The sequence below is a fragment of the Vibrio sp. 1180_3 genome (assembly GCF_029478545.1).
Lineage (GTDB): Bacteria > Pseudomonadota > Gammaproteobacteria > Enterobacterales > Vibrionaceae > Vibrio > Vibrio aestuarianus.
On sequence record NZ_SJFM01000002.1, the window covers coordinates 170,978 to 228,241 of the forward strand.

A 57,264-nucleotide genomic window follows, 5' to 3' on the forward strand; every position below is an offset into this window, starting at 1 on the left:
AGTGTTCGATATCATCTTGCGCAAAACCGTGGCGGAATAACTGCTGGTAAAAATCGACATCCATTTCATGATGAGCCTTCTTGTTGATAGAGCTTCTATCTTACCTTGATTTTAGTGAGTAATAAAAAACGCAGCCAATGGCTGCGTTTGAAGATAAATAATCTGGATATTGAATCAGTTATTTCGTTAGGTCAATTTTATAAACCGCGAAGCCAACATCGTCAGTGGCAACTTTGGTCATTGGATACTGACCTTTGTCCTTGATAAATTGTGCCGCTTTGTCACTTGGTGATGTTTCAAAACGAATATCCAACGCTGTATCGGTTTTTATCGGTGCAAATGACCAGTTATTGTCAGCGCTTGGGTTTACCAGCCCTTTTTCTTGGCTCACGCGAGAAATATAGTCTGCAACAACAGTGCGGTTTTCATCAGGTGAATCAAAAGCGATGAACTCTGTACCAGTTCCTGCAAACTTATTGCTGTATGCGCGGTAGTTATTGGTGGCCACAATGAAGGTTTGCTTCATATCGATAGGCTTACCTTGGTAAGTCAAACCGACAATACGTTCTGCGCCTTCATGTTGAACTTTACAATCACCATCGTATTTTGCTGGTTGAGTCACGTCGATCTGATAGTTCACACCATCCATCACATCGAAGTTGTAAGTGCGGAAGCCATCCCAGTCAATTAACTGCTGAGGTGCTGTGCTGTTGATATCAATTTGTCTAAATTGGCCTGCGCTGCACTCTAACCACTCTTTCACTTCGTGACCTGTCATTTTGAGTGCAACTAGCGTGTTTGGATAGAGATATAAGTCAGCAGCATTACGGAACGTCAGTTGACCTGCTTCGACTTCGGTAAAGTTAGAAGGGTCATTTTTGCGACCACCTGCTTTAAATGGAGCCGCAGCAGAAAGAACTGGTAAGCCATCAAGGCTAGGATCACCTTGAATAAAGCGTTCTACATAATCTTTCTGAGCGAGGTTAACGATTTGCACCGTTGGGTCGTCTTGTACTAATGCTAAGAAGCTGTACATCACGTCATTCGCTTTACCAATCGGTTGGTTAACAAATTCGCGAGTACCTTTGTGATCATCTTGCAATGCTTTTACGATGCCAGCATCGGCTTCAGCCAGTGATGTTTTGTTAGCTTTGTCGAAAATAGGACGAGCTTGTGATTGGCCGTCTACCACACTCCACTTACCATCTTTATTTTCTAAAGTGAGGTCCATGACGCCAACATGGCTGCCCCAGCGTCCTGGCATTACCGCAGTTACGCCATTAATAGTGCCTTTTTCAACGTCAGCTCCCGGTAATTTCGCAAAATCTTTGCTTGGGAAAACCGCATGTGAGTGACCAAAAGCGATGGCATCAATACCTTTTACTTGTGTGAGGTAATAAACCGAGTTTTCCGCCCCTGTTTTGTGCGGGTCAGATGACACCCCTGAGTGTGGAATAGCCACAATCACATCTGCGCCTTCTTGTTTCATTTGTGGGATCAACTGCTCAGCGGTTTCTTTGATATCTTTGGCTACCACTTGCCCTTCAAGGTTTTTCTTATCCCACACCATAATTTGTGGTGGTACAAAACCGATATAACCAACTTTAATTTGATGAGCGTTACCGTCGGTATCTTTAAAAGTGTGTGTCTTAATTAGGTAGGGTTTGAAGTAGTGCTTACCGGTTTTTTGATCGTAAACGTTCGCGTTTACATAAGGGAAATCAGCGTCATTGATGGTTTCTGCTAAGAAAGATAAACCGTAGTTAAATTCATGGTTACCAATGTTACCTACATCATAACCGAGCTGATTCATGGCTTTATAGACAGGATGGACTTCGCCAGCTTTGATTCCTTTGGCTGCCATGTAATCACCCATTGGGCTACCTTGGATTAAGTCACCATTGTCCACTAATACGCTGTTTTGAACTTCATTACGAGCTTGTTTGACCAGGGTGGCAGCGCGAGATAATCCGATTTGGTTGGATGGCTTATCTTTGTAATAGTCGTAATCCATCACATTGGTATGGATGTCGGTTGTTTCGACAATACGAAGCTTAATTGTGTCAGCCATTGCGGGGCCAGCCATGGCCAACATACCGCCAAGAACGGCTATTGATAGAGGTTTCACTGCCACTTTCATTGTGTACTCCATTATATAGGGGAAATAAATAACTGGTGTAATGTATCAAAAGCTCATGAAACAATGATTTCAATGAGGATTAATTTGTGATGTTAAGCGTTAACTTGGTGGCATTCTGTAGCCAAGATCCCAACAATCATGACTTTTTCATCAAAAATAAGTGATTTTATTGTGATAGCTAATTAATCCCTTATCAGCTTTTGATATAAAAAATGAAATTTTAGAATTTCAGGTAATATAAAGACCTCGCCATAATGCATCTATAAATTCAGTTATGGATGACGATAATGACAGGTAAGGACACAATTTCTCAGCTTCCGGTAAAAGGGCCACGTCTTGTTGCTGTGAATGCTCAAACCCTAGTTCCTAGCACTACATCGTACGTAAAAAGCCAACTTGCTTCAGGCGAAGTAGCACTAATTGGCGCAGGTCCTGGTGATCCTGAATTATTAACTTTAAAAGCGTTGAGTTTTCTGCAGCAGGCCGATGTGGTGCTTTATGATTACTTGGTTTCAGATGAAATCATGTCTTTGGTATCTAGTGAAACCATTTTAGTTTGTGTTGGTAAAAGAGCCGGTCATCACAGTGTTCCGCAACACAAAACCAATCAGCTATTGGTCGATTTTGCCAAGCAAGGTCATAAAGTAGTGCGCATTAAAGGTGGTGATCCTTTTATTTTTGGGCGCGGTGGTGAAGAGCTTGAAGTCTTGTTCGATGCCGGAGTTAAGTTTCAGGTGATCCCTGGTATTACCGCAGCTGCAGGCGCGACGGCTTATGCTGGCATCCCACTAACTCATCGAGATTATGCTCAATCAGCCTTATTCGTTACTGGTCATTTAAAAGCTGAAAACGATGATATGGATTGGTCAACGCTAGCCCGTGGTAATCAAACCTTGGTGATTTATATGGGGTTGATGAAGTCGAGTTATATCCAAGATCAGTTGATTGAGCATGGCCGCCAAGCCACCACACCGATCGCCATCATTGAACGCGGTACTCAGCGAACACAGCAAGTTTTCAAAGGTCAGCTTAGCGATTTATCTCAATTGTCAGCAAAAGCACAAGCGCCTTCCTTAATTGTGGTCGGTGAAGTCGTTGCGTTGTCTGACAAGCTGCATTGGTTTGGTGAGCCGGCATTTCAGCACGGCCAAGCGATTGAGACCACTCACGTCAATTACGCCTAATTCTAATCATAAGGGCGCAGTAACGCTCTGAAAATACGATTGTATCAATGACTCTCATTGCAACACGCTCGCACTGCGAGCCAAAAGGAAGCATGAAGATGGACCAACAACGCTTAACCCATTTACAGCAGCTCGAAGCGGAAAGTATTCACATTATTCGTGAAGTGGCGGCTGAGTTTGATAACCCAGTAATGATGTACTCGATCGGTAAAGATTCATCCGTCATGTTGCATCTAGCACGTAAAGCCTTTTACCCAGGAAAAATTCCGTTTCCTTTGCTGCATGTCGATACTGACTGGAAGTTTCGCGAGATGATCGAATTTCGTGATCGTGCAGCACAAAAATATGGTTTTGAGCTACTGGTTCACAAAAACCCAGAAGGTCTAGCAATGGGGTGCAGTCCCTTTGTTCATGGATCTTCAAAGCACACTGATATCATGAAAACTCAAGGGCTTAAGCAGGCGCTGAATAAGTACGGCTTTGATGCTGCTTTTGGTGGTGCTCGTCGTGATGAAGAGAAATCTCGCGCCAAAGAACGGGTCTATTCATTTAGAGATAAAAACCACACTTGGGATCCTAAAAACCAACGCCCAGAATTATGGAAGACCTATAACGGTCAAGTAAACAAGGGCGAAAGCATTCGCGTATTTCCTTTGTCGAACTGGACTGAGCTTGATATTTGGCAGTACATCTATCTAGAAAATATTGAGATCGTACCGCTATATCTGTCTGAAATTCGTCCTGTGGTCGAGCGTGATGGCATGTTGATCATGGTTGATGATAACCGTATGAAACTTGAGCCGGGTGAAAAGGTTGAATACAAAAGTGTTCGCTTCCGCACTCTCGGTTGTTACCCGCTGACTGGCGCTGTTGAATCCAAAGCGAATACCTTGACCGGTATTATTGAAGAGATGCTCGTTGCCACATCGAGTGAACGACAAGGCCGTGCGATCGACCACGATCAGTCGGGATCGATGGAATTGAAAAAACGCCAAGGTTACTTCTAAGGATCTAAGGAAAGATTATGAATAGTGCAGTTCAAGCTCAACTTTCTGAGCTAGGTATTGAATGTTACCTCACTCAACACCAACACAAATCGCTACTTAGATTTCTCACATGTGGTTCGGTAGATGATGGAAAAAGTACCTTAATTGGTCGTCTGCTTCATGATTCAAAGCAGATTTATGAAGATCAATTAGCTGCAGTGCATTCCGATAGTCAGCGTGTTGGTACGACTGGCGAACGTCCTGATTTGGCGCTGCTGGTGGATGGTTTGCAAGCCGAACGTGAACAAGGCATCACGATTGATGTCGCGTACCGTTATTTCTCAACTCAAAAACGAAAATTCATCATTGCCGATACTCCTGGGCATGAGCAATACACGCGCAATATGGCCACTGGAGCTTCAACGTGTGATCTTGCGGTGATTCTGATTGATGCCCGTAAAGGGATTTTAGATCAAACACGTCGCCATTCATTTATCTCCAACTTATTGGGCTTGAAGCATTTTGTAGTCGCGGTCAATAAAATGGACTTGGTTGATTATGCACAAGAGCGTTTTGAGCAAATTCGCCAAGATTATTTGGAGTTTTCCAAACACCTACAAGGTGAGATTGATATTCAGATCATCCCGATTTCAGCATTAGAAGGCGATAACGTGGTCGAGGCGAGTCAGTTTATGGACTGGTATCAAGGACCATCTCTACTTGAGTTACTTGAAGATGTCGATGTTGATCAAGAGAAAGGCGCGGGCGAATTTCGTTTTCCAGTGCAGTACGTCAACCGCCCGAATCTCGACTTTCGAGGCTTTGCGGGCACGATAGCATCAGGTCGCATCAACGTCGGTGATTCAATCAAAGCATTGCCATCGGGCAAACAATCGACCATTGCCCGCATTGTCACTTTCGATGGTGATCTAGAACAAGCGCAGGCAGGTCAGGCGGTTACCTTGACACTGACAGATGAAATCGACATTAGTCGTGGTGACTTAATTGTCCTTGAAGGGGCGAGTGTTGAGTCAACCAACCACCTATTGGCGGATGTGGTGTGGATGACTGAGCAACCACTTCAGGCGGGTCGCGAGTACAACATCAAAATTGCAGGTAAGAAAACGGTAGGTCAAGTAAAGGCTATTCGTCATCAATATGACATCAATAACCTTTCGACCTATCAAAGTGATGAGCTGCCGCTCAATGGTATTGGATTGTGCGAATGGTCATTGAATGAGTCGATTGCTCTCGACAAGTACTTAGACAGCGCCAATACCGGTGGTTTTATCATTATTGATCGTCTTACTAACGTAACAGTTGGAGCTGGTTTGGTGCGTGATAGCCTGCAAAACTTAGCGCGCGATGAAAACCATCATTCTGCTTTCGAAATTGAATTAAATGCTCTGATCCGCAAGCATTTCCCACATTGGGACGCAAAAGATCTCAGTCAATTATTAAAGTAGTCATTGTTGTGAGAGTGAGTGATCACTCTCTTATTGAGGGATGAGTTATGTGGGAACAAGGATTGGTGTTAGCAATTTTGCTCGGCATTATTACTTGCTTGCTTGCAACTCGTATTAAGCCTAGTTTCATTTTTGCGGGTGCCGCTTTTGTGGCGTTTATGGCAGGAATGATCGAGCTAAAAAGTGTTGCGGCAAACTTCACTAACTCATCACTATTAACGTTAATTCTTCTGGTGCTGGCTTCGGCTGCTTTAGAGAAAACACGTTTGATCAGTTGGGTGAGCCGTAGTATTTCCGAAGGTACGCTTGGGTCTGTGGTAGCTAAATTAGGCTTATCAACAGCGCTGCTTTCATCATTTACCAACAATACTGCCGTCGTGGTGTCATTGATTGGCGCAGTTAAGCGTAATCAACAACATGCGCCTTCTAAGTTATTGATCCCACTTTCTTATGCGGCCATTTTTGGTGGCACATTAACTCTGATAGGAACGTCAACCAACCTCATTATTAATAGCTTTGTGGAAGATGCCGGCTTGCCGAGTTTGGGATTTTTCGCACCGACGATGATTGGACTTGCGGTCTTATTCGGTGGTGTTTTGATCTTAATTCCGCTCAGTTATTTTTTGCCGAATTACGATGATCAAAGCCAAGAGGATTTACCTTATTTCTTAGAAGCTAGAGTCGAAGCTGGATCACCGCTGGTGGGGCGGAGTATCAGTGAAAATAATTTACGAGCACTGCGTAAACTGTTTTTAGCTGAAGTGATCCGCAATGGTGAAACTGTCGCATCGGTTGATCCTGACTTTATACTGCAAGCCAAAGATCGCCTGTTGTTTTGTGGTGATATTGAAAGTGTTTCAACTCTGCAAGAGATCCAAGGTTTAACGTTGTTTGGACAACATCATTTAAACGGCCAAAGCTTTGTTGAAGTGGTGGTGAGCTCATCAGCCAGTTTTTGTAATAAAACACTTAAATCAAGCCAATTTCGTGAGCGATTTGATGCGGTTGTGGTCGCGATTCGTCGTGGTCATGAACGTTTAGAAGGTGGGCTCGGTAATATAATTTTAACCGCTGGTGATACCTTAGTATTGGTTCCTGGTAAGCGTTTTGATGCTGAACGTCGAGCACATCGCCGCGAGTTTGTACTGATCAATGATTTGGATTCTAGCGCCAAGCTTGATAGCCATAAATCCAGTTTAGTGTTGATAGGGTTTGTTGCTGTGATTGCCGCTTCGCTATTGGGGATCATTCCTATCATCAAAGGCTTATTGGGCTATCTATTGGTGATGTTGATTTGTGGCATTGTACAAATCAACGAACTACGTCGCCGTTTCCCGATTGATATTGTGGTGATCGTTGGTTCAGCTTTATCCATTGCACAACTGATGATCTCATCCGGTCTTTCTACTCGGATGGGGCAAATGTTCATCGAAGCGTTTAATGGATGGGGGGTATTTGGTGCTTTAGTGGCGACCTATTTTGTCACCTTAGTGCTCACTGAACTAGTGACCAACAACGCAGCCGCCGCACTGGCCTTTCCTATTGGTTACAGCATGGCGATTGGCTATGGCGTTGACCCGATGCCATTTATTATGGCAGTGCTATTTGGTGCCAGTGCCAGCTTTATTTCCCCTTATGGTTATCAAACCAATTTACTGGTTTACAGCGTAGGAAATTATAAATTGAGCGATTACGTACGAATCGGAGTGCCAATTTCGTTGGTGTATTCAGCTTTGGTGTTGACACTTATTCCTCAATTTTTTCCATTTTGATGTATAAAAAGGACTTCGTTATGAGTACCGCTTCTGCCAATAAAGATGAAAATATCGTCTGGCATCAACACAGTATTGATAAACAATTTCGTGCCAAATTAAAACAGCAACAACCAGCTGTGCTGTGGTTTACCGGACTTTCTGGTGCTGGTAAATCGACGATTGCAGGAGCACTAGAGCAGCGTTTAGCACAATTGGGTTTTCATACCTATTTATTGGATGGTGACAACGTTCGTCATGGTTTGTGTAGTGATCTGGGTTTTTCCGAGCAAGATCGCCGTGAGAATATCCGTCGCATTGGTGAGTTGGCAAAATTAATGGCTGATGCAGGGTTGATTGTGCTGTCTGCTTTTATTTCACCGCACCGAGCAGAGCGTCAGTTAGTGCGTGATTTATTGCCACAGGGCGAGTTTATTGAAGTGTTCGTCAATACTGATTTAGATATCTGCGAGCAGCGTGATCCTAAAGGGCTATATAAAAAAGCTCGTGCTGGAGAAATTGCCAATTTCACGGGAATCGATTCTGAATATGAACAACCGTTAAACCCGGAAATAGACCTTCCGGCTGGTGAAAAGCCTATTGATGAACTGGTCGATCTTTGTCTGCAAGCACTGAAACAGCGTGCGATCATCGCGTAAAATTACGATACTAAATCGTCCAAAGGGCTCAGATGAGCCCTTTTGCTATTGTATTAACTATATTAACGACGTCGAGTGCTTACACTGCGTGATGAAATGAATTACCGGCCGCTTCGGTTTGCACGGTGAATTTTTGGCTTAATACGGCAACCATTTGATCGTAATACTGCATATTGGGTTTATTACCGAGTAGCTTGCACAGCTCGTTACCCGTCGGACTAAAGCGGTAATAGAGTAAGCGAACCCCTTTGCCCATCGCTTGTAAAGACAAGTTCTTGCCTTGATAGATCAATAATAGCGCAGGTTCTAGTTCAATTTCGCCTGACTCTAACTCCGTTGCATGTAACAGACCTAACTCAATTAACACTAATAGGCTTGAGTAGGGAAGCTGAAAGCTCCCCATATTGATGGTAAAGGTGATATTGCGCTTACCTAAACTAAAAATCCCATTTGATGCTCGAACTCCAACCAACAGTTTACGGCTATTATCACTCCCAAAACTGCATGCTAATGATGACGCTCTTTGGAGAATTTGCGCTTCTTTTGGGGTCATGTCTTGTAGGACTTGTAATGCCTTTAATGATGTCGAACCTGGGTTGGTCACTTCACGCTTAAGTACTTGCGCCCAAAGTCGCTGCATGGAGGAATTATGGATGTCTTGCGCCATATCAAAAAAACGATGTAACCAGTCTTGGTCTGGATCGCCAGCCGTTTCATCTTTGCATGAAACATGAGCGAGTTTGAGGATCTGTTCGAGGTTTTTTTGTCTCTGCTCTTTGCGCTGACGCTCTCTAAATAGGGCGCGATCGAGTGGTGTTTTCTGTGGTGGTTCGTTTTGCAGCAACGCATCAAGACCGTGGCACTGCGCAATATTCAAAATGCGGCTGGCGCTGTCTTTTATATAACTCGATTTTTTTTCGTGGCTTTGGTTTGAGTTTGTTTGATGCTCAATCACGACAGGTTTACTGGTATCTACCATTCACATTTCCGATTCAATCGCTCGTTTTATCTATAAATCAAAATGTAACGTGTAACTCATTTCGCATCTAGAAAAAACAGTCATTCTAGATCATAAATTTGAGCTACCGCCAATGATAATAAGTTGTTAAAATTGTTATCAGTATTTACGAGGTGCTTATGAAGTGTTGGAAAGAGAATAAACTAAAAAAGCCCCTATCGTTCGCCTTACTCTTTTTGGTATATGTCGCTTTGTTAGCGTATCTCTCCAAATATATAGTTTAGCTTAGACGAATCGATAGGTTGCTGCTTTGTTAATTACATATCATCGTATTCTTCGATGGCCGTCCCTTCGATCACATAAGCGGTCTCAGCCAATTCGTGGCTGATATTTTCTGTTTTCAATGTGCCGACGACATAAATCACATCCCATAACTGTTGAATGGGCGCACCTTTTGGAAATTTAACATAAATGATTTGGTTTGGTGGTGGTGGTGGCACGTGTATGCAAGCGCCAAAATACGGAACCAGTAGAAATTCGGTCACCATGTTGGCATCGCCTTCTAATGGAATCACAAACCCCGGAATTTTGACTTTACTACCGTTTAGCTCACTTCTCACACCTCCAACCTTAGACTGTTCCGCTGTCATATCACCATTATGGCTTAAGGCTGGCATGCCTTCGGGTGTGAATTGGTTTCGCTCGTTTTGTGGAATGAGATCAATCCAATCGAGCTTTAACACATCTTCGTTACTTTGGACGTAAAAGGGCAGCAAGCCGGACAGCAATAAGGTGCTGATAAGTAGTAGTTTCTTCATTAATAAATCCTAAATTCGGATGGTCATACCATCACTGAGTGATTGTCGATATGCGCGCAATGCAGGAATGAAACCAATGATCACACCGGCGAGTTGTACATAAGCTAATAGTTGCCACTCATAGCGACTAATAGCACTTAAGGTAATTTGGATGCCATATTGTTGAGCAATAAATGGTTGAGCAATAGCGAGTAAAGCATATAGCCCAATAAGCCCAACGACGATTCCCATAAAAGTGAGCGTCGTGGCCTCACTGATGAGCAGGGCAAAAATATGTTTAGGTTGAGCACCCATTGCTCGTAGTATGGCCATTTCACGACGCCTTTCTTGCAAGCTGGTTAATAAGCTACTGAGCATGCCCAGTAAACCTGCGGCCACTACAAAAATGGAAACCGCCATTAATGCTTGTTCAGCGACGGACATCATGCTCCACAATTCTTGCAAGGCAACGCCCGGCATAATCGCGCTGAGGGGTTCTTGGCGATAATTATTAATTTCACGCTGTAGGGCAAACGTCTGAATTCTTGATTTCAGCCCGACCAACATGGCGGTGATCTGCTTTGGTTGAAAGTCGTACTGGGCTAATTGCTCTTGCGATGGTGTATTGCCTAAATGTGCACCAGATTCCCAGCCAACGTGAATCGCTTCAATCGCTTCAAGTGATACGTGTACGGTTTTATCAACCGGTGTGCCAGTAGGAGCTAAAATGCCTACAACTTTGAATGGTAAGTTGTCATGGCGACTAAACCCAACATCGCTGATGCCATGAGCGATAATGATATCGCTACCGATGTGATATCCAAGCGTTTTGGCGACATCTGAACCTAATACTGTTTCAAATAATCCATTAAACTCAGTTCCTTGAGAAAAAGTAAGTGGTTGCTTACTTCCATATTTAAAATTCTCAAAATAGCTGTGGTTTGTGCCCATCACTCGAAAACCTTTGTGCGAGTCTCCTAGTGAAATAGGGATTGCCCATTTCACCGCGCGGTGCTGGCTAAAATCTTGGTAGCTTTTCCAGTCGATATTATTGGTGGCATTACCAATGCGAAATACAGAATAAAGCAGTAAGTTAACTTGTCCTGAACGGCCGCCGACGATTAAATCGGTTCCTGAAATGGTGTTGGCAAAGCTATTTTTGGCTTGAGTGCGGATCCGCTCTACACCCATCAGCAAAATGACGGAAATGGCTACCGTCAGTATCGATAGTATGGCTGTTGTTTTACGGTTTAGGACACTTTTCCAAGCAAGGTTGGCAATCACATTCATGCGACTTCTCCCGCTTGGTTTAATTGTGGTAAGTGAATACTTCGGTCAAATAGATTTTCTAGTGTTGGGTCATGGCTGACAAAAACCAAGGTGGCCCCTGCGTGGTCTGCTTCTTCGAGTAGCAGTTCAATAAAGGCTAAGCGATTATCGTGATCGAGCGCTGAGGTTGGCTCGTCGGCAATGATCAATTGTGGCTCGCCGATGAGTGCTCGAGCGGCAGCAACGCGCTGTTGTTGGCCAATACTTAATTCAATAACTGATTTAGTAAACAGCGATTCAGCTAAGTGCAGCCTAGTGAGCAGTTGTTTGGCTTTTTCGGCCATATCCCCCTCGACCTGCTGTTTACGTATGGCTGAAAACTGACAAGGTAATATCACGTTTTCAATAACCGATAAGTAAGGCAGTAAATTAAATTGTTGGAAGATATAACCGATATGGTCGGCTCTAAATTTATCTCGTTGACGGGATGTTAGTGCTGAAAGATCGGTACCTAAAATCGAAACTCGGCCATGTTGGGCTTGGTTGATGCCCGTTAACAGGCTGAGTAAGGTTGATTTTCCACAGCCACTGGGTCCTTTTATAAATAGATGCTCACCACGTTTAACCGACAGCTGTTTGATGTTTAACGCTGATTGAGGGCTGTTGGGCCAACAAAATTCAACGTCATTCAATTCAATGACAGAGGCCAGCGATAGAATATGCAGATCACTCATGGTTGATTCCTGTAACAACAAATGTGTTGGGTAAGTAAGTGCTTACCCAACTTTGTGATGGCTTAAAATAAAATACGCGTATTGTTCTCTTTTAATTCCAATGCAGATTGTGCTTTGTCTGTAAGCAGATTAGCACTGATTGATTTGGTATTTGGGAACAACTTAAACCATTGAGTATCAATTTGTTGTAATTGAGCAATGTCATCACAGTGATATTGGTATTGTACGCTGAATGAACCATGAGACGAGTGTTCATCATCGTGGTGATGCTCATCATGATCATGATGGATATCTTTATCTTGATGTTTTTCATCATGTTTATCATGATGGTCGTGGTCGTGGTCGTGGTCGTGGTCGTGGTCGTGGTCGTGGTGCTCATCAACACCTAAAGTGTGCGTAATATCACTTTGTTCTAGGTGGCAGTTCGCTGCGCTAGATAACTGGAAAATTGCCTTGGGTTGGTTGAACTGTTCAAGTACTTTATTCAGTGTTTGCTGTTGTTTATCATTTTCTGGGGCATGCTCAAAACCCACCACATCAGCGCCTGGCGCTGTAATCTCGATTAATAAATCTTGTCCATCTTGAGCAATATTAAATTCAACATGGCCGTGTACGTGTGCTTCATGTTGACGAAACTCTTCATTGGCGAGTGCTGCCGTGCTGATCATTAGGCTAGATGCGCTCATCGCAACGCCGATACATAAAGCTAGTTTGTGTTGCATTATCATTGGTTGGTTCCTTTTAAACATTAAAATATCCCTTAGCGCATGCGCCTTGGGTAATAATCATGGCTATGAAAATGTTTAAAAGATCGGCGGAGAGCGCGCAAGATAAGCGTAATGGACAGAAGGACGACGCTGTATTCTTTCGACAGTAAAAGGAATCTCACTTCCAACCATCACCGGCAGCGTCGGCATCGCACAGCTTAGGCCATTTTGTAGACCTGCAAAATGCTGACAATGGTGCTGTGTATGATGGGATGGCGTGATGTCGAGGTAATGCTCAACATAAGCCGCATTCAGCCATAAGGTGAGTAACACGGCACATAGTGCAGTGAACTTTATGCTGGAATAGGAAAAACACGGACGATTGAGCATTAAATGAAGACAGTCGTGAAAATAACAATTGTTATAATATAACAATATAAAGAGAGCAAAGAATACTCTTTTTTATATTGGGTGAGAATATCTATCGATAGGCATCACCCAATCATGGTGAGTTTGCGAGCGCTATAAGCTCTGCTTGATTATGCCTAATACTGTTTGAATTTCATCTTCTGTAAGGACACCTTCTTTAACAAACAGCACCTTGCCTTGTTTATCTTGAACGATAATGGCTGAAGATTCGGCTTGTAAATCCCAAGCATTAGCAACATTTCCTGCTTCATCCAGAACCATTGAAGACCATGGGAACTCTTTTTTGCTGTCTTGAGCTGACGATTTCACAAAAGAGCTCGTCCCCCAGATAGCATCATCTTGGTTGATGATCGAGGTCGTTTGGTAATTTTCCTGTGGGTATCCGGCTGCAGTAATCGCAGCCATGAGCGGCGCGTTCATTTTTTTTGCACTGCTGCGCCCTGCAATAGCTTGAATTACGCGAACTTTACCTAAGAGCTGATCACTGCTCCAAGCTTGGTATTCGGCTTTATCGCCTTGCAGGATGATTTCGCCATGTTTCGCAACCTCAACTTTAGGTACAGATTGACCCAAAGTGATATTGTGCGCTAAAGCGAGTGTTGGAGAGCACGCCAATAGAATGGCGATAAGTGTTTTATTTTTCATTGTATTATTCCCTTTGATTGAGCAACAAAGGTATAGCACAGAATGATAGAAACAACGAAAATAGGCACTCACGGCATTAGGTAAAATGCCAAGAGAGCCTCATTTTAGTACAAGTTATTGATTGGATTGTGGTGGGAAGCAGATGCCTGTTCCGCCTAATCCACAGTAGCCGTTCGGGTTTTTAGCTAAATATTGTTGATGATATGTTTCAGCAAAATAGTAGTGACCCGCTGGTAGAATTTCGGTCGTGATGGCAGCTTTATCATGTTCAGATAAAGCTTGCTGATAGTTTAATTTTGACTGTTCAGCGATTCGTTGTTGCTCGTCGTTAAAGGTGTAAATAGCAGAGCGATATTGAGTGCCCCTGTCATTACCTTGTCGCATCCCCTGAGTTGGATCGTGTTTTTCCCAAAAATGACTGAGTAGTGTTGCTAATGGCAAGCGTTTTGGATCAAAGATAACGCGTACCACTTCTGTGTGCCCTGTTTTACCGGTACAGACCTCTTCGTAGGTTGGGTTGGGCGTAAATCCCCCTGCATAACCAACAGAAGTCGATACAACGCCATCGAGTTGCCAATATAGGCGTTCTGCACCCCAGAAGCAGCCCATGCCAATGAGGATTTGTTGTTCATCATCAGTGGGCTGTGCATTTAAGTTGCTGTTATTCACATAATGAGCAGCATCAATTTCCATTGTGGTATTACGTCCAGGTAGAGCAGTGTCAGCGTTGACCATGGCTTGCTTGTCAAACATAACCTTTCCTTTTATAAACTGATTGATACTTTATTTTTTATTATTGAGTTATTTACTAAGATTAAGACTGAATAATTGACTGATTTCATACAGACGAAAGTTGTTATTGACGGTATGATTTCAATCTATTCAAGATCTGTTAACTCAACTGCGCCCTAATTAAGCATGAGACGAAAATCATTACCAGTGCTATTGACGATGTTACTGCTCTCTACTTCGGTTGATGCGAAAGTGGATTTGGCCATTAATGGCTTGCAAGGAGAGCAAAAAACAAACGTTGATGGTTATCTATCGTCAATTCCACAAAGCGACTATTCGACAGGCCTACGCTTTCAATCCCGTTTAGAAAAAAGCATCTCTGAGGCGTTGAGTGCTATAGGCTACTACCACCCTAAATTTGACTTTCTCGTTGAGGCTAATGGCCAGAAGTTAGTGGTTAATGTTACCCCTGGTGAAGTAATGACAGTGCAAGAGTTTGATGTTGTCATCAGTGGTGAGGCCGAATCTGATCGTGATTTTCGTGAGTTAATTTCCCTAAATGCTTTGCAAGTTGGCGCACCACTCAACCATGGTCAATACGATACTCTGAAATCAGGCATTCGCAATTTGGCGTTGCAGAAAGGCTATTTTAACGGTGATTTTACGCTTAGCCGATTGGAAGTGGTGCCAGAGCTGAACCAAGCATTTATTCGCCTGCATTTCGATAGTGGGATACGTTATCATTTCGGTGCATCAACTATCACGGGCAGTCAGATTAAAGAAGAGCGAGTCTGCTCACTGCAACCTTACGAGACCGGTAAACCCTATTTGGTGTCTAAGGTTGGCGCATACAACCAAAACCTCTCCAATACCGACTGGTTCTCCTCTGTATTCGTTGAGCCTGACTTAAGCCAATTAGATAATGGGCGAGAGGTGCCAATGAAGGTGTCGCTTGCTCCACAAGCTCGCAATAAAATTGAAACTGGTCTGGGTTATTCAACCGACGTTGGTGTGCGAGGTTCATTGAAATGGAATAAACCTTGGGTGAATAGTAGAGGTCATAGTTTTGATAGCAGTGTCTCGATTTCTGCGCCTGAGCAAACTATTACTGCCGGTTATAAAATTCCGTTAGAAGATGTGTTGCGTCAGTATTATCGCATTCAGTATGGAATGAAGAATGTCGATAGTCGTGATACTCAAAGTTTAGAATCCAATTTATCTGTTGAACGTCATTGGGAGCTAGATAATGGTTGGCACCGCACACTATTTGTCCGTTATTTGATTGAAAATTATGAACAAGGTTTGCAAAGCGATGTTGGTCATTTTGTATTGCCAGGTGTCACTTATACCCGTACCCGAGTGAGGGGAGGTTCGATGCCCATGTGGGGAGATAAGCAGAGTATCACCTTAGAATACGCAGACCCTAGTCTTGCATCGGAAACTCGAGTGGCTCGTGTTTTAGCTAGTACAGCTTGGCTGCGGGGTATTGGTCGGAACCATCGTGGTCTATTTCGTATCGATGGAGGAGCTAATATTACCGATGAGTTCGATAAGCTCTCTCCTTCACTGCGTTTCTTTGCTGGTGGTGACAATAATTTGCGTGGTTATGGCTATGAATCTATTTCACCTAAAGATGAAAGTGGTGCTTTAACTGGGGCCAAATATATCGCGACGACGTCATTGGAATATCAATATCGTGTAGTAGGAGATTGGTGGGGAGCTGCGTTTGTCGATTACGGCGATGCTTTTAATGATTCCCCTGAGTGGAAAACTGGTGTTGGTGTAGGCATTCGTTGGGCATCACCTGTTGGTCCTGTTCGTCTAGATTTCGCTTGGGGGCTGGATTCAGAGCCTGGTGATGAATTTAAATTGCACTTTACATTGGGGCCTGAATTATGACCAAGGCTATGTTGAAGATAACCAAGTGGATAGCCACTATTTTATCTGTCCTGCTGATGGTATTTCTCATTGCTATTATTGGCTTGTTGTTCACCAATACAGGATTGAATGTACTGTTGTGGGGTGCGCAACAAGCCGTACCTCAACTGCAAGTCGCTACTACGCAAGGTGCCTTATTTCCACGCTTTACTCTTAATCAAGTGACATTTATCGATGATGACTTACATCTTGATTTGAAAGCCAAAAGAGTAACGTTAGCCGTCAATGCTAATTGCTTATTCGAGCCTGCATTGTGCGTGCAAGAACTTGCGGTCATAGGACTAGACTTTGCTATGCCAGAGTTACCGCCAGAAAGCGATGAGACGCAAGTGGCCGAATCTGAGCCGGTAACCGCCATCTCTATTCCTGTGCCTATTACCATTGGGAGGGTAGTGTTAAACGATATTAAACTGGATATTTTGGGCAATAAAATAGCGTGGCAGAGCTTCTCGACCAACGCTTCTATGTTCGGTAATCGTTTAAAAATAGGTAAAACCAGTTGGAATGATATCCAACTATCATTAGCCCCAAATGAAGCTGACTCAGCAACGCCTACCGCGGCTGAGTCAGAGAGACAACCGATCGTGCTACCGGATGTGACGATCCCACTGCAAGTTGAGCTTATGCGTTTTGACATCAATAATTTCACTCTGCAACAAGCAGAACCTATTGTGGTCAATCATTTAGGTTTAGTGGCGAATGCCTATCAACATAACGTCTCATTAAAAGCGCTAGAGTTGGATCTTCCACTGTTGGTGGCAAATCTAAAAGCAGATGTGAGATTACAAGGCGAGTACCCATTAAATTTATCGTTAAAAAGCACCATTAAACAGGCTGAAGCTAATGGGCAGACTGTTGCGCTCGACGCTTTTGGTAGCGTTAATGATTTAACCCTTGATGCTAAGTTTGGTGGATTGGCGCAAGCGACGCTGCATGCACAATTATCGCCTCTAGATCCTGAACTCCCATTTGATATCGTGTTGGATGATGTACAGGCCCAATGGCCACTCATCGGGCAAGGTGACTATTTTATTTCTGTTCCAACACTGAAAACACAAGGCTCATTGCAGGGGTATAACCTAACCTTGCAGACACAGCTTAAAGGTAAAGATCTGCCCGATGTGTCGTTGGATGTGGCAGGAAAAGGGACGTTGGAACAGATTGCTCTTGAATCTTTGTTGGTTGAAACGTTAGGTGGCAGCGTACGTGGTCAAGCGATGGCCAATTGGCAAGCTCCAATCAATTGGCAAGCCGCATTAACCATGCAAGATATTCAGCCCGGTTTACAGTGGTCAGAAGCAGAAGGGGTGATCAGCGGTAAACTGGAAACAAGCGGCGAGTTAACTTCGCAAGGTGGGTGGAAGGTCGCGTTACCGCTTTTAGATATTGATGGGACATTGCGTGATTATCCGCTCAATATTGAAGGTCAACTCGATGCCTCAGATCCTACTGGTAACGGTGAATTTCAAGTATCGACAAGTGGTTTAACGCTCGCTCACGGTCCAAACCAAATAACGGCGAAAGGTGTACTGGATAAGAATTGGCGCATGGGATTGTCTGTCGATTTCCCTGATTTAGCCAAAAGTGTTCCCGATCTTGCTGGTAAATTAATCGGTGATATTCAGTTAGGTGGCGATCTCAAACAACCAAAAATCAAATTGAGATTAGATGCTGATTCTTTAGCGTGGCAAAAAGAAGCCACCTTGCAGCATGTGACTTTACAGGGGGATGTAATACCGCTACCAACGCCACAAGCCAAAATACGCTTACAAGCTCGTCAACTGGAATACCAACAACACAGTGTTGAAAGTCTGGATCTAAATTTTGCTGGGACTCAGCAGCAACATACCCTGAGCTTAGATATGGTGTCAGATTTACTCTCAACTAGCTTAGCTATCAGTGGTGCTTTTGAAGATAAACCTGCCATGATATGGAAAGGTGCGCTAGATAGCGTGCAGTTTTCTACTCAGCAAGGGCCTTGGGAACTGAATCAAGTTACTCCAATCGTAGTTAATGTAGATAAACAGCAAGCGACGATTGCGGCGCACTGTTGGTTACAAAATGATTCCTCTCTCTGCTTAGATAAAGAGGCGACAGTTGGTCAAAATGGTGCAGCGCAGCTTTCGATTAACCAGTTCGATTTCAAGCAAATTTCCATGTTTGTACCTGCTGAAACTGAAATCCAAGGGCAAGCGGATGCCAATATCACGGCTAAGTGGGCGGAAAATAGCACTCCTCAAGCACAGGCCACACTGAATTTATCTAAAGGGCATGTCACACAGCACCTCGAACATCCGGTGACGCTTGGCTGGGAAAGTGTGTCGCTGGAAACGAATTTAGATCAAAACAAACTGTTGGCTCAATGGCTACTAGATGTTACGGACAATGGAGATATTTCTGGGCAGTTGACCGTTCCTAATGTCATAGCGAAAGACAAAACAATTGATGGAACGTTAAAACTCTCCACATTCAATCTTGATTTTCTTAAGCCAATTATCGGTGAGTACAGCCAAGTTAAATCAAACATTACCACCGATCTGACATTTAATGGGCCAATGTTACATCCTAAAGTGATCGGTAGCTTAGTTGTCGATGAGATGCTTATCAAGGGAGATATTTCTCCTGTAGATGTCAATTCGGGGCGTTTAGCGGTTGATTTCAATGGTTATCAAGCTGCACTAAACGCAGCAATTCAAACCCCCGATGGTGAACTTGATTTAGTGGGTGATGCAGACTGGCAACGTTTAGAAGATTGGCACGCCAATTTACGAGTATTTGCAGAGGAGTTGATGGTCGACTTACCGCCGATGGTCAAAATTAAAGTGGTTCCCGATATGACGATTAACGTTAAGCCAACTCTTGCAAAGATTACGGGGAATATCAATTTACCGTGGGGTCGAATTTTGGTTGAAGAGTTGCCGTCAAGTGCAGTCAGTGTCTCGAAAGATCAAGTCATTCTTGATGCCTCCTTACAGCCCATTGATGATTTTAACGCTATTCCGTTTAACATCGAAACTGATATTAATATCTCAATTGGTGATGATTTCAAACTCAACGCTTTTGGTTTACAAGGTAGCTTAATCGGTCGTCTGAATGTGGCGCAAAAAGACAAAGGTCCATTCATCACTGGCGAGATTAATATCAAAGATGGTTCGTATCGTTCATTTGGGCAGGATCTGGTTATTGAAGAAGGTAAGATCTTAATGAACGGCCCTGCTGACCAACCTTATGTGTCTATCAAAGCGATCCGTAACCCTGACAATACCGCCGATGATGTGATTGCTGGTGTTAAAGTAACGGGTCCTGCTGATGAGCCAGAAGTATCCATTTTCTCTGAACCTGCTATGCCACAAGCAAATGCTTTGTCTTATTTACTACGTGGACAAGACATCGACGGTGAAGCTGGTGGTAACGCAATGACGACTGCTTTGATCGGCTTGAGTTTAGCTAAAAGCGGTCGAGTCGTTGGCGAAATTGGCCAAGCATTTGGTGTACAAGATCTGCAATTAGATACCGCAGGAACAGGCGATGATTCACAAGTGACTGTCAGTGGTTATATTTTACCCGGCTTGCAAGTAAAATATGGAGTGGGCATTTTCAGCTCGGTTGGTGAATTTACGGTGCGTTACCGCTTGATGCAGGATCTTTACTTAGAAGCGGTCTCTGGCCTAGATAGTGCGGTTGATATTTTATATCAGTTTGAGTTTGACTAAGCCTGCTGAGTTCCGAGTTCTTCGGTACGGAAGTGCCGCGAGTTTTAGCCTGTTAGATAAATCTTAACTTACTAGGGAAAGTAAAATGCAGCATTTGGTCTTTGTATATGGCACGTTGCGCCAAGGTGAAAGCAATCATCATTTTTTGCAGTCTGGTCAAATGCTAGGATCCTTTATAACAGCATCTGAATATGCATTGTATGATTTAGGCGCGTATCCTGGTCTTATAAAAGGCCATCAATCGATTACTGGTGAAGTGTATATGATCGATGAAGCAACGCTCAAGCAGCTCGATATTTTAGAAGATGTTCCTGTGGAATATCGACGAGAAATGATTGATACCCCTTTTGGCCGTGCTTGGGTGTATATCTATCAACAAGTCGGTGACTTAAATTCGCAGATTGATTCTGGGGATTGGTGTCAAAGAGTGTGAACTAATTGGTAAGTGAATCCGTATTATTATGGTGTCTGTGTCAAGGAGGTGTTTTATGAAGCCTATTTTGTTACTACTTACATTTGTGTTATTTGGTTGTGCAGTTCAACCAACTCCGACAACATCAGTGAATAGCGATTGGTTGCAATTTGGTCTGCAGCAGGGAGAGAGAGGACTATTGAAACTCTCAGTTGAAAAATTAGCCACATCGGATGAGCTTTATCTCGCTTATAGCGACGGATACGAGCAAGGAAGAGCGATGTATTGCCAACAAAATGCTTATATACTTGGGGTTATCGGTAAACCGTACTTGGGTGTGTGTGATAAAGACAATGTATTTTTCCAACAAGATTACATATCGGGTCGTCAATCAACCGCTGGTCGATTCTAGTATCTTCAAGAGCCAGTCACTGCTGGCTCTTGCCTTCCTGATACGCAGCGCTTCACTTACAAATTATTGTTGTGCGCGTTCGTAAGACGATAGAATTTCAGCGCGAGCAGCGGCGGCATCTTCCCAGCCATCCACTTTGACCCATTTTCCGGCTTCTAATTCTTTGTAGCGTTCGAAGAATTGGGTGATTTGCGCTTTCAGTAAAGCAGGTAAGTCGTCTACATCTTGAATATGATCGTACTCTTTGGATAATTTTGAATGAGGCACCGCGACAACTTTTGCGTCCTCTCCAGATTCATCGGTCATTTTCAACACACCTACTGGGCGACAACGAATTACTGAACCAGGCATTAGCGGGTAAGGAGTTGGCACCAAGACATCGACTGGGTCACCATCTAATGACAATGTGTGGTTCACATAACCGTAGTTACATGGGTAGAATATCGGGGCTGACATAAAGCGGTCAACAAACACAGCGCCAGATTCTTTATCTACTTCATATTTGATGGGGTCAGCATTGGCTGGGATTTCAATCACTACGTAAAGATCATCAGGTAATGATTTACCCGCAGGTACGTTGTTTAAGCTCATTTGATATTTCCTTTTCAATTATACCAATCGTAGTAAATAACTGTTCATCCTAGCTGGTTAAAATGCTTGATAACTGCGTTAGAATTTTTGATTGTAGAATAACTACTTATCGAAAAATCCTGCCTTGTTCTCAAGCCTTTTTCCTGCGCTATTTCTGATCACTTATTTACTGTGATTGGTATTACTGGACTTGAATCGCTAAATGTTAATAGAAATAACGTATACCCTTCCTACTTGAAGTTGCAGCGGTGTTGGCTACGTTCCCTCACCCCAATCACATAGTTTATCTATGCTCATGGGGATTCACTTACTTGCCGCCTACCTGCAACTTCAAGTGGTTTGGGTATAGAAACTGTAGCGGTAAACACGAAATAGTGTAAACCCATAAGCAAGAGCTTTGTGCCATTCTTCGATGAGGCTGCAGTAGTAGTTACGCTCGCCTACCTGCCACCCCAAGTCGTTTGAGGATAGATGATTTTGGGTAGAAAAAAAGCGCCTGATACTAGGCGCTTGTTTGTCTTGATGATTAATCGCGGTAGCGTTCTATAAACTCTTCTACTTTTCTGACCATGTTTTTTGAGCCGCAGAAAAAAGGAACGCGCTGATGCAATTCTGTTGGTTTGATATCCAAAATACGATTCACACCGTCAGAAGCGATACCGCCAGCTTGTTCAATCAAGAAAGCCATTGGATTACATTCATACAATAAACGTAGCTTACCGTCAGGGTGGCTTTGGGTACTAGGATAGAGATAAACACCGCCTTTCAATAGGTTGCGGTGGAAATCAGAGACTAGCGAACCAATGTAGCGTGACGTATAAGGACGATTTTCCTCAGGTACATTCTCTTGACAGTACTTGATGTACTTCTTCACACCGGTTGGAAAACGAATGTAATTCCCTTCATTGATGGAATAAATTTTACCATCTTCAGAAGTCATCATATTTGGATGAGACAAATAGAAGGTGCCCAGTGAAGGGTCATAAGTAAAGCCATTGACTCCATTACCCGTGGTGTAAACCAACATGGTCGATGAGCCGTATACTACATAGCCTGCCGCTACCTGTTTATGGCCCGGTTGCAAGAAGTCTTCTTGTGTTGGTGGAGTGCCGACCGGTGAAACGCGGCGGTAGATAGAGAAAATAGTGCCCACCGATACGTTAACATCGATATTTGATGAGCCATCGAGAGGGTCCATCAACACTACGTATTTGGCGTTTTTGTTGAGTTCTTTATTGAATGCAACCGCTTCATCTTCTTCTTCACTCGCGACACCACACACTTGGTCACGAGCCTCTAAAGCCGCTTTAAATTTTTCGTTGGCATAAACATCCAGTTTTTGTTGCTCTTCACCTTGGATATTATCGGTACCAACGGCACCAGTAATATCGACAAGACCCGCTTTATTGATTTCTCGGTTGACTATTTTTGCAGCCAAACGAATAGATGACAAAAGGGATGAAAGATCACCGCTTGCGTGGGGGAAGTCATGTTGTTTCTCAACAATAAACTCGCCAAGGGTGCGAATCTCAGGCATGTTATTTCCTTAACATAGATATTTTTGGGGGTATTTTGTTTCGTCGCCCATCCTCTTACTGGAATGTTGCTCGAAACGGGTGACCCGTTTCATAACGTTCGGGTAACAATGCGATTTTAAAGGTTAGATCTTTTTAATGGTAATGAACTAACAGATTGAGATCTCAATTTGTTTGTCGACTTTTTTGAAGTTGCAAACGAGCTCGCTTTTCTTGGTTGGATGGTGATAATGGGGCAATAACTCACAACGCAATGTGCGAGGCTAGGTTTTATGCATATTCATATTCTTGGGATCTGCGGTACATTTATGGGAGGCGCTGCGGTTTTGGCTCGTCAATTAGGCCATAAAGTCACGGGTAGTGATGCCAATGTATACCCCCCAATGAGCACTTTATTAGAGTCTCAAGGTATTGAGATTATCGAAGGGTTTGATCCTGTCCAATTAGAGCCAAAGCCAGATCTGGTGGTGATTGGCAATGCGATGAGCCGTGGTAACCCTTGTGTTGAATATGTGCTGAATAAGAACCTGCGCTATACCTCTGGTCCACAATGGTTACAAGAGTTCCTATTGCATGATCGCTGGGTTCTGGCGGTATCTGGAACACATGGTAAAACCACGACTTCCAGTATGCTCGCGTGGATTTTAGAAGCGTGCGGTTACCAACCGGGATTCTTGGTTGGCGGGGTGCTAGGTAACTTTGGTATTTCTGCCCGTTTAGGTGACAGCATGTTTTTTGTAGTGGAAGCCGACGAATATGACAGTGCTTTTTTTGATAAGCGTTCTAAGTTTGTTCACTACCACCCTAGAACCTTGGTTATGAATAATCTGGAGTTTGATCATGCCGATATTTTTGATGATCTTGAAGCGATCAAGCGTCAATTTCATCATTTAGTGCGTACGGTTCCTGGAAATGGTCGTATCTTTGCACCTCAACAAGATAGCGCATTATCGGATGTTTTAGCTCGTGGCTGTTGGAGCGAAACCGAGTTCACGGGTGAACAAGGTGAATGGAAGGCAGAGAAAATTATCCGTGATGGTTCTCAATTTAACGTTTTCTTGCGCAATGAATTAGTGGGCACAGTCAAATGGGATCTTGTTGGTGATCACAATGTCGATAATGCCTTAATGGCGATTGGCGCTGCGCGTCACGTTGGTGTCACCCCTGATCTTGCTTGTGAAGCGTTAGCTAAGTTCATTAATACCAAACGTCGTTTAGAGCTCAAAGGCGAAGTGAATGAGATTACCGTTTTTGATGATTTTGCTCATCACCCAACGGCGATTGAACTTACCTTGGGCGGTTTACGTAACAAGGTTGGCGATAAGAAAATTATCGCAGTTTTAGAGCCACGTTCGGCGACAATGAAGTTGGGCGTACATAAACAAACCTTGGCGGCATCGTTGCAACAAGCGGACTCCGTTTATCTCTATCAGCCTAATAATATTCCTTGGTCGGTGCAGGATGTTGCAGACCAATGCTCACAACCTGCGTATGTCAATGATGATATTGATGCTTTCGTGGCGCAAATCGCTCATGAAGCTAAGCCGGGTGACCAAATATTGGTGATGAGTAATGGTGGTTTTGAAGGTATTCATAACAAGTTACTGCTTGCTCTGAAGCAAGTCATCTAATATCAGTCGCACAAATGAAATAGAGCTATGACAACAAAACAGAAAACTATCACATTGGCTTTTACTGGCGCTTCAGGGGCTCCTTACGGGCTGCGTTTACTTGAGTGCTTGCTTGCCGCAGATTACCAAGTTTATTTGCTGATCTCATCCGCGGCGCGGGTTGTGCTGGCGACAGAACATGGTTTGAAGTTACCTAGTGGGCCAGAAGCTGCGAAAGCGGCATTGGTTGAACATCTTCATTGTGACGCTGATAAGTTGATTGTTTGCGGTAAAGAAGACTGGTTTTCTCCCGTAGCTTCTGGTTCTGCTGCGCCAAAACAGATGGTGGTGTGTCCTTGCTCTGCAGGCAGTGTGGCCGCGATTGCTCATGGTATGTCGGATAATTTGATCGAACGCGCTGCCGATGTGGTCATGAAAGAGCGTGGACAACTGTTGCTGGTGGTACGCGAAACCCCATTCTCAACTTTGCATCTTGAAAATATGCTCAAACTGTCGCAAATGGGGGTAACGATTATGCCCGCTGCGCCGGGGTTCTATCATCAACCTCAATCCATCGAGGATTTAGTCGACTTTATGGTTGCCCGTATTTTGGATCATCTGGGGGTTGAACAAGGTTTAGTTCCGCGTTGGGGATACGATCAACGCGGTGCATAATTTGCTGAAGTGTAGAAGGTTGTTAGTGATGTAGAGAGTAGCTTATTCGAGCAATTGCAATTACAATCCACCTTACTCAACGGGGAGCAAATCATTCATCTAGTGAATGAAGCTGAGATCAAGTGCGAGCTTGGGACCCGTAAACCTGAACCAGATAATGCTGGCGTAGGAATTGGGTTAGGATTTCAGAATAGGAATAACGGAATATTCTCATCCTCCTCAAGCCTGTGCCGCTCAACCAAGGAGAGCGACCAGTGAAAACCACTTTAAGTGCTATTGCACTTGCTACTATCACCTCTTTCTCAGTGCATGCTGCTGAAAACACGTTAACCGTATATACCTACGATTCTTTTGCTGCCGATTGGGGCCCAGGTCCTGCGATTGAAAAAGCATTTGAAGCACAATGTGGCTGCGATATTAACTTTGTCGCGCTTGATGATGGCGTATCTATTCTTAACCGCTTACGCCTTGAAGGTAACAATACCAAAGCTGATATCGTACTCGGTTTGGATAACAACCTGATGGCAGAAGCCAAGCAGACGGGGCTACTCACCACACACAGTGTTGATACCAGTAGCGTAACCTTACCGAATGGTTGGAGCGATGATACGTTCGTGCCATACGATTATGGTTATTTTGCTTTTGTTTACAACAAAGAGAAGACGACTAACCCACCGAAAAGCTTAAAAGAACTGGTTGAACAACGTGATGATTTGAAAGTCATTTATCAAGATCCACGCACTTCAACACCAGGACAAGGCTTATTGCTGTGGATGAAAACCATATACGGTGATGATGTAAGTGAAGCTTGGCAAAAGTTAGCGAAGAAAACCGTGACGGTGACTAAAGGTTGGTCGGAAGCGTATTCGATGTTTTTAGAAGGTGAGTCTGATCTGGTACTGTCTTATACCACATCTCCGGCTTACCATTTAATTGCTGAAAATGATAACAAATACGCGACAGCCGATTTTACCGAAGGTCATTACATGCAAGTGGAAGTAGCTGCAAAAGTGAAAGGTTCTGCAAACGAGAAATTGGCTGATGAGTTCATGCAGTTTATTTTAAGTGATCAATTCCAATCGGTAATCCCAACCGGAAACTGGATGTATCCAGTCACATCGGTTGAGTTGCCTAAAGGGTTTGAAACTCTCAACGTACCACAAAAAGCACTTACATTTAGCGCGCAAGAGGTGTCTGAAATGCGTAAGCCGTGGATACGAGAATGGCAAAACGCATTAACATTTTAAGGCTATATAAGCTTAAATTAAGGTCACATAAGGTTTGAATTCGATTCCTAAAATCGGCATAGGGGTCGCGATCGTGGTCGCGACCTTTGTTATTTGTGCGCTTGCTGCACTGCTGCTACACGCGCCGAGTCTCAATGTGTTGCAAGTATGGCATGACCCTTATTATCGTCATGTTACCCTATTCAGTTTTTACCAAGCTTCACTCTCAATGCTGCTCAGTGTGGGATTGGCGATTCCAGTGGCACATGCCTTTTACCGCCGCCGCTTTTGGGGGCGCGATTTGATCCTCAAACTGTTTGCCACAACCTTAGTGCTTCCGGTACTGGTAGGGGTCTTTGGTTTGTTGGCTATCTATGGCAATAGCGGCGTATTAGCTTCGTTGCTGGCATGGTTTGATACAAAATTGCCGTTTTCCATCTACGGTTTAAACGGGATTTTACTGGCTCACCTGTTCTTTAACCTTCCTTATGCCAGCCGTTTGTTGCTGCAAGCGTTAGAAACAATTCCAGCAGAACAACATAAGCTGTGCGCACATCTCGGTATGAGCCACTGGCATCAGTTTAAATGGGTTGAATGGCCACGTTTAAGACAACAGCTTCCGCATGTGTGTGGCCTGGTGTTTATGCTTTGCTTTACCAGTTTTGCTACGGTGATGGCGTTAGGTGGTGGACCAAAATCAACCACTATAGAGCTGGCTATCTACCAAGCGATTAAGTTTGATTTTGATCTGCAAGCTGGTGCGTTATTAGCTTTATGGCAAATGCTGTTATGCAGTGTGCTATATCTTTCTATTTCTCGACTGGCAAAGCCTTTGGCGATAAGTGCAGGCCGCAAGCCTGTCGACTATGTAGTGAGCCGAGATAGCCGAAAAGCGAAATATTGGGATGCTGCATGGATCCTCCTATCGTTACTTTTAGTGCTTCCGCCATTGATGATGGTGGTGCTGAGCGGTTTGAATGCGCAGCTTTTTAGTGTGCTGAGTGACGAAAAGTTTTGGCAGGCGCTATTGGCTTCGTTACAAGTGGCGTCATTGGCGAGTATGGTAGCAGTTTGCGCTGGGGTGGCCATTTTAATTACCACCCGCGTTTGGCGTTTAAAGCTGCGTAATCGCCGAGCCGATCATCTTGAATTAGTGGGCACTATTATTTTGGTCACTCCTGGGCTGGTGATTAGCACTGGGCTGTTTTTGTTACTACGAACGTTCACCGATGCTTTTAGTATGGCGTATTGGGTGGTGCTGCTGGTGAATGGCTTAATGGCATTGCCTTATGTGTTGAAAACATTAGCCCAGCCAATGCTGCATAGCGCGCAGCAATACCAACTGCTGTGTGCCAGCCTTGGTATGAAAGGTTGGCAGCGTTTTAAAGTGATTGAACTCAGAGCATTAAGAAAACCTCTGGCTCATGCTTTTGCGATCAGCTTTTTGGTCTCAATGGGGGATTTAAGTGCCATTGCACTTTTTGGTAGCCAAGAATTTAGAACTCTACCGCTTTATCTATTCCAATTGCTAGGCAGTTATCAAATGCAGGCGGCAGCAGTGATTTCTCTCGCTCTATTGGTGTTGAGTGTCGGTTGCTTTGCCATTATCGAACGCTTATTTAGCATCAACTCAAGAGGTCGTTAATGTTAGTACTAAAAGATGTGCAATATGAGTATCAACAGGAATGGTTTGAGTTTTCACTGACAGTGCCGCGAGGAGCGATAGTATCCTTAATGGGGCCTAGTGGTGCAGGTAAATCGACTTTATTGAGTTTGGTGGCGGGGTTTATTGAGCCGAGTCGTGGCGAGATTGAAGTAAGCGCTCAATCGGTGTTAGGTAAAGCGCCTCACTTACGGCCATTTTCGATGCTATTTCAAGAACATAATTTATTTATGCATCTTACTGTGCGCGAAAATATTGGTCTTGGGTTACACCCCGGTTTGAAGTTATCTGCTGAGCAACAGCTTTTGATAGAGCAAGCGGCACAACAGGTGGGAATTGCGAGTCTGTTGGAGCGTTTGCCAGAGCAGCTTTCTGGTGGTCAACGTCAGCGCGTAGCATTAGCGCGTTGTTTTGTTCAATCTCACCCTATATGGCTGCTGGACGAGCCGTTCTCAGCATTAGATCCTCTACTGAGAGAGGAGATGCTTGCGTTAGTTAAGCAGTTAGCTACTGAGCGATGTATTACCGTAGTGATGGTGACACATCATGTTAGTGATGCAAAAGCGATAGCCAGTCATTTTGCGTTTATGGCACAAGGAAAGGTATTAGTTAGTGATGAGATTACCGAGCTTTCAGCGCAACATTCGCATCCTTTACTGAGCGACTTTGTGCGGGCAGGGCAATAGCCTCAGTGATTGGCAGAGATAAAAAACCTCGCATTGTCGCGAGGTTTTTCTAACGTAAAGCAGATTAGAGCTTAAAAAGATTCGTCGTTGTGCTCTTTCAATATTTGGAAGATTTCACGCGACGCTTTTGGTGGCTTGTTGTTTGCTTTTTCTTTGTTAGCTTGACGTGTTAATTGACGCAAGCGTTGGCGATCCATTTCAGGGTAAAGCTCTAGAGCATCTTCGATGGCACTGTCACCTTGCTCAACAATACGGTCACGCAGTTGTTCTAGTTTGTGCAACACCGCGGTGTTTTGTGAGTGCTTGTTACGCAATTTATCCAGTGCGGCTTGAATGGGCTCAGGATCGATCGTGCGCATCATCTTACCAATGAACTGCAATTGACGACGTCGTGCTTCCATATTGAAGCGTTGTGCATCTTTAACGGCATCCATTAGGTCTTCAGACATTGGGATCTTTTTCAGTTGAGATGGTTTCAGCTCAACTAACTCTTCACCAAGCTTTTGCAGCTCAATCATGTCATTTTTCATTTCGGTTTTGCTAACCCAAATGATCTCCTCTTCTTCTTCCCAAGGAGCTTTTTGATTCTTACGCGCCATATTCTTCATCTATTGAGTTATGTATGTCTGCTATTTTAGCAAGAATCGTGGGGAGAAAGCGAAATTCTTGTTATCCTAATGGCATTGATTGCTAAATAAAGATGAAATATGGACGTAAAACAGCAAGTCGCTCAGCAACGTGTTGAGCTTGAAGCTGCGGTTGCCAAAGCTTTAGAGCTAGCTGCCGTGAGTTCCGATGCCGCCGAAGTGGCGATTACCAAAAGCACGGGTTTGAGTGTTTCTACTCGTATGTGCGAAGTCGAGAACGTTGAATTTAATAGTGATGGTGCTTTGGGGATCACCGTTTATCGTGGTCAACGTAAGGGTAGTGCATCAACATCTGATTTAAGTGAAAAAGCAATTCAACAAACGGTTGCCGCCGCGCTGGATATTGCGCTATTCACATCAGAAGATCCATTTGCGGGGCCTGCACCTAAAGAACTAATGGTGCAGAATATTCCAGATTTGGACCTATTTCATCCTGATGAGCCAAACCCAGACATGGCGGCAAAAATTGCCATTGCCGCAGAAGAAAAAGCGTTAGCTTACAGCAGCAAAATTAAGCAAAGTGATGGCGCAAGCTATGACAGCCATTACGGTGTCAAAGTGTATGGTAACAGCCACGGTTTGTTGGCCAGTTACGCATCAAGCCGCCATAGCATCAGTTGTTGTGTGATTGGTGAAGGTAAAAATGGTGAGATGGAACGTGATTACAGCTACACTGTTGCCCGTCACCGTGATGACTTATGGACACCAGAATTTGTCGGTCAACAAGCGGCAGAGAAAACGATTAGCCGTTTAGATGCGCAAAAGCTGAAAACAGGCAAAGTGCCAGTGATGTTTGCTGCTGATGTTGCAACCGGTTTGGTTGGGCATTTAGTGATGGCGATCAGTGGTGGAAACTTGTACCGTAAATCTTCATTTTTGCTCGATAAACTGGGTGAAAAAATCCTGCCAGATTGGTTTAATATTGCCGAAAAACCTCATCTATTGCGCGGTTTGGCATCGAGCCCATTTGATAGTGAAGGGGTCTTTACTCAAGATCGCCAAATCATTACCGATGGCGTGTTATCGACCTATTTGCTAAGTAGCTACGCAGCTCGCAAAATGAACATGACGCCAACCGGCCATGCTGGTGGTATTCATAACTGGTTTGTGAAATCGACAGGCCAGAGTTTTGAACAGATGCTCAAAGAACTAGGCACAGGTTTACTGGTTACTGAAGTAATGGGGCAAGGTGTTAATACCGTTACTGGTGACTATTCACGTGGGGCCGCTGGCTTTTGGGTTGAAAATGGTGAAATTAAGTACCCTGTTTCTGAAATCACGATTGCGGGTAACCTCAAAGAGATGTTCAACCAAATCGTGGCGGTGGGTAGTGATGTTGAAACTCGCTCGCAGATCCAAACGGGTTCTATTTTGCTTGAATCAATGAAAATTGCCGGTGAGTAATCACGAGTAAAAAACAAAAAAAGCTTGGTCGAAACACCAAGCTTTTTTTTTGGCAAATTGGATGATTACATCAAAATTGTAGCTAACCCTAGAAACACCGATAAACCAATCACATCCGTTACGGTCGTTAATGCCATACCACCAGCAAGAGCTGGGTCAATTTTCATCTTCTTCAATAAGATTGGAATGGTCACGCCAGCAATACCGGCAATCAATAAGTTAGTCATCATCGCCGCAGAAATTATGCCGCCAAGTAGCCAATTACCTTTCCACGCAATGACAATACCACCAATGATTGAAGCCCAAAGAACCCCGTTTAAGAAACCAATCGCGGCTTCCTTGAACAGCAATTCTCGTTTGTTACTGTCACCGATATGACCGAGTGCTAAACCGCGAATCACCAAGGCAACGGTCTGATTACCCGCAACGCCTCCCATCGAAGGGACAATCGTCATTAACACAGCAATTGCGGCCATTTGTTCAAGAGTTGCTTCAAACATATTAGAAACAGAAGCGGCTGCCAGTGCTGCCAATACATTGGCTCCGAGCCAAATACTGCGCTTACGTGCAGACTGAACCACAGGAGCGAAGGTATCTTCATCATCATTCATACCGGCCATACTCATCATCGAGTGTTCGGCATCCTCACGAATGACGTCGACCACGTCATCGATGGTAATACGACCGACAAGGTGTTGGTTTTCATCAACAACTGGCGCTGATACCCAGTTACGACGTTCAAACAGGCTCGCCACGTCAGAATCACTAGTATTCACCGAGATGGCTTCATCGGCATCGTCCATCACCTCACTAACCTTAACGTCTGGCTGCGAGGTTAATAGGGTGATGAGAGATAAGTGGCCAATCAGTTTGCGATCTTCATCGATAACATAAAGTGCATCAGTACTTTCTGGTAATTCTGTGTGCATACGCAAATAGCGCAGTACTACATCAATATCGACGTCACCACGAATGGTAATTACGTCGGTATTCATTAAGCCACCGGCAGTATCTTCAGAATATGAGAGCGCCGTTTCGACACGTTCACGATCGGCGCTATCCATTTGTGAAAGAACTTCACGAGATAGGTTATCAGGTAAGCTACGTAAGACGTACGCAACGTCATCGGTATCCATACCTTCGGTGGCTTCAGCGAGTTTTTCCGGAGCCATTTTCGATACTAAAGCATCTTTGACGTCTTCGTTTAGCTCGTCGAGAATTTCACCATAATCTTCGGGATCGGTCAGTTGCCACAGCACTTCACGACTTTTACGCGGTGAGGCTTCTAACAGGTGAGCAATATCTTCTGGCTCCATGTCCTGGAGTTGACGACGGACATGGACAAAACGACCATTTTCTAGCGCTTCGCTGACTTCTTGGAGGGTAAGGTGAGCTTGATCAAATTCAATTTGCTCGGCCATGGTTTCCCCCTACTTGGTATTCTTACAATGTGTTGAATAGTAACTTAATTCTAGGCCTTATTTAATAAGTTCTTATTAAGCGCTGAATTTATTTTTGTTTGGAAAGGGTGAATCATGGTGAGGGATACAAAATAGTGAGTCCGAGTTACTTATTCATCTTCATCAAATTTATGCTCAATTAAAGAACTGACGGCTTCCAGTGCTTGCTCCGCTTGTGAGCCTTCTGCGCTGACGGTTATCGGTTGTCCTTGAGCCGATTCTAGCATCAATAACCCCATAACGCTGTCGGCTGTGGCTTCTTTGCCTTCTTGATTTTTGAGTGTTACAACAGCATCAAAAGATTGAGACAGTTCGACCAGCTTTACTGCCGCACGAGCATGGAGACCTAAACGATTTTGGATTAAAACAGTTTTACTCAGTAGCGGCATGCGATCAGTCCTGCTGTTTTTCTAAGGAAGTGTGGCGGATCTGTACCTGATGACCTAATTGAGAGAAATATTCCCCAATCTGTTGTGTCAGATACACAGAACGATGTTTACCACCAGTACAACCTATGGCAATGGTCAAATAGCTACGGTTATTTTTTTCTAGCATAGGCAGCCAGTATTCAACGAATTTCTGGATTTGCTGTTTAAGCTCCATCACTTCACTGTGACCTTCAAGAAAAGACTTGATAGGGGCATCTAAACCTGTGAGTGGCCTGAGTGCGGGTTCCCAATGTGGGTTTGGTAAGAATCGCACATCAAACACATAATCAGCATCACTCGGTAAACCATATTTAAAGCCGAAAGATTGAAACACCATGACTAAATCTTTTCGCTCACGCCCTTCAATGCGCATGCGAACGGTTTCGCTTAACTCGTGTAAAGATTGATTACTGCTATCAAGAACTAAATCTGCTTGTTCTTTTAGTGGTGCAAGTAACTCTTTCTCTAGCTCAATGGCCTGAGCTAAAGATGGTTTATTTGAGTTGAGTGACAGCGGGTGAATACGACGTGTTTCACTGTAGCGTTTTAATAAGGTTTCTTTGCTCGCATCGAGAAATAGAACACTGACATCGTTATTTTGTTTAAGCTTCTCTAACACATCGCTGACTAGAGTCGGCTCTTGGGGAAGGTTGCGGATATCAATGCTCACCGCCACATTTTGTTTGCTATCTTGGACGGCTTGAATAAAGGGATCTAACAAGTTTACTGGCAGGTTGTCGACACAGTAGTAGCCGAGATCTTCCAATACACGTAGTGCAACACTTTTACCTGCGCCAGATTGACCACTGACAACGATTAAACGCATAGTTTTGGGCTCGATGATTAATGGTTAGTCATAATGTCGTACAGCTCTTGGTCGCTTTGAGCGCTTCGTAGCTGCTTTAAAACTTGTTTGTCATTCAAACGTTCTGCCATGCACGAAAGGGTTTTTAGATGCTCTTTACATTGATCTTCAGGAACAAGTAGAGCAAAAAGTAGGTCGACAGGACGATTATCAATAGCATCAAACTCAATAGGCGTATCGCATTGTAAAAGTACAGCGATAGCGTTGTCACTGGCCGTCATTCGAGCATGAGGAATAGCGATGCCATTACCAATGCCTGTACTGCCCATTTTTTCTCGGCTGAGCATACATTCAAAGAGTTCGGTGGAGCTTTGGCCTGAATGTTCGGCAGCGATTTCGCTGATGATTTCTAAGGCTCTTTTTTTACTGGTACATTGGACTGCACTTTTTGTGCAGTCCAATGAAAGTACTTCGCGTAATTGCATGATTAATGACTACTTAGCTTTTCTTTATGCTTGTTGAGTTGTCTGACAAGTTTATCCACGAGGCTATCGATGGCGGCATACATACTTTCGTTATCAGCCGTGGCGTGGATATCACCTTGATTTATGTGGAGCGTAGCTTCAGCGATCTGGTTTACTTTTTCAACACGTAAAACGACCTGAATGGTGTTTATGTGATCAAAAAATCGCTCAAGTTTTTGAAACTTCGAGTTAACATAGTCTTGCATTGAATCGGTTAGATCAATGTGATGGGCATTAATATTGATTTGCATAGACTTTCCTTCTCTTTTTTGTGCCTTATAGTAGGCGTTTGCGCTGACTCGATGGAGCAATCCCCAATGATTCACGGTATTTAGCTATCGTCCTTCGAGCTACCTGAATTCCTTGGTCAGCGAGTAGATCTGCAATTTTACTGTCGCTTAATGGTTTTACTGTATTTTCAGCTGCCACCAATTTCTTAATGAGCGCTCTTATTGCAGTTGATGAACACTCTCCTCCATTGTCGGTACTGACGTGACTGGAGAAGAAGTATTTCAATTCGAAAATACCGCGCGGAGTATGCATGTACTTCTGTGTTGTCACCCGAGAAATGGTGGACTCATGCATTTCTACCGCTAAAGCAACGTCATTGAGTACCATCGGTTTCATGGCTTCTTCGCCATACTCAAAGAAATCACGTTGATGTTCAACAATACATTTGGCCACTTTGAGTAGTGTTTCATTTCTACTCTCTAAACTCTTGATGAGCCATTTTGCTTCTTGTAAATTGCTGCGAATATAGTTGCTGTCAGCACTATTTCCCTTACCTAAAGCAGCATATTGTTGATTGATTTTCAGTTTTGGCACACTGTCAGGGTTGATGGTGACTACCCATTTCCCATGGTCTTTATACACAGAGACATCGGGTACGACGTATTCTGCATGTTCAGTCGAAATGTTGTTACCTGGTCTTGGGTCGAGTTGCTGAATCAGTTGTAAGATGTCGCGTAGTTCATCTTCTTTTAGTTTGGTCTCTTTTAAGATCAGCTTATAGTCACGGTTACCAAGTAAATCAATATGTTGAGTGAGTAGCTGTTTGGCTTCTTCTAACCAAGGTGTGTCGGTTGGATAAGTGGCGAGTTGTAAAAGCAAACAGTCTTGTAGATTGATCGAACCAACCCCTAATGGGTCGAATTGTTGGATGCGTTTACGAACCGCTTCAATTTCATCTAATTCAATCTCTTCATCGGCAAAGCTTTCTAAAATGTCGTCAAGAGAAACGGTAAGGTAACCATAGTCATCAATAGCATCAATGAGTGCTAAGGCGATGCTTCTATCGGTGTCACTAAACGGGGTTAGGTCGAGTTGCCAAAGTAGATAGTCTTGTAGAGTTTGAGTGGTTTCACCTTGATAAACAGGCATGTCGTCGTCAAGAGCAATCCCTGTGCTACCGGTATTGGCACTGTATACATCATCCCAAGTAGTGTCGATTTCCAGTTCATTACTAATTTCTGATTTTTCAATCAAATCTGAGCTGTCTTGAGTCTCTACTTCAACAGGTTCAGCACTGACTTCTGTCTCCTCACCACGTTGAGCTTCAGCCGTTGCACCTTCGTCATAAGCCTCTTCAACATCCAATAATGGATTTGATTCAAGGGCTTCTTGGATCTCTTGTTGCAGATCTAACGTTGACAGCTGCAACAAACGAATCGCTTGTTGTAACTGAGGTGTCATTGCTAATTGTTGGCCTAGCTTTAGTTGTAATGAGGGTTTCATTCAGCGTTGGTTACCTTGTTATTTTTAGAATTGATGTCACTCTCTACTTAATCATAGACGGAATTTGAATCAGAGACGGAATTGTTCGCCGAGATAAACCTGTTTTACTTCATCATTATTAAGCACGTCATTCGGCGTGCCTTCTGCGATTAAACGTCCTTGGCTTACAATATAGGCTTTTTCACATACATCCAATGTTTCTCGAACGTTATGGTCGGTAATTAGAACGCCTAAACCACGATCACGCAGATGTTCGATAATCTTTTTAATATCGATAACCGAGATAGGGTCAACACCAGCAAAAGGCTCATCAAGCAAAATGAATTGTGGGTTTGCAGCGAGAGCACGCGCAATTTCAACACGACGACGTTCACCACCGGACAACGCCATACCTGCGCTGTGACGAATATGTTGAATGTGGAACTCTTCAAGTAAGTCTTCTAGTTTGTCCTGACGCTGCTCGCGGGTCATTTCTTCACGAGTTTCTAATACAGCCATGATGTTATCTTCCACCGACAATTTGCGGAAAATAGAGGCCTCTTGTGGTAAGTAGCCTATCCCTAAGCGTGAACGGCTATGCATTGGTAGAATACTAATGTCTTGATCATCAATGCTAATTTTGCCTTCATCGCGCGCGACAAGGCCGACGATCATGTAGAACGATGTCGTTTTCCCTGCACCGTTCGGACCAAGCAGCCCCACGATTTGCCCTGATTCCACTTGTAAACTTACATCGGAAACCACTTTGCGTTTTTTATAGCTTTTCGCTAAATGTTCTGCTTTGAGTATGGCCATAATTATTCTTGAGTTTTCGTCGCTTGTGGTTGAAGTACCGTCGAAACTCTTTCGTTAGAGTTACCGTCAGCCATCAGTTTTTGTGATGAAATTTTGTAACGAATCTTGGTGCCACGGATGATGCTATCATCTTGTGAAAGCATTGCTTGATCTATCATGGTTAGTTGGTCATCAACCATTTTGTAATACAGCTCTTTCGCTTCACCGTACAAGGTTTTACCGTCATCGGTTAACTGTGAAAATGTAGCGAGATCACCGTATCCTTCAATTTCTTGAATGGTGCCATCTTTTGGATCACGGATCACAATCACTTTGTCCGCATTCATATTGATGCTGCCTTGTTTAAGCTTCACATCACCAAGAAAAGTAACGCGATTACTTTTCATGTCGAGTTGTTGGCTGTCAGAATCAATATAAACTGGTTGTTGGCTGTCTGTTGCCAGTGCCAAGGCGTTGCCAGAAATAGCGAAACAAGCAATAAGACTAAGGTGTGAGAGTTTCATATCTACCTTGTACATGGTTATAAAGAACAGCGTCGTTTTCAGCAAAATTGCCTTTCATCGCCTGTCCTGTTGTTTCAAATTGCGGTCCAACCAAGTCGACTTGGTTATCAGCCCAAAAATCTCGATTATCCAGTTGAATACTCATCTTAATGGTAGAGAGCGTATCAAAACCAGAATCAGGTAATAGGTTTTTTGCAAGCACATCGTCATAAAGTGTTAGTACATGCTCTTCATCTAACACACCACGTTTAGCGGTAATTTCCCATTCTTGAGTAGTGCCTTCACGGAACACTTTTAAGATCGGATATTGAAAAATAGTATCGCCACTTTTTGAGTAATGATCTAAATGCGTAGATAGGATTACGTAGCTGCGAATACCTTGCTCGTTGTACGAGACATTGTCGAGGTTTTTTCCGCTAAACAAAGGCAGTTCCAAGTTGGGTGCAACTTGAATATCAGGTTTTTGCTCTTTATCGAGTAAATAATATGCAGACCAAGATGTGATAAAAATCAATATCACATAGAGGACTCGAGACAAACTCATATGCTTAAGCCTTTGTGTACTTCTAACTCGTTACGTGCTTGCAAAATCAAATCGCACACTTCACGTACCGCACCATGACCACCTTTAATTGTAGTGATGTAGTTTGCTTTTTGGAGCAGTAATGGGTGTCCATCAGCCACACAAACCTTAAGTGCGACTTTTTCCATTACAGGCCAATCAATCAGATCATCACCAATATAGCCAGTATATTCTGGTGATATATTCAACTTCTGACAAATATCTTGATAGGCTTTTACTTTATCATCTTGGCCCTGATAGATCAGTTTGATGCCTAAAGCAGTCATGCGGTTTTCGACAATCTGCGACTGCCGACCAGTGATTATTGCGATTTCGATCCCCGCATTCATCAACGATTTCACACCGTAGCCATCACGAGTATGGAAGGTTTTTAGTTCTTCACCTTGATTACCCATATACACTAAACCATCAGAGAATACGCCATCCACATCACAAATCAGCAGTTTGATTTGTTTGGCGATATTCAAGATGTCTTGAGATACCGTACCATAGGGAGTATTAACCATCGTTGTCATTACATGACTCCTGCTTTTAGTAAATCATGCATGTTCAGCGCCCCCACCAGTTTACCGTTTTCACACAGCATCAAACCATTAATTCGTTTATCTTGCATCAAGTTTAACCCTTCAACTGCAAGCATATTGGGTTCGGCAACTGTCGGTTTTTGTGTCATGACTTCACTGATAGTCGCGCTATGAATGTCAATGCGTTTATCCAAAATACGGCGCAAATCGCCATCGGTAAAAATCCCGATAAGCTGCATCTTTGCATCGACAATTGCGGTCATACCTAAGCCCTTTTGGCTGATCTCTAGCAGTGCATCTCGAATCAATGCCTGTGGCTGAACGATGGGAAGGGCTGCACCTGTATGCATGATATCGGACAGTTTTAGTAATAGTTTACGTCCCAATGCTCCGCCCGGGTGAGACAGCGCAAAATCTTCAGCGGTAAAACCGCGTGCCTGTAATAGTGCAACGGCGAGTGCATCACCCATTACAAGTGTTGCGGTAGTACTCGAGGTCGGTGCTAAGCCGAGCGGGCATGCTTCTTCTGGTACGGTAATTTGTAGGTGCAGGTCAGCCAGTTTTGCCATGTTTGACTGTGGGTTACCTGTCATGCTGATAATACGAATATTGAGGCGCTTTAAGACCGGGATGAGCGATAAAATTTCTGAAGATTCTCCAGAGTTGGAAATTGCGATAACGATATCGCCACGCTCGATCATGCCAAGGTCACCGTGTGAAGCTTCTCCTGGGTGCACAAAAAAAGCAGATGTGCCCGTACTGGCGAGCGTAGCGGCTATTTTCTTACCGATGTGACCTGATTTCCCCATCCCCATGACGACAACTTTACCGTGACTGTTGTCCAAAATCATCTCACAGGCATGGCAGAATTCATCATTAAAGTACTGCTCTAACTGTTGTAAGGCGGCAACTTCAGTGGCAAGTACTTGCTTGGCAACACTGCGATAATCAAACTGATTCGACATCCTAAACTCCAGAATTGGTTAAGCGGTCATATTCATAAGTAGGTAAGCTTGGTACCCGATAAAGGTCAGTAGCAAAACGCCACCTTCTAAGCGGTTGATACTACGAGATTTACCTAAAGCCATAATAACAAGTAGCAAGGATACGCCAAGCATGACCCAAAAATCACGCCCCATAGCATATTCACTGAGCATGGAAGGATTAATAAGACCTGGTATGCCCATCACCGCTAGAATATTGAAAACGTTGGAGCCAATAATGTTGCCTACCGCCATATCATCTTCGCCCTTCAGCACACTAGCTAGCGAAGCGGCGAGCTCAGGTAAGCTCGTTCCGACAGCAATGATCGTTAAACCAATAACTAGATCACTCATACCGAAGTATTTCGCAATGATCACCGCGTTATCGACCAGGACGCTTGCGGCAATCGGGAGAATAATAAGGCCAACGACGACCCACATTGCCGCTTTTAAATTACTGACACCTTGTGGAATCTCTGACTCTTGATCATCTAATAACGTGTCGCCATTTTTTTGTTCGTTACGGCTAATGCGCAGCATCGCAAGAATAAACGCAGCAAAAAGAACGAACAGTAGTGCGCCTTCGTAAAAGCCTAAATGATTATCCCAAAGCAGAGCGCCAGACAGTAATGTGACTCCAATCATCAGTGGTAGTTCACGACGAATAACGGGCGAACTTACTGACAGCGGTTTAATTAATGCGGTAATACCAAGAATAAGAGCAATATTGGCAATGTTGGAGCCTAGTACATTGCCGACGGCGGTATCTGTTTTGCCTTCTAATGCCGCAGTGGCTGATACCATCATTTCAGGTGCAGAAGAGCCCATCGCAAGAATCGTCATACCGATAACTAAAGGTGATATTCCCACGTTGCGCGCCAAGGCTGCTGCACCAAATACCAACTTGTCTGCGCTCCAAACTAAGAAAACCAAACCTACACTGAGAAACACAATGGCTTCGATCATGATGATACCTAACTAATGAAATGAATGAAAAAACGAGACAATTAACCGCTAATTTTGACGTGTTGGCTACTAAAAGGGAAGTCGAAGATCTAATTAATTACGTTCAATGAGGTGTTTACTTGTGTATCCATCATTAAATTATGTAAAAGATTATTTTGGCGAAAGGTTAACCTTTCCTTTAGGATGTAATTGAACAGTGCTTTTAATTCTGCTGTCTTATGCTTATGATTGCCCATCATTTTTGAGGCGAATAAAATAGTGAAACACGAATTATGTCAATGACCGACCTTGTCACGATAAATCATTTGACCTTCTCTCGTTCGGGGAGGGTAATTTTTGATGATGTGAGCCTCAATGTTCCACAAGGAAAAATTACCGCCATTATGGGGCCATCCGGTATTGGTAAAACCACTTTATTGCGTTTAATCGGTGGGCAGCTATTCCCTGAACAAGGTGAAATTTGGTTTGATGGTGAAAATATACCAACGCTGAGCCGTAAGAAGCTTTATCAAGCTCGTAAAAAAATGAGCATGCTATTTCAGTCTGGGGCGCTGTTCACCGATTTAAATGTTTTTGATAATGTCGCATTTCCATTACGTGAACACACACAATTAGATGAGCCACTGATTAAAACGTTAGTGTTGCTCAAACTTGAGGCCGTTGGTCTGCGCGGCGCGGCATTCTTAATGCCAAGTGAATTGTCTGGTGGGATGGCAAGAAGGGCGGCATTAGCCCGAGCGATTGCGCTTGACCCTGAACTGATCATGTACGATGAGCCTTTTGTCGGTCAGGATCCTATTACCATGGGAGTGCTTGTTGAGCTTATCCGTAATCTTAATCAAGCCTTGGGAGTTACCTCTGTCGTCGTATCGCATGATGTACCTGAGGTGATGAGTATCGCTGATTGGGTGTATCTATTAGCTGATGGAAAAGTGATCGCCAAAGGAACTCCGCAACAACTGCTAGAAAATAGTGATCCACGCGTACAACAATTTCTACAAGGTGAGGCGGATGGTCCTGTTCCATTTCGCTTTCCGGCTCAGAGCCTAGAAAAGGACTTATTTTAATGATGACAAGTTTTGTTCAGTGGGTTGAAGGGCTTGGACGTAGTACGCTTCAGTTTTGCCAGGCGTTTGGTAAAGCGAGCTTGATGTTATTTGGCGCACTTTCTGGTCGCCCTAGGCCAATTCAAAATTTCCCTCTATTAATGAAACAGCTCTACAGTGTTGGCGTTCAATCACTTGCAATCATTGTGGTTTCGGGGTTGTTCATCGGTATGGTACTCAGCCTGCAAGGGTATGTCATTTTAGTCGACTATGGTGCGGAAGGCAGTTTAGGCCAAATGGTTGCGCTTTCGTTACTGCGTGAATTGGGGCCTGTCGTGACAGCGCTTTTGTTTGCTGGACGGGCGGGTTCAGCGTTGACCGCTGAAATTGGCTTAATGAAAGCAACAGAGCAGCTCTCTAGCTTAGAAATGATGGCTGTTGACCCACTAAAACGAGTGATTGCACCACGCCTATGGGCAGGGTTGATCTCGATGCCTTTACTGGCGATGATTTTTATGGCTGTTGGCATATGGGGCGGTCAGATTGTTGGCGTTGATTGGAAAGGCATTGATCACGGCAGTTTTTGGTCGGCGATGCAGTCATCGGTGGAGCTAGGACAAGATATTGGTAACAGCATGATCAAGTGCGCAGTGTTTGCGATTACTGTCACTTGGATTGCATTATTTAATGGTTACGACGCGATTCCGACTTCTGAAGGGATCAGCCGTGCCACAACACGAACCGTGGTACATTCGTCTTTAGCTGTATTAGGGCTAGACTTTGTACTTACCGCATTGATGTTTGGGAATTAATCATGCAGCAAACACGAAAAATAGAACTTTGGGTCGGCAGCTTTGTACTGGCAGGAATTTGCGCAATTCTGGTAATGATTTTTCAGGTTGCTGACGTAAAAGGATTGGGCTCAAACGATACTTATTCTTTAAAAGCTGAATTTGACAATATCGGTAGTTTGAAAGTCCGCTCACCCGTCAAAGTTGGTGGTGTTGTTGTGGGCCGAGTCTCAAACATATCTCTAGATAAAGAGAGTTTATTACCAGTTGTGACTATGGCGATCAATAGCCAGTACGATCAGTTCTCTGAAACATCGAGCGTCAAAATTCTCACCTCAGGCTTGATTGGTGAGCAATACATTGGGCTGGTTCCCGGCTTTGTGTTTGAAGACGAACAAATGCTAAAAGAGGGTGATTTGATTGAAGATACAAAATCAGCCTTAGTGTTGGAAGATTTAATAGGTCAAGTGCTGTATAGCGTTGGTGGTAGCTCTGACAATAAGAGCAAGGAGTAATATAAATGCTAAAGCGAACTTTAATTTTGTTATTCACTCTGATGAGCTCTATGTGTATTCAAGCGGCTAGTATTGATAAAACGCAACCATATACGATGATGAAACAGGTATCTGAAACTGCTTTTGCTCGCTTAAAAGCGGAACAAGGAGCCATTCACAATAATCCAGATTATCTAAAAGAGATTGTTGAACAAGAGTTTATGCCCTATATCAATGAGCAATATGCAGCGCTCAAATTATTAGGCCCGAACCTCAAAGGCGCAAAGCGTGATGATGTTGCTGTATTTATTACCGCGTTCCGTTCTTATTTGGTGAGCTCTTACGCTCAAGTGTTGACGCAGTATAGTGATCAAACCATTGAGTTTGAACCAGAGCAACCCATTGCCGATGATAAGCGAATTACGAATGTCAAAGTGGATATCATTGATACACCGCGTCCTAACATCAAACTCGAATTTACTTTACGTAAAGAAAAGAATGGTGATTGGTTAGCTTTTGATATGTCGGCGGAAGGGATCAGCTTATTATCGAGCAAACAGTCGGAATGGAGTGGAAAAATTCGCCAAGAAGGCATTTTATTTGTTGCAAAGGAATTACAACAACTTGCAGAACAACCGATTCGTTTCGAGAGTAAACAACAATGAGTCATAGCCAATGGCAGCCGTTGAGTTCTCAATCTGTCGCACTATCTGGTGCTTTAGATAGAGAGCATGTACCTGATTTATGGAAATTTATCAAACAGTGGACACCAGCTGGATCGACGCTTGATGTTGAGTTAAAGCAGGTTGAACGTATAGACTCTGCCGGAATGGTGATGTTAATCCACCTAATAGAGCATGCAAAAAAACGAAACTGTCATATAATGTTCAGTTTCGTGCCAGAGCAACTGCGCACACTATTCCAATTGAGTAACGTCGAAAGTCTGATAGCTCAACACATAAAGAATTAAGCAGGGGAACATTGTGGATAGCGCAAAAGTACAACAGTTGTTAGATGAGGCTCTTAACCTTCAAGAAATTCATGTCAAAGGTGAAGGTAGTCACTACGAAGTGATCGCTGTTGATGCTTGTTTTGATGGCATGAGCCGAGTTAAGAAACAACAACTTATTTATGCTCCATTGATGGAGTACATTCAAAGAAATGACATTCACGCAGTTTCTATTAAAGCGTTCACACCAGATGAGTGGGCTCGTGATAAAAAGTTGATGTCGCTGTAAGGTTTATTGATGGAAAAGTTTCGAGTTATTGGGTCAGACCAGCCATTACAAGGTGAAGTGACCATTTCAGGTGCAAAAAACGCTGCACTACCTATTTTATTTGCGTCTATCCTGGCCTCTGAGCCCGTTGATGTGGCGAACGTCCCTCACCTGCGTGATATTGATACTACCATGGAACTGCTTAAGCGTTTGGGCGCAAAAGTAGAGCGTAATGGTTCAGTGCATGTTGACCCAAGTGAAATCAATGAATATTGCGCACCATACGACTTGGTGAAAACCATGCGCGCGTCAATCTGGGCACTAGGTCCATTAGTGGCTCGTTTTGGTTATGGCCAAGTATCATTGCCTGGTGGTTGCGCTATTGGTGCTCGCCCTGTTGATTTACATATCCATGGTTTAGAACAGTTGGGTGCCACTATTACACTGGAAGACGGTTATGTAAAAGCCAGTGTTGATGGTCGTTTGCAGGGTGCTCATATTGTCATGGATAAAGTTAGCGTAGGTGCGACTATCACTATCATGTGTGCTGCAACGTTAGCTGAAGGCAAAACGATTTTAGATAATGCGGCTCGTGAGCCGGAAATCGTCGATACCGCTCTGTTTTTGAACAGGTTGGGGGCGAAAGTCTCTGGTGCAGGTACTGATACCATTACCATTGAAGGTGTTGAGCGCTTAGGTGGTGGCCAGCATTCAGTGGTTGCAGACCGCATTGAAACGGGAACGTTTCTTGTTGCAGCGGCTGTTTCTCGCGGTAAAGTAATATGTCGTAATACCAATGCTCACTTACTTGAAGCGGTACTGGCGAAGTTAGAAGAAGCCGGAGCCAAGGTTGAAACGGGAGAAGACTGGATCAGTCTTGATATGACGGGGCGAGAGTTGAAGGCGGTTTCTATTCGCACTGCGCCGCACCCAGGTTTCCCAACCGACATGCAAGCACAGTTTACTTTGCTCAACATGATGGCCAAAGGCGGCGGTAAGATCACCGAAACGATCTTTGAAAACCGTTTTATGCACGTTCCTGAACTGATGCGCATGGGCGCCAAAGCTGAAGTTGAAGGCAACACCGTTATTTGTGGTGATGTTGAATCACTCAGTGGTGCACAAGTGATGGCAACGGACTTACGAGCTTCTGCAAGTCTTGTGATTGCCGGTTGTATTGCCAAAGGCGAAACGACGGTCGATCGTATTTACCACATTGATCGTGGTTACGAAAAGATTGAAGATAAGCTTTCTGCTCTTGGCGCGAATATTGAACGTATACGAGAGCCGAACTGATTCAGTTTCTATAGCCGAAACAAAGGTTTCGGCTTTTTTTATCGATTTCTTTGGAGCACAAGAATGATTGCACTCTTGCGTTTATTTGCCGTTGCGATTTTTGCTGTCGTAATGTTTGTATTTGGGTGTGGCTACTGCCTACTGAGCCCTCGTAACCCAAAACACGTATTTACTTTTGGTCGTCTATTTGGCCGAATGTCCCGTGTGATGGGCATTAAATTAGACTTACGTATTCCAGAAAATGCGTATAACCGCGGTCAGCATATTTACATTGCTAACCACCAAAATAACTGGGACTTGTTTACGGTATCATCTGCGGTGACACCGAAAGTGGTAACGGTTGGTAAAAAAAGTTTAGTGTGGATGCCACTATTTGGTCAGCTTTATTGGATCACCGGAAATATACTGATTGATCGTGCAAACCGCAGTAAAGCGAAAGGCACTATCGATCAAGTAGTTGATAGTATCAAGAAAAGTGACGTATCAGTGTGGATGTTCCCTGAAGGAACACGCTCTCGTGGGCGAGGTTTATTGCCGTTTAAAACCGGTGCTTTCCATGCGGCTATTGGCGCGGGCGTGCCTATCATACCTATCGTATGCAGTTCAACCAACGACATTAAACTGAACCGTTGGAACAACGGCCACGTCATTGTTGAAATGCTGCCACCAATTAGTGTTGAAGGTTATAGCAAAGAAAATACGCGTGAACTGTCGACAATATGCCGAGAGCAAATGATCGCCAAATTAGCTGAGTTAGATGAAGAAGTTGCAATGCTGAATGGCAAGCAAGTGACATCTCATTAATTGTTAATGGTCACAAACATAAAAAGGGCTGAAGAATTTAATTCTTCAGCCCTTTTTTCTATGATTCATAGGTCACTTTTAGCAACGAGGTTATTTACGAACCGCGATAGCTTCAATTTCAATGCCGACATCTTTTGGAAGACGAGCCACTTCAACACATGAACGCGCTGGATAGTTAGCAACATTGTGCTCGTCGAAGAACTTGCCATACACTTCGTTGACGGTACCAAAATCATTAAGGTCTTTTACAAACACCGTCATTTTCACGATATCAGCAACGGTTAGGCCAGAAGCTTCAACAACCGCTTTCACGTTATCTAAAGATTGACGCGCTTGTACTGCGATATCTGCGGATACTTCACCAGTTACTGGATTAACAGGAATTTGACCTGAAGTAAGAACCATATTACCAAGGTCAACGCCTTGCACGTATGGGCCAATAGCAGCCGGTGCTGATTCAGTATGAAGTACTTTAGTCATTATGATGTTCCATCTGTTTTATAGGAATTAGAGGCCTCAGTTTGCCTCTAAAAAAACGGTAGGTAAAGTGCAAAATGCCCCACAACGATGGGGCACTGATAGCGGCTAATCAAGCCAGCTTACTATTCACGTTCAGTCACGATTTCACGTGAGAACACTTTTTCACAGTACTTACATTTCAAACGAATATCGTTATTTTTTTCAAAAATCTTAAAACTGCTTTCTACTGGTTCATCGTGTGTAATGCAGTTGGTATTTGGGCAAGAGAACACATCATTAATTTGCTCTGGCAGTTCAAGTGCTAATTTTTTTACGACTTGGTAGTTTTCTATTTGATTGACGGTTGCATGTGGGGCATACAACGCCAGCTTGCTGGCTTGTTCTTCATTGATGAAGATATTTTCAATCTTCAGCAAATCTTTGGCGCCAAGTGCAGAAGATGGCAAGTTCAAACCAATAGTGACGCGCTGATTTGAATTATGCATATCAAATAATTTTAGAACCTTGATGCCAATTTGAGCAGGAATATGGTCAATCACGGTACCATTTTTAATGGCTTCAACCTGTAACTGAGTTTCTTTAGTCATGATAGGTCTCCTCGATCACAGGGTGTCATTAAGCACAAGAGCAAGCAAAGCTTCGCGGGCGTAAACACCATTCTCTGCTTGTTGGAAGAAGTAAGCGTGTTGGGTTTTATCGACATCGGTGGTGATTTCATCAACACGAGGTAGAGGGTGCAACACCTTCATGTTATGACGAGCATTTTTTAACATTGAAGCGGTCAAGATATATGCCGACTTAATATGCGCATATTCTGATTCATCAAAGCGTTCTTTTTGAACACGAGTCATATACAGGATATCTAAATCAGGGATCACACTCTCAATATCAGTATGCAAGCTGTACTGGATGCCAGCTTCATCAAGCTCTTCACAAATATAATCCGGCATAGCTAGCGCTTCAGGAGCGACAAAGAAAAAGCGAATATTATTAAACTTGGCTAAGGCTTGAGTCAGAGAATGCACTGTACGGCCATATTTTAGGTCACCAACGAAAGCAACGTTGAGGTTATCCAAACGGCCTTGAGTTTCGGCAATGGTGAACAAATCAAGCAGTGTTTGTGTTGGGTGTTGGTTAGCACCGTCACCAGCATTGATAACCGGCACACCATGAGAAAACTCAGAAGCTAAACGAGCTGCACCTTCTTGTGGATGGCGCATCACAAACGCATCCACGTAAGATGAAATTACCTGCACTGAATCAGCCAGCGTTTCACCTTTCTTAGCCAATGAAGTGTTGCCGCCATTGTCAAAGCCAATCACACTGCCACCAATGCGCTGAATTGCCGTTTCAAAAGAGAGGCGAGTACGTGTCGACGGTTCAAAGAAACAGCTCGCCACCACTTTATTTTTAATAAGTTCCGGGTTGGGTTCTGCTTTCAGTTGGCCAGCGGTTTTGACAATCAGTTCCAGCTCATTACGAGACAGTTCTGGAATCGAGATAATGTGCTTTTGATAAAGCGAATTCGCCATGATCTTATTCCCTATAATTTTCTAACAGCCACAAAAAAGCCCCCCAATAAGGGAGGCTTTAAAAATCAAAAGAGGGTAAAAATAGTAAGCCCAGTAAGCAAAAGAACTTACTCATGTTGAATCGAATTGCGTTGTAGATGTGAATAACAACGTTCAGCTTCATGGCTACCCCTCAGATAAATCGCAGGGAATTATACGCTTTCGTTGTGTGAGCGCAAGCGATTACCTCACAATCCTCTTCATCATTAGCACTGTCGCTGCGTTAGCTGCTTTCACTCACCCCAATCACACATTACGAATGTAAGTTCATCAGGCTTCGCTCAATTGTTGCCTAGTTTTTTAAGCGCCGAGCGTGGCAACCATTACCGCTTTGATGGTGTGCATGCGGTTTTCTGCTTCATCAAATACGATCGAGTATTCTGACTCAAAGACCTCTTCGGTAACTTCTAAGCCCTTCATTCCGTATTTTTCAGACACTTCTTTACCAATTGCGGTTTCATCATTATGAAAAGCCGGTAGACAATGCATAAATTTGACGTGTGGATTGCCAGTTTGTTTGATCACATCCATGTTTACTTGATAAGGCGTCATCAGAGCGACACGTTGATCCCATGCATCAGCAGCTTCGCCCATCGAAACCCAAACATCGGTGTAAAGGTAATCACACCCTTTCACACCTTCTTCGACATTTTCAGTGAGGGTTATTTTAGCACCAGTCTGTTTGGCAATGGTTTGGCAAGTTGCCACTAACGCTTCCTCGGGCCAAAACTGTTTTGGAGCCACTAAGCGAATGTCCATGCCCATTTTAGCTGCACCTACCATTAAGGAATTGCCCATGTTGTTACGCGCATCACCCAAGTAAGCAAATGACATTTGATGCAATTGTTTACCACGACCGTGCTCAAGCATGGTCAGGAAATCAGCCAAAATTTGAGTTGGGTGGAATTCATTAGTCAAGCCATTCCAAACGGGAACACCTGCATGTGTACCTAACTCTTCGACTATTTCTTGTCCAAAGCCACGGTATTCAATGCCATCGTACATTCTACCTAGTACGCGAGCGGTATCTTTCATTGACTCTTTCTGGCCAATTTGAGATCCCGAAGGGCCGATATAAGAGACTTGTGCACCTTGATCAAAAGCAGCCACTTCAAAGGCACATCGGGTCCGAGTCGAGGCTTTTTCAAAAATGAGTGCGATATTTTTGCCGAGCAGCTTTTTCTGTTCGGTGCCTGCATATTTGGCTTTTTTCAGTTCGGCTGATAAGTCGAGTAAGAATTGAATCTCTTTCGGCGTAAAGTCGAGCAGTTTGAGAAAGTTGCGGTTACGTAAATTAAAAGCCATATCTCAGTCCTAAGATGTGAGTGAAGAATGGCTTTAGTAAAACATATAAATGCTGAATTTGTGAATAATTATTTTAAATAAATGGCGAAATATTAATAATATCTCGCCAAATGTGATTATAAATTCTCTTCGGCGAACTCAGCTAAGCGGCTGCGAACTACGCCATTTAAGTGAATATTGGCGCTTCCTTCAAAGTTTTTGAATCGTTCAACCATATAAGTTAAACCCGAAGTAACTGGGGTTAAGTAGTGGGAATCGATCTGCGCTAGGTTGCCAGAGCAGACAATTTTGGTGCCTTCACCACAGCGTGTGATGATGGTTTTGATTTGCGACGCGGTTAAGTTTTGGCACTCATCGAGCAGAACGAAGGCATTTTGGATTGAGCGACCACGCATAAAGTTGATCGATTTAAACTGGATGTTGGCTTTATCGCAGATGTACTTGAGCGAGCCTTCCGTACAGTGATCGTTTTTGTGCAGAGCTTCGAGGGTATCGGTGACCGCGGCGAGCCACGGCATCATTTTCTCTTCCTCTGTGCCGGGTAAGAAACCAATCGATTCGCCAATATCAGGTGTGTTACGGGTGACAATGATCTTATCGAACATTTTTTTCTCTATGGTTTGCTCAAGTGCGGCTGCCATGGCGAGTAGCGTTTTACCACTACCGGCCGCCCCGGTGAGGATAACTAAGTCAATGCTTGGGTCGAGTAGGGCATCTAATGCCATCCCTTGATAAATATTTTTCGGAGTAATATCCCAAGCTTTGCGGTGCAGCATTCGTTCTCGGCTGATATCGAGCAGGGTGATTTTGTCACCATCAATTTGGTGTACGCGGGCCGCAAATTCACTCTCTTCATCAATCACATATTGATTGATAAACGTCGGGTCAAAAGGGGCTTTATCTAATGTGTGGAAAGTTTTTCCGCCTAAGGTTTTGCTTTCTACTTCATTGACGCTATCCCAGAAATTACCTTCACGAATTTGAAAGCCTTTAGTGAGATACTGTACGTCGTCAATTAATTGATCGGTACGATAGTCTTCAACATAGCGCACACCTGCACCTTTCGCGCGTAAGCGCATGTTGATGTCTTTAGTGAGTAGCACGACAGAGCGCGGTGCTCGTTTGGCTTGTAGGTAAAGTACAGCATTGAGAATGCGATTATCACCCGCTTTATCAGCAAAGGCTTTAACGGTTTCTTGCAGCTCAAAATCGGCCAAAATAGAAATGGTGCCAGTTGAAGTCGCTTCTTTTGAGAAAGGAATACCTTCGGTGATTTCATCCGGTGTTGCATCGTGAAATAAGTGCTCTAGGGCGCGAATGGCAACTCTTGCATCACGTGCTACATCGCGCTTGCTGTCTTTGATGCGGTCAAGTTCTTCTAGGACAGTCATTGGAATGACGACGTCATGTTCTTGAAAGGAGTATATGGCTAGAGGTTCATGAAGCAGGATATTGGTATCCAGTACAAACAGTTTCCGGTCGGTATCGCCCATAAGCGTCTCCTTGCTGCGGTGCAGCGTGCTTAACATAAAGATGCTTGCAGAGATGTGACGAGCAATGTGTGCATGGTTGTGGTTCGATCGCTCGATACTGCTGCAAACTCGTGTTGATACTCATTGTCTGTTTGATGCAGCATGTTTTATGCCAAAGTCATGATTTTGATTCATAAAGCATGCGTTTTCATAATGAGTATAGCAACCTTGTTAACTACAAATGCCATTGATTTCTTACAGTTTGATGTCAGCCAAAAGTTGCAGAAAAAAAACTGAGCATTCGTTCGCTTAACACGTGACCTGTATCACGCCATCAAGTAAGATTAGCGACCTTTTTCTGCACCATACTCCAACAACAATCATAATTAGGAGTTATCTCCACTTGGTGACAGACCGATATAATTCATTCTAAATAAATGAGGTAGTCGATACATGACTTTTGCTTTGGGGCAACGCTGGATAAGCGATACAGAAAGTGATCTTGGTTTAGGTACAGTTGTTGCGTTAGACGCAAGAACTGTCACTTTGATGTTTGCAGCATCAGAGGAAAACCGCGTGTACGCACGCAGTGATGCCCCGGTAACCCGAGTGACGTTTAATTCTGGTGATGTGGTTGAAAGCCAGGAAGGTTGGTCACTCAAGGTTGAGCAAGTGGTCGAAGATCAGGGCTTGCTGACTTACCTTGGTACGCGTGAAGACACGGGCGAAAGCGGTGTTGCGCTGCGCGAAATTTTCTTAAGCCATCAAATTCGTTTCAATAAACCACAAGACAAGTTGTTCGCAGGCCAAATAGACCGCATGGATAACTTTGTATTGCGCTACCGCGCTTTGACGAACCAATACCAGCAGCACAAGAGCCCAATGCGTGGTTTGTGTGGGATGCGCGCTGGTTTGATTCCGCATCAGCTATACATTGCGCACGAAGTGGGTCGTCGTCACGCCCCTCGTGTTTTATTGGCCGATGAAGTGGGCTTAGGTAAAACGATTGAAGCGGGTATGATCATCCACCAACAGGTATTGTCTGGTCGCGCTGAACGCATTTTGATTGTGGTACCTGAAACATTACAGCATCAATGGTTAGTGGAGATGATGCGCCGTTTTAACCTTCATTTCTCCATTTTTGATGAAGAGCGTTGTGTTGAAGCCTTCGCTGAAGCGCACAACCCATTTGATACTCAACAATATGTGTTGTGTTCGCTTGATTTTCTACGCAAGAGTCGTCAACGCTTTGAGCAAGCGATGGATGCGGAGTGGGATCTACTGGTGGTCGATGAAGCTCATCACCTAGAGTGGAGCCAAGATAAGCCAAGTCGTGCTTACCAAATCGTGGAAGGGCTTGCACAAAATACGCCAGCTGTATTGCTGTTGACTGCAACGCCAGAGCAGCTTGGCCGTGAAAGCCACTTTGCACGCTTACGCTTGCTTGATCCTGATCGTTTCTATGACTACGAGGCTTTTGTCAAAGAAGAAGAGCAATATGCTCCAGTCGCCGATTCTGTGACCGCACTATTTTCTGGCGAAAAGCTGCAAAATGAGGCAAAAAACCAAATTACAGAGCTACTTTCAGAGCAGGATGTTGAACCACTGTTCCGCATTATTGAAAGCAATTCAGACGAAGATAGCAAAGCGGCAGCCCGCCAAGAGCTAATCGATAACTTGATGGATCGTCATGGTACGGGTCGTGTGCTATTTAGAAATACACGCGCTGCCATTAAAGGTTTTCCGGTGCGTAATGTACACTTGATGCCAATGGAAATTCCAACGCAATATACGACATCAATGCGTGTTGCTGGCATGATCGGCGGCAAACTCAGCGCGGAAGCTCGTGCGATGAAAATGCTCTATCCAGAAGAGATCTTCCAAGAGTTTGAAGGTGACGATGCAAGCTGGTGGCAGTTTGATTCACGCGTGAATTGGCTGATCGAAAAAGTTAAAGAAAAACGCAGCGAAAAAATCTTAGTTATTGCTTCACGTGCTAGTACGGCTTTGCAATTGGAGCAAGCATTGCGTGAGCGTGAAGGTATTCGTGCCACTGTCTTCCACGAAGGGATGTCGATTCTAGAACGTGATAAAGCCGCAGCCTATTTTGCTCAAGAAGAGGGCGGAGCGCAGGTTTTGATCTGTAGTGAAATTGGCTCTGAAGGTCGTAACTTCCAGTTTGCTAACCAATTGGTGATGTTTGATTTACCATTTAACCCTGATCTGCTTGAACAGCGTATTGGTCGTTTAGATCGTATTGGTCAACAGCGCGATATCGATATACATGTGCCTTACCTAAAAGGGACTTCACAAGCAATTTTAGCTCGCTGGTTTGATGAGGGTTTAAATGCCTTTGCTGAAACTTGTCCGACCGGGCGTGCTGTTTACGATAAATACGCAACGACTCTAATTGAAATGCTTGCATCAGGTAATACTGAACAATTGGATGAGATCATTGATGAGTCAGCTAAGTTAAATAAAACCTTAAAAACACAACTCGAACAAGGCCGTGACCGTTTACTAGAGATGCATTCCAACGGTGGTGAAAAAGCACAAAAGATCGTTGCTGATATCGCCTCAACTGATGGTGATACTAATTTAGTGACCTTTGCATTGAGTTTATTTGATGCGATTGGTTTAAACCAAGATGATCGCGGTGAAAATGCACTGGTCGTGACGCCATCGGAACATATGATGGTACCAAGCTACCCAGGTTTGCCGTATGAAGGCGCTACGATTACTTTTGATCGTGACACAGCACTTTCTCGTGAAGACATGAACTTCATCAGTTGGGAACACCCAATGATTCAAGGAGGAATTGATCTTCTAATGAGTGAGGGGGTGGGGACTTCGGCGGTTTCGCTTCTGAAAAACAAGGCGCTACCAGTTGGTACTATTTTGCTGGAATTGGTTTACGTTGTGGACGCACAAGCACCAAAACGCAGTGGTATTAGTCAATTCCTTCCACAAACGCCAATCCGTTTGATGATGGATGCTCGCGGTAATGATCTCTCTGCTCAGGTTGAATTTGAAAGCTTTAACCGTCAGCTAAGTCCAGTTAATCGTCATTTAGCGAGCAAGTTGGTGACTTCAGTTCAAAACGATGTCCATAACTTAATTGCCGCCAGTGAAAGCCAAGTAGTTGCTCGTGTTGAAACTATCCGTGAGCAAGCTCAGCAAGAGATGCAGGCCAATTTGAACGCAGAACTTGAGCGTTTGTTAGCATTGAAAGCGGTGAACCCGAATATTCGTGATGAAGAAATCGAAGCGATTGAAGAGCAAATCAAAGAATTGACAGGCTATATTAGCAAAGCTCAGTTCCAGCTTGATTCCTTACGTTTGATAGTGGTCGCGCACAATTGATTGAGTTTGTTCGATATAACAAAGGCCTTATTTATAAGGCCTTTGTTTTTTCTTGGGGTTTATACCAATCGTAGTAAATAACTGTTCATCCTAGCTGGTTAAAATGCTCGATAACTGCGTTAGAATTTTTGATTGTAGAATAACTACTCATCGAAAAATCCTGCCTTGTTCTCAAGCCTTTTTCCTGCGCTATTTCTGATCACTTATTTACTGTGATTGGTATTATTTTATCTCGCCGGTTACATTAACCATTTCCACCAAATAAAGACGGCCAGAAAACCAAATAGGTAGATCAAACCTACAATCGATAACCATTTGAGCTTTTTACCAACGGCTAGCGCGGCTGGTAGTGGTGTTTTAGTGACTAGAATGTAATTCAATAGCGCAAAGATCGGTGTGGTCATGAAGGCCATGATCATTGCAAAATTTAGCATTGGCATTAATGCTGATGCCCAAAATGCAATAATTCCCAACGCCAATGCAGAGACAATGATAACCCACACTTGATAATGACGTGGGCTCTCCGTTTGCTGGTTTTGCAGTAAACGCTGCGCTTCAGCAATCACACGCGAATAACCATCAATTACCGTAATCGTACTGCCAAAAATACAGAAGAAAGCGATCACGGCAATCAGATAGCGCGCCCACTCTCCGATCGTTGAGGCATAGAGCCCGACTAATTGATGAGAGAAACCGACGCCTGACTGCGAGAGCTCTACACCAGTACCGTGTAGAACCAAAGCCCCTAATGCTAAAAAAACAATGGCCAAAATAGCGGTACCGATGTAGCCGACATTGAAATCAAATAGCGCTGATTGCGGCGTGACTTGTTGCTCACGACACTGACGTTTGAGCCAAACTGACGTGATACTTGAAATTTCAATTGGCGCAGGCATCCAACCCATAGTGACCACCAAAAAGCCAATCGCCGCTAAGGTCCAAGGAGAAGGTGAGGTTGTTTCGACCACAACTTGCGCTGGGTTAACGGCTGCAATAACAACAGCAAGTAAGGTGGCAATGGTCAATACTGCCATGATAACTTTTGACAGTGAATCAAGCGCCCGGAAATGGCCAGCAAAGAGAATCACCAAACACGTGACTAGCACCACGGTAGATAAAATGACAGTACTCAGCTCAAACGGTACAAAGTAGGCAAGTAAACTGGCACTAAACAGCAATAAAGCAGCGGTGTTGATGATGGCTGAGACAACGCTGAGTATCATAAATACCCACAGATAAGCGCGCCCTAGTTTTGCATATCCTTGTACTAGGCTTTGACCTGTGCCCATTGTGTACTGGATACCTGCTCGGAAAAAAGGATATTTCAAGAGATTAACAAGCAGGATCATAATGGCTAATTGCCAACCGTAAATTGCGCCAGCTTTGGTTGAAGCGACAAGGTGTGAACCGCCAACAGCGGCCGCTGCCATCATAATTCCGGGGCCGAGAGAGCGGAGCAATTGCGGTAAGGTCAAACTTTTAACTGCTTGATAAGGGACGGCGTTTTCCATTCTTGTTCCTTGAGTAATGTTGTGTTTTTCATTGATCTGTCGATTATGATTTATTATTTTCGACTTTTGTCTTGCGTTTAATGTCAAGATACACATTCAATATCACACTGATTTAATCTGTCAATTTATAATTACACCCTATGGCTCATTTCTACCTTGACCGATTTTTAGCGAGGGGGATTGATACAAGCATCTTGAGTCAGTTTCGTTATATAATGCGCCGATTTTTTTTGGAGACCTCTTATGGCGATGCTTGAATACACACCACCGACCGATCCTTGGATCGATATCGTCTATGAAGATGATCATATCCTAGCGGTGAATAAGCCTTCTGGGCTACTTTCGGTTCCCGGTCGATTGCCAGAACATCACGACAGTATGTGGAGTCGCTTGGCTGAACAATATCCGGATATACAAGTCGTGCATCGTTTAGATATGTCGACATCAGGTCTGATGTTGCTAGCAAAAAATAAGTACGCCGAAGGCGCATTAAAAAAACAATTTCAGTATCGTTTAACGCATAAAATCTATTACGCACGAGTGTGGGGAAATGTCGAACTTGATGAAGGTGTGATCGAATTACCTTTGATTTGCGATTGGCCAAACCGCCCTAAACAGAAAGTATGCTTTGAGGATGGAAAACCATCGAAAACCTTATATCAAGTAGCGAAAAGGGAAGAAAAGACGACAATTGTACGCCTTCTTCCTGTTACTGGACGTTCACATCAATTGCGTGTTCATATGCAAGCATTAGGTCATCCAATCGTGGGTGATGAATTTTATGCAACAGAAGAGGCAAAAGCATTTTCTGATCGTTTAGAATTGCATGCCGCGGAGCTGAGTTTTTATCATCCGAAGAGTCATTGGCTGCGCAACATTTTTGTCGGCTGTGATTTTTATCCCGATGCACAAGAGCAAATTTTGCAACACTTTGATCCTGAGCGAAAATTACCTGATTATAAAACGCTGCCTCGACCATAATTTGCTGTGGGTAGCGACAAGGAGTTGATATGTCATTACCCACTGTTGTGTTTCTCGATAGAGCGACAATTCCTGCGCAGATTCACTTGCCAACGCTGCCTTTTGCTCACCAATGGCTTGAGTTCGACTTTACCTCTACCGAGCAAGTGCTAGAACGCTTGTCACAAGCCGATATCGTGATCACGAATAAAGTGATACTCGATAAATCCTTACTTTGTCAGTGCCCTAAATTGCGCCTCATTGCAGTCTCTGCAACTGGGGTGAATAACGTTGATGTTGAATATTGCCGTGAAGCGGGAATAGCGCTGGCTAATGTTCAGGGTTATGCGACCCGTTCAGTGCCAGAGCATGTTATTGCAATGATTTATGCGTTAAGACGCAACCTGTTTGCCTACCATCAAGATATTGCCAATGGAGAATGGCAGCGTAATAAACAATTTTGCTTTTTTACTCACCCGATAGGGGATGTCGCAGGTTCAACACTTGGTGTGGTCGGCAGTGGTGCGCTTGGACAGGCGACAGCGACGTTGGCACGAGCGATTGGTATGCAGGTGATATTTGCTGAACGAAAAGGTGCTGAATTATGCCGACAAGGCTTTATGCCCTTCGAGCAAATGCTGGCTGAGGCGGATGTTGTGAGCTTGCATTGCCCACTGACC

General features: G+C 43.9%; 57 protein-coding genes and 1 riboswitch (2 of these 58 only partly in view). Of the genes, 26 read left to right on the plus strand and 31 right to left on the minus strand.

Annotated features, from left to right (window positions below; all coding sequences use genetic code 11):
• Together EYW48_RS02435 and cpdB are read right to left on the minus strand one after the other, a co-directional pair.
• On the minus strand, positions 1-64 hold the 5' end (the start) of the coding sequence (locus tag EYW48_RS02435) for a Crp/Fnr family transcriptional regulator (protein WP_053309501.1). It extends 515 nt beyond the left edge of the window; only the first 64 of its 579 coding nucleotides appear in the window; it begins with the start codon at positions 62-64; its stop codon lies off the left edge, out of view.
• Positions 65-178: 114 nt separating this feature from the next.
• The gene (gene cpdB, locus EYW48_RS02440; protein WP_168520879.1) at positions 179-2,140 is read right to left on the minus strand and encodes a 2',3'-cyclic-nucleotide 2'-phosphodiesterase; all 1,962 of its coding nucleotides are present in this window, start codon (positions 2,138-2,140) and stop codon (positions 179-181) included.
• 287 nt (positions 2,141-2,427) lie between these two features.
• Between cpdB and cobA the strand changes: the two genes are divergently transcribed.
• The 5 genes from cobA to cysC are packed head-to-tail and all read left to right on the plus strand — an operon-like array spanning position 2,428 to position 8,186.
• Entirely contained in the window at positions 2,428-3,324 is an 897-nt protein-coding gene (cobA, locus tag EYW48_RS02445; RefSeq protein ID WP_176312867.1) for a uroporphyrinogen-III C-methyltransferase, read from the plus strand.
• A 47-nt stretch (positions 3,325-3,371) separates the two neighbouring features.
• Positions 3,372-4,331 (plus strand): sulfate adenylyltransferase subunit CysD, encoded by a 960-nt coding sequence (cysD, locus tag EYW48_RS02450; RefSeq protein WP_080996305.1) that lies wholly within the window; start codon positions 3,372-3,374, stop codon positions 4,329-4,331.
• A gap of 17 nt (positions 4,332-4,348) precedes the next feature.
• The gene (cysN, locus tag EYW48_RS02455) at positions 4,349-5,776 is read left to right on the plus strand and encodes a sulfate adenylyltransferase subunit CysN (RefSeq protein ID WP_277431822.1); all 1,428 of its coding nucleotides are present in this window, start codon (positions 4,349-4,351) and stop codon (positions 5,774-5,776) included.
• A 47-nt stretch (positions 5,777-5,823) separates the two neighbouring features.
• The gene (locus tag EYW48_RS02460; RefSeq protein WP_176312026.1) at positions 5,824-7,548 is read left to right on the plus strand and encodes an SLC13 family permease; all 1,725 of its coding nucleotides are present in this window, start codon (positions 5,824-5,826) and stop codon (positions 7,546-7,548) included.
• Positions 7,549-7,568: 20 nt separating this feature from the next.
• The gene (cysC, locus tag EYW48_RS02465) at positions 7,569-8,186 is read left to right on the plus strand and encodes an adenylyl-sulfate kinase (protein ID WP_168520887.1); all 618 of its coding nucleotides are present in this window, start codon (positions 7,569-7,571) and stop codon (positions 8,184-8,186) included.
• 79 nt (positions 8,187-8,265) lie between these two features.
• Here the strand turns inward: cysC and EYW48_RS02470 are convergent, their stop codons facing one another.
• The 8 genes from EYW48_RS02470 to msrA all read right to left on the minus strand — a co-directional run bounded on the left by EYW48_RS02470 (position 8,266) and on the right by msrA (position 14,478).
• Complete coding sequence (locus EYW48_RS02470) at positions 8,266-9,165, minus strand: TIGR03899 family protein (RefSeq protein WP_168520889.1); 900 nt, start codon at positions 9,163-9,165, stop codon at positions 8,266-8,268.
• 296 nt (positions 9,166-9,461) lie between these two features.
• Complete coding sequence (locus EYW48_RS02475) at positions 9,462-9,962, minus strand: DUF3299 domain-containing protein (RefSeq protein ID WP_053309493.1); 501 nt, start codon at positions 9,960-9,962, stop codon at positions 9,462-9,464.
• 9 nt (positions 9,963-9,971) lie between these two features.
• Positions 9,972-11,231 (minus strand): FtsX-like permease family protein, encoded by a 1,260-nt coding sequence (locus EYW48_RS02480; RefSeq protein WP_053309492.1) that lies wholly within the window; start codon positions 11,229-11,231, stop codon positions 9,972-9,974.
• Positions 11,228-11,944, minus strand: a complete 717-nt coding sequence (locus tag EYW48_RS02485) for an ABC transporter ATP-binding protein (RefSeq protein ID WP_053309491.1) — start codon at positions 11,942-11,944, stop codon at positions 11,228-11,230. The genes EYW48_RS02480 and EYW48_RS02485 overlap by 4 nt, the downstream gene beginning before the upstream one ends.
• A 62-nt stretch (positions 11,945-12,006) precedes the next feature.
• Positions 12,007-12,672: a DUF2796 domain-containing protein gene (locus tag EYW48_RS02490; protein WP_277431823.1), complete on the minus strand. Its 666-nt coding sequence runs from the start codon at positions 12,670-12,672 to the stop codon at positions 12,007-12,009.
• Between the two features lie 75 nt (positions 12,673-12,747).
• Positions 12,748-13,041 carry a DUF2607 family protein gene (locus tag EYW48_RS02495; protein WP_080996304.1) on the minus strand — a complete coding sequence of 98 codons (294 nt, stop codon included), beginning with the start codon at positions 13,039-13,041 and terminating at the stop codon, positions 12,748-12,750.
• 132 nt (positions 13,042-13,173) lie between these two features.
• Entirely contained in the window at positions 13,174-13,725 is a 552-nt protein-coding gene (locus tag EYW48_RS02500) for a YtfJ family protein (RefSeq protein ID WP_171979805.1), read from the minus strand.
• A 114-nt stretch (positions 13,726-13,839) separates the two neighbouring features.
• Positions 13,840-14,478: a peptide-methionine (S)-S-oxide reductase MsrA gene (msrA, locus tag EYW48_RS02505; protein ID WP_274672825.1), complete on the minus strand. Its 639-nt coding sequence runs from the start codon at positions 14,476-14,478 to the stop codon at positions 13,840-13,842.
• Positions 14,479-14,643: 165 nt separating this feature from the next.
• On the opposite strand from msrA, the gene EYW48_RS02510 reads away from it, so the two are divergent.
• The 4 genes from EYW48_RS02510 to EYW48_RS02525 all read left to right on the plus strand — a co-directional run bounded on the left by EYW48_RS02510 (position 14,644) and on the right by EYW48_RS02525 (position 20,932).
• Positions 14,644-16,356 (plus strand): autotransporter assembly complex family protein, encoded by a 1,713-nt coding sequence (locus EYW48_RS02510; protein ID WP_277431824.1) that lies wholly within the window; start codon positions 14,644-14,646, stop codon positions 16,354-16,356.
• Positions 16,353-20,108 (plus strand): translocation/assembly module TamB domain-containing protein, encoded by a 3,756-nt coding sequence (locus EYW48_RS02515; protein ID WP_277431825.1) that lies wholly within the window; start codon positions 16,353-16,355, stop codon positions 20,106-20,108. Before EYW48_RS02510 ends, EYW48_RS02515 begins: the two co-directional genes overlap by 4 nt.
• Before the next feature lie 85 nt (positions 20,109-20,193).
• The gene (locus EYW48_RS02520; RefSeq protein ID WP_053309485.1) at positions 20,194-20,541 is read left to right on the plus strand and encodes a gamma-glutamylcyclotransferase; all 348 of its coding nucleotides are present in this window, start codon (positions 20,194-20,196) and stop codon (positions 20,539-20,541) included.
• A 55-nt stretch (positions 20,542-20,596) separates the two neighbouring features.
• Positions 20,597-20,932 carry a DUF2799 domain-containing protein gene (locus EYW48_RS02525; RefSeq protein ID WP_176245551.1) on the plus strand — a complete coding sequence of 112 codons (336 nt, stop codon included), beginning with the start codon at positions 20,597-20,599 and terminating at the stop codon, positions 20,930-20,932.
• Positions 20,933-20,995: 63 nt separating this feature from the next.
• On the opposite strand, the gene ppa is transcribed toward EYW48_RS02525, so the two are convergent.
• Both ppa and fbp read right to left on the minus strand, forming a co-directional pair.
• On the minus strand, positions 20,996-21,523 hold the full coding sequence (ppa, locus tag EYW48_RS02530; protein WP_277431826.1) for an inorganic diphosphatase: 528 nt from the start codon (positions 21,521-21,523) through the stop codon (positions 20,996-20,998).
• A 526-nt stretch (positions 21,524-22,049) separates the two neighbouring features.
• Positions 22,050-23,060, minus strand: coding sequence for a class 1 fructose-bisphosphatase (gene fbp / locus EYW48_RS02535; RefSeq protein WP_053309482.1), 1,011 nt, complete (start codon positions 23,058-23,060; stop codon positions 22,050-22,052).
• Between the two features lie 270 nt (positions 23,061-23,330).
• Between fbp and mpl the strand changes: the two genes are divergently transcribed.
• The 5 genes from mpl to thiQ all read left to right on the plus strand — a co-directional run bounded on the left by mpl (position 23,331) and on the right by thiQ (position 28,918).
• Positions 23,331-24,689: a UDP-N-acetylmuramate:L-alanyl-gamma-D-glutamyl-meso-diaminopimelate ligase gene (gene mpl / locus EYW48_RS02540; protein ID WP_277431827.1), complete on the plus strand. Its 1,359-nt coding sequence runs from the start codon at positions 23,331-23,333 to the stop codon at positions 24,687-24,689.
• A gap of 27 nt (positions 24,690-24,716) precedes the next feature.
• Entirely contained in the window at positions 24,717-25,343 is a 627-nt protein-coding gene (locus tag EYW48_RS02545) for a flavin prenyltransferase UbiX (protein ID WP_053309480.1), read from the plus strand.
• 70 nt (positions 25,344-25,413) lie between these two features.
• Positions 25,414-25,532, plus strand: a riboswitch (TPP riboswitch).
• 65 nt (positions 25,533-25,597) lie between these two features.
• Positions 25,598-26,590 (plus strand): thiamine ABC transporter substrate binding subunit, encoded by a 993-nt coding sequence (thiB, locus tag EYW48_RS02550; protein ID WP_277431828.1) that lies wholly within the window; start codon positions 25,598-25,600, stop codon positions 26,588-26,590.
• Between the two features lie 34 nt (positions 26,591-26,624).
• Positions 26,625-28,214 carry a thiamine/thiamine pyrophosphate ABC transporter permease ThiP gene (thiP, locus tag EYW48_RS02555; RefSeq protein WP_171981022.1) on the plus strand — a complete coding sequence of 530 codons (1,590 nt, stop codon included), beginning with the start codon at positions 26,625-26,627 and terminating at the stop codon, positions 28,212-28,214.
• Positions 28,214-28,918, plus strand: a complete 705-nt coding sequence (gene thiQ, locus EYW48_RS02560) for a thiamine ABC transporter ATP-binding protein (RefSeq protein WP_277431829.1) — start codon at positions 28,214-28,216, stop codon at positions 28,916-28,918. The genes thiP and thiQ overlap by 1 nt, the downstream gene beginning before the upstream one ends.
• A 71-nt stretch (positions 28,919-28,989) precedes the next feature.
• Here the strand turns inward: thiQ and yjgA are convergent, their stop codons facing one another.
• A complete protein-coding gene (yjgA, locus tag EYW48_RS02565; protein WP_272956757.1) occupies positions 28,990-29,517 on the minus strand; it encodes a ribosome biogenesis factor YjgA in 528 nt (175 codons plus the stop codon).
• A gap of 108 nt (positions 29,518-29,625) precedes the next feature.
• Here yjgA and pmbA point away from each other — a divergent pair, with 108 nt between their 5' ends.
• The gene (pmbA, locus tag EYW48_RS02570) at positions 29,626-30,969 is read left to right on the plus strand and encodes a metalloprotease PmbA (protein WP_277431830.1); all 1,344 of its coding nucleotides are present in this window, start codon (positions 29,626-29,628) and stop codon (positions 30,967-30,969) included.
• A gap of 65 nt (positions 30,970-31,034) precedes the next feature.
• On the opposite strand, the gene mgtE is transcribed toward pmbA, so the two are convergent.
• The 12 genes from mgtE to EYW48_RS02630 form a co-directional block, all read right to left on the minus strand.
• The gene (mgtE, locus tag EYW48_RS02575) at positions 31,035-32,390 is read right to left on the minus strand and encodes a magnesium transporter (RefSeq protein WP_277431831.1); all 1,356 of its coding nucleotides are present in this window, start codon (positions 32,388-32,390) and stop codon (positions 31,035-31,037) included.
• A gap of 149 nt (positions 32,391-32,539) precedes the next feature.
• Positions 32,540-32,818: an HPr family phosphocarrier protein gene (locus EYW48_RS02580; protein WP_053309473.1), complete on the minus strand. Its 279-nt coding sequence runs from the start codon at positions 32,816-32,818 to the stop codon at positions 32,540-32,542.
• A 4-nt stretch (positions 32,819-32,822) separates the two neighbouring features.
• Positions 32,823-33,683, minus strand: a complete 861-nt coding sequence (rapZ, locus tag EYW48_RS02585; protein WP_277431832.1) for an RNase adapter RapZ — start codon at positions 33,681-33,683, stop codon at positions 32,823-32,825.
• A gap of 17 nt (positions 33,684-33,700) precedes the next feature.
• Positions 33,701-34,147, minus strand: a complete 447-nt coding sequence (gene ptsN, locus EYW48_RS02590) for a PTS IIA-like nitrogen regulatory protein PtsN (protein WP_053309471.1) — start codon at positions 34,145-34,147, stop codon at positions 33,701-33,703.
• Between the two features lie 2 nt (positions 34,148-34,149).
• Positions 34,150-34,437 (minus strand): ribosome hibernation promoting factor, encoded by a 288-nt coding sequence (gene hpf, locus EYW48_RS02595; protein WP_053309470.1) that lies wholly within the window; start codon positions 34,435-34,437, stop codon positions 34,150-34,152.
• A gap of 25 nt (positions 34,438-34,462) precedes the next feature.
• A complete protein-coding gene (locus tag EYW48_RS02600; RefSeq protein WP_053309469.1) occupies positions 34,463-35,920 on the minus strand; it encodes an RNA polymerase factor sigma-54 in 1,458 nt (485 codons plus the stop codon).
• A 69-nt stretch (positions 35,921-35,989) separates the two neighbouring features.
• Positions 35,990-36,715 (minus strand): LPS export ABC transporter ATP-binding protein, encoded by a 726-nt coding sequence (gene lptB / locus EYW48_RS02605; RefSeq protein ID WP_053309468.1) that lies wholly within the window; start codon positions 36,713-36,715, stop codon positions 35,990-35,992.
• A gap of 2 nt (positions 36,716-36,717) precedes the next feature.
• The gene (lptA, locus tag EYW48_RS02610) at positions 36,718-37,218 is read right to left on the minus strand and encodes a lipopolysaccharide transport periplasmic protein LptA (RefSeq protein WP_053309467.1); all 501 of its coding nucleotides are present in this window, start codon (positions 37,216-37,218) and stop codon (positions 36,718-36,720) included.
• Complete coding sequence (gene lptC, locus EYW48_RS02615; protein WP_053309466.1) at positions 37,199-37,762, minus strand: LPS export ABC transporter periplasmic protein LptC; 564 nt, start codon at positions 37,760-37,762, stop codon at positions 37,199-37,201. The genes lptA and lptC overlap by 20 nt, the downstream gene beginning before the upstream one ends.
• Positions 37,759-38,316: a 3-deoxy-manno-octulosonate-8-phosphatase KdsC gene (gene kdsC / locus EYW48_RS02620; RefSeq protein WP_053309465.1), complete on the minus strand. Its 558-nt coding sequence runs from the start codon at positions 38,314-38,316 to the stop codon at positions 37,759-37,761. Before kdsC ends, lptC begins: the two co-directional genes overlap by 4 nt.
• Positions 38,316-39,290, minus strand: coding sequence for an arabinose-5-phosphate isomerase KdsD (gene kdsD, locus EYW48_RS02625; protein WP_171981025.1), 975 nt, complete (start codon positions 39,288-39,290; stop codon positions 38,316-38,318). The genes kdsC and kdsD overlap by 1 nt, the downstream gene beginning before the upstream one ends.
• 18 nt (positions 39,291-39,308) lie before the next feature.
• On the minus strand, positions 39,309-40,274 hold the full coding sequence (locus tag EYW48_RS02630; RefSeq protein WP_168520921.1) for a calcium/sodium antiporter: 966 nt from the start codon (positions 40,272-40,274) through the stop codon (positions 39,309-39,311).
• Between the two features lie 272 nt (positions 40,275-40,546).
• Here EYW48_RS02630 and mlaF point away from each other — a divergent pair, with 272 nt between their 5' ends.
• The 8 genes from mlaF to EYW48_RS02670 all read left to right on the plus strand — a co-directional run bounded on the left by mlaF (position 40,547) and on the right by EYW48_RS02670 (position 45,922).
• Positions 40,547-41,341: a phospholipid ABC transporter ATP-binding protein MlaF gene (mlaF, locus tag EYW48_RS02635; protein WP_053309462.1), complete on the plus strand. Its 795-nt coding sequence runs from the start codon at positions 40,547-40,549 to the stop codon at positions 41,339-41,341.
• A complete protein-coding gene (gene mlaE, locus EYW48_RS02640; protein WP_053309461.1) occupies positions 41,341-42,132 on the plus strand; it encodes a lipid asymmetry maintenance ABC transporter permease subunit MlaE in 792 nt (263 codons plus the stop codon). The genes mlaF and mlaE overlap by 1 nt, the downstream gene beginning before the upstream one ends.
• A 2-nt stretch (positions 42,133-42,134) precedes the next feature.
• Complete coding sequence (mlaD, locus tag EYW48_RS02645) at positions 42,135-42,626, plus strand: outer membrane lipid asymmetry maintenance protein MlaD (protein ID WP_053309460.1); 492 nt, start codon at positions 42,135-42,137, stop codon at positions 42,624-42,626.
• Positions 42,627-42,631: 5 nt separating this feature from the next.
• Entirely contained in the window at positions 42,632-43,270 is a 639-nt protein-coding gene (locus tag EYW48_RS02650; RefSeq protein WP_277431833.1) for a phospholipid-binding protein MlaC, read from the plus strand.
• Positions 43,267-43,575, plus strand: a complete 309-nt coding sequence (locus EYW48_RS02655) for a lipid asymmetry maintenance protein MlaB (protein WP_176245545.1) — start codon at positions 43,267-43,269, stop codon at positions 43,573-43,575. Before EYW48_RS02650 ends, EYW48_RS02655 begins: the two co-directional genes overlap by 4 nt.
• Before the next feature lie 13 nt (positions 43,576-43,588).
• The gene (gene ibaG / locus EYW48_RS02660) at positions 43,589-43,843 is read left to right on the plus strand and encodes a BolA family iron metabolism protein IbaG (protein ID WP_053309457.1); all 255 of its coding nucleotides are present in this window, start codon (positions 43,589-43,591) and stop codon (positions 43,841-43,843) included.
• A 9-nt stretch (positions 43,844-43,852) separates the two neighbouring features.
• On the plus strand, positions 43,853-45,118 hold the full coding sequence (gene murA, locus EYW48_RS02665) for a UDP-N-acetylglucosamine 1-carboxyvinyltransferase (RefSeq protein ID WP_172531838.1): 1,266 nt from the start codon (positions 43,853-43,855) through the stop codon (positions 45,116-45,118).
• A gap of 63 nt (positions 45,119-45,181) precedes the next feature.
• On the plus strand, positions 45,182-45,922 hold the full coding sequence (locus tag EYW48_RS02670; protein WP_053309455.1) for a 1-acylglycerol-3-phosphate O-acyltransferase: 741 nt from the start codon (positions 45,182-45,184) through the stop codon (positions 45,920-45,922).
• Between the two features lie 90 nt (positions 45,923-46,012).
• Here EYW48_RS02670 and EYW48_RS02675 read toward each other — a convergent pair whose 3' ends face one another.
• The 5 genes from EYW48_RS02675 to EYW48_RS02695 form a co-directional block, all read right to left on the minus strand.
• Positions 46,013-46,402 carry a RidA family protein gene (locus EYW48_RS02675; RefSeq protein WP_053309454.1) on the minus strand — a complete coding sequence of 130 codons (390 nt, stop codon included), beginning with the start codon at positions 46,400-46,402 and terminating at the stop codon, positions 46,013-46,015.
• 122 nt (positions 46,403-46,524) lie between these two features.
• On the minus strand, positions 46,525-46,989 hold the full coding sequence (pyrI, locus tag EYW48_RS02680; protein ID WP_053309453.1) for an aspartate carbamoyltransferase regulatory subunit: 465 nt from the start codon (positions 46,987-46,989) through the stop codon (positions 46,525-46,527).
• A gap of 15 nt (positions 46,990-47,004) precedes the next feature.
• The gene (gene pyrB, locus EYW48_RS02685; RefSeq protein WP_261915089.1) at positions 47,005-47,934 is read right to left on the minus strand and encodes an aspartate carbamoyltransferase; all 930 of its coding nucleotides are present in this window, start codon (positions 47,932-47,934) and stop codon (positions 47,005-47,007) included.
• Between the two features lie 339 nt (positions 47,935-48,273).
• Positions 48,274-49,278, minus strand: a complete 1,005-nt coding sequence (argF, locus tag EYW48_RS02690; protein ID WP_053309451.1) for an ornithine carbamoyltransferase — start codon at positions 49,276-49,278, stop codon at positions 48,274-48,276.
• 116 nt (positions 49,279-49,394) lie between these two features.
• Positions 49,395-50,771, minus strand: coding sequence for a PhoH family protein (locus tag EYW48_RS02695; RefSeq protein WP_172531833.1), 1,377 nt, complete (start codon positions 50,769-50,771; stop codon positions 49,395-49,397).
• Between the two features lie 432 nt (positions 50,772-51,203).
• Here EYW48_RS02695 and rapA point away from each other — a divergent pair, with 432 nt between their 5' ends.
• Positions 51,204-54,113, plus strand: coding sequence for an RNA polymerase-associated protein RapA (rapA, locus tag EYW48_RS02700; protein ID WP_261915090.1), 2,910 nt, complete (start codon positions 51,204-51,206; stop codon positions 54,111-54,113).
• A 239-nt stretch (positions 54,114-54,352) separates the two neighbouring features.
• Here the strand turns inward: rapA and EYW48_RS02705 are convergent, their stop codons facing one another.
• Positions 54,353-55,624 carry a divalent metal cation transporter gene (locus EYW48_RS02705; protein ID WP_261915091.1) on the minus strand — a complete coding sequence of 424 codons (1,272 nt, stop codon included), beginning with the start codon at positions 55,622-55,624 and terminating at the stop codon, positions 54,353-54,355.
• Positions 55,625-55,867: 243 nt separating this feature from the next.
• Between EYW48_RS02705 and rluA the strand changes: the two genes are divergently transcribed.
• Both rluA and EYW48_RS02715 read left to right on the plus strand, forming a co-directional pair.
• Positions 55,868-56,605, plus strand: coding sequence for a bifunctional tRNA pseudouridine(32) synthase/23S rRNA pseudouridine(746) synthase RluA (gene rluA / locus EYW48_RS02710; protein WP_168520938.1), 738 nt, complete (start codon positions 55,868-55,870; stop codon positions 56,603-56,605).
• 29 nt (positions 56,606-56,634) lie between these two features.
• Positions 56,635-57,264, plus strand: the 5' portion of a protein-coding gene (locus tag EYW48_RS02715) for a D-2-hydroxyacid dehydrogenase (RefSeq protein WP_176312851.1). 333 nt of this gene lie beyond the right edge of the window; only the first 630 of its 963 coding nucleotides appear in the window; its start codon is at positions 56,635-56,637; its stop codon lies off the right edge, out of view.

Excerpts from the sequence above, each read along its gene's own strand:
- cpdB (WP_168520879.1), bottom strand. The coding sequence starts at position 2,140 with ATGAAAGTGGCAGTGAAACCTCTATCAATAGCCGTTCTTGGCGGTATG.
- cobA (WP_176312867.1), top strand. The coding sequence starts at position 2,428 with ATGACAGGTAAGGACACAATTTCTCAGCTTCCGGTAAAAGGGCCACGT.
- cysD (WP_080996305.1), top strand. The coding sequence starts at position 3,372 with ATGACTCTCATTGCAACACGCTCGCACTGCGAGCCAAAAGGAAGCATG.
- cysN (WP_277431822.1), top strand. The coding sequence starts at position 4,349 with ATGAATAGTGCAGTTCAAGCTCAACTTTCTGAGCTAGGTATTGAATGT.
- EYW48_RS02460 (WP_176312026.1), top strand. The coding sequence starts at position 5,824 with ATGTGGGAACAAGGATTGGTGTTAGCAATTTTGCTCGGCATTATTACT.
- cysC (WP_168520887.1), top strand. The coding sequence starts at position 7,569 with ATGAGTACCGCTTCTGCCAATAAAGATGAAAATATCGTCTGGCATCAA.
- EYW48_RS02470 (WP_168520889.1), bottom strand. The coding sequence starts at position 9,165 with ATGGTAGATACCAGTAAACCTGTCGTGATTGAGCATCAAACAAACTCA.
- EYW48_RS02475 (WP_053309493.1), bottom strand. The coding sequence starts at position 9,962 with ATGAAGAAACTACTACTTATCAGCACCTTATTGCTGTCCGGCTTGCTG.
- EYW48_RS02480 (WP_053309492.1), bottom strand. The coding sequence starts at position 11,231 with ATGAATGTGATTGCCAACCTTGCTTGGAAAAGTGTCCTAAACCGTAAA.
- EYW48_RS02485 (WP_053309491.1), bottom strand. The coding sequence starts at position 11,944 with ATGAGTGATCTGCATATTCTATCGCTGGCCTCTGTCATTGAATTGAAT.
- EYW48_RS02490 (WP_277431823.1), bottom strand. The coding sequence starts at position 12,672 with ATGATAATGCAACACAAACTAGCTTTATGTATCGGCGTTGCGATGAGC.
- EYW48_RS02495 (WP_080996304.1), bottom strand. The coding sequence starts at position 13,041 with ATGCTCAATCGTCCGTGTTTTTCCTATTCCAGCATAAAGTTCACTGCA.
- EYW48_RS02500 (WP_171979805.1), bottom strand. The coding sequence starts at position 13,725 with ATGAAAAATAAAACACTTATCGCCATTCTATTGGCGTGCTCTCCAACA.
- msrA (WP_274672825.1), bottom strand. The coding sequence starts at position 14,478 with ATGTTTGACAAGCAAGCCATGGTCAACGCTGACACTGCTCTACCTGGA.
- EYW48_RS02510 (WP_277431824.1), top strand. The coding sequence starts at position 14,644 with ATGAGACGAAAATCATTACCAGTGCTATTGACGATGTTACTGCTCTCT.
- EYW48_RS02515 (WP_277431825.1), top strand. The coding sequence starts at position 16,353 with ATGACCAAGGCTATGTTGAAGATAACCAAGTGGATAGCCACTATTTTA.
- EYW48_RS02520 (WP_053309485.1), top strand. The coding sequence starts at position 20,194 with ATGCAGCATTTGGTCTTTGTATATGGCACGTTGCGCCAAGGTGAAAGC.
- EYW48_RS02525 (WP_176245551.1), top strand. The coding sequence starts at position 20,597 with ATGAAGCCTATTTTGTTACTACTTACATTTGTGTTATTTGGTTGTGCA.
- ppa (WP_277431826.1), bottom strand. The coding sequence starts at position 21,523 with ATGAGCTTAAACAACGTACCTGCGGGTAAATCATTACCTGATGATCTT.
- fbp (WP_053309482.1), bottom strand. The coding sequence starts at position 23,060 with ATGCCTGAGATTCGCACCCTTGGCGAGTTTATTGTTGAGAAACAACAT.
- mpl (WP_277431827.1), top strand. The coding sequence starts at position 23,331 with ATGCATATTCATATTCTTGGGATCTGCGGTACATTTATGGGAGGCGCT.
- EYW48_RS02545 (WP_053309480.1), top strand. The coding sequence starts at position 24,717 with ATGACAACAAAACAGAAAACTATCACATTGGCTTTTACTGGCGCTTCA.
- thiQ (WP_277431829.1), top strand. The coding sequence starts at position 28,214 with ATGTTAGTACTAAAAGATGTGCAATATGAGTATCAACAGGAATGGTTT.
- yjgA (WP_272956757.1), bottom strand. The coding sequence starts at position 29,517 with ATGGCGCGTAAGAATCAAAAAGCTCCTTGGGAAGAAGAAGAGGAGATC.
- pmbA (WP_277431830.1), top strand. The coding sequence starts at position 29,626 with ATGGACGTAAAACAGCAAGTCGCTCAGCAACGTGTTGAGCTTGAAGCT.
- mgtE (WP_277431831.1), bottom strand. The coding sequence starts at position 32,390 with ATGGCCGAGCAAATTGAATTTGATCAAGCTCACCTTACCCTCCAAGAA.
- EYW48_RS02580 (WP_053309473.1), bottom strand. The coding sequence starts at position 32,818 with ATGCCGCTACTGAGTAAAACTGTTTTAATCCAAAATCGTTTAGGTCTC.
- rapZ (WP_277431832.1), bottom strand. The coding sequence starts at position 33,683 with ATGCGTTTAATCGTTGTCAGTGGTCAATCTGGCGCAGGTAAAAGTGTT.
- ptsN (WP_053309471.1), bottom strand. The coding sequence starts at position 34,147 with ATGCAATTACGCGAAGTACTTTCATTGGACTGCACAAAAAGTGCAGTC.
- hpf (WP_053309470.1), bottom strand. The coding sequence starts at position 34,437 with ATGCAAATCAATATTAATGCCCATCACATTGATCTAACCGATTCAATG.
- EYW48_RS02600 (WP_053309469.1), bottom strand. The coding sequence starts at position 35,920 with ATGAAACCCTCATTACAACTAAAGCTAGGCCAACAATTAGCAATGACA.
- lptB (WP_053309468.1), bottom strand. The coding sequence starts at position 36,715 with ATGGCCATACTCAAAGCAGAACATTTAGCGAAAAGCTATAAAAAACGC.
- lptA (WP_053309467.1), bottom strand. The coding sequence starts at position 37,218 with ATGAAACTCTCACACCTTAGTCTTATTGCTTGTTTCGCTATTTCTGGC.
- lptC (WP_053309466.1), bottom strand. The coding sequence starts at position 37,762 with ATGAGTTTGTCTCGAGTCCTCTATGTGATATTGATTTTTATCACATCT.
- kdsC (WP_053309465.1), bottom strand. The coding sequence starts at position 38,316 with ATGACAACGATGGTTAATACTCCCTATGGTACGGTATCTCAAGACATC.
- kdsD (WP_171981025.1), bottom strand. The coding sequence starts at position 39,290 with ATGTCGAATCAGTTTGATTATCGCAGTGTTGCCAAGCAAGTACTTGCC.
- EYW48_RS02630 (WP_168520921.1), bottom strand. The coding sequence starts at position 40,274 with ATGATCGAAGCCATTGTGTTTCTCAGTGTAGGTTTGGTTTTCTTAGTT.
- mlaF (WP_053309462.1), top strand. The coding sequence starts at position 40,547 with ATGTCAATGACCGACCTTGTCACGATAAATCATTTGACCTTCTCTCGT.
- mlaE (WP_053309461.1), top strand. The coding sequence starts at position 41,341 with ATGATGACAAGTTTTGTTCAGTGGGTTGAAGGGCTTGGACGTAGTACG.
- mlaD (WP_053309460.1), top strand. The coding sequence starts at position 42,135 with ATGCAGCAAACACGAAAAATAGAACTTTGGGTCGGCAGCTTTGTACTG.
- EYW48_RS02650 (WP_277431833.1), top strand. The coding sequence starts at position 42,632 with ATGCTAAAGCGAACTTTAATTTTGTTATTCACTCTGATGAGCTCTATG.
- EYW48_RS02655 (WP_176245545.1), top strand. The coding sequence starts at position 43,267 with ATGAGTCATAGCCAATGGCAGCCGTTGAGTTCTCAATCTGTCGCACTA.
- murA (WP_172531838.1), top strand. The coding sequence starts at position 43,853 with ATGGAAAAGTTTCGAGTTATTGGGTCAGACCAGCCATTACAAGGTGAA.
- EYW48_RS02670 (WP_053309455.1), top strand. The coding sequence starts at position 45,182 with ATGATTGCACTCTTGCGTTTATTTGCCGTTGCGATTTTTGCTGTCGTA.
- EYW48_RS02675 (WP_053309454.1), bottom strand. The coding sequence starts at position 46,402 with ATGACTAAAGTACTTCATACTGAATCAGCACCGGCTGCTATTGGCCCA.
- pyrI (WP_053309453.1), bottom strand. The coding sequence starts at position 46,989 with ATGACTAAAGAAACTCAGTTACAGGTTGAAGCCATTAAAAATGGTACC.
- pyrB (WP_261915089.1), bottom strand. The coding sequence starts at position 47,934 with ATGGCGAATTCGCTTTATCAAAAGCACATTATCTCGATTCCAGAACTG.
- argF (WP_053309451.1), bottom strand. The coding sequence starts at position 49,278 with ATGGCTTTTAATTTACGTAACCGCAACTTTCTCAAACTGCTCGACTTT.
- EYW48_RS02695 (WP_172531833.1), bottom strand. The coding sequence starts at position 50,771 with ATGGGCGATACCGACCGGAAACTGTTTGTACTGGATACCAATATCCTG.
- rapA (WP_261915090.1), top strand. The coding sequence starts at position 51,204 with ATGACTTTTGCTTTGGGGCAACGCTGGATAAGCGATACAGAAAGTGAT.
- EYW48_RS02705 (WP_261915091.1), bottom strand. The coding sequence starts at position 55,624 with ATGGAAAACGCCGTCCCTTATCAAGCAGTTAAAAGTTTGACCTTACCG.
- rluA (WP_168520938.1), top strand. The coding sequence starts at position 55,868 with ATGGCGATGCTTGAATACACACCACCGACCGATCCTTGGATCGATATC.